We start from the raw sequence: 47,876 nt of genomic DNA on the forward strand, positions 1-47,876 counted from the left end.
TACGCGGCGTAGGCCTTGCTCAGTCGGCCCTGTGGCCAGTTGTGGGCGAGTTCGGCGTACTCCGGCGGCAACGGCGGCGCCGGCGGTAACAGTGGCACCAGAGGCGACGGCGGCACCGGAGGCAACGGCGGGCAGGGCGCGGCCAGCGGCGACCTTAGGGCAGGTGGAATGGGCGGCGCCGGCGGCACCGGTGGGTCCGCTGTCACCGGCGTCGGCGGCACCGGTGGCACCGGCGGCCAAGGCGGCACCGGTGGCGTCGGCGGTCAGGGCGGGACCGGCGGTCAAGGCGGCGCCACCGACAGCGGCGGCGGCGGCACCGGCGGCGGCGGGGGTCGAGGCGGCAACTCGACCGCGGGCGGCGGAGGTCAAGGCGGTAATGCGGGTCAAGGCGGCACCGCAACTACAAACGGCACGGCCGGCTTCGGCGGCACCGGCGGCCAGGGCGGTGATGGAGCACCGCGGCAAGCCGGGGGCGCCGGAGGCAATGGCGGCGCCGGTGGCGCCGCGACTGGCAACGCCAATGCCGGCGGGGGTGGATCCGGCGGCACGGGCGGCCACGGCGGCACCGGTGCCGATGGCGGCGCCGGCGGCAGCGGCGGGGCGGGTGGCGTCGCAGCTCTCAGCGGCCACTACGGCCACGGCGGAACCGGCGGGACCGGCGGTCTGGGAGGCAATGGTGGCAGCACCTCTGGCGATACCGGCGTTGGTGGCAATGGCGGCATCGGCGGCATGGGCGGTGGCGCCAGCGACAATGGCAACGGCGGCGCCGGTGGCAAGGGCGGCGGTGGCGGCAACGGAGCCTCGGGCGGAATCAGGACCGGCGCGGACGGCGGCAACGGCGGGGCGGGCGGCACCGGCGGCACCGTCAGCGGCATCGGCACCCCGGGTGCGGGTGGCGCCGGCGGATCTCGAGGCAGTGGGGGCACTGGCCTACCCCCTGGCGCGGACGGCGACGACGGTGCGCCGGGTTCTCCCGGACACCGGTCATGAGTGAAGCGCTACGTCCGCTAGCGCGTCAGAGTCGCCACCACGGGTTGAACCGCAGTGACGTTCCCGAATCAATTCGCTGGCCGGGCGTCGGCACGGCCACCTGAACGCCTTCGGGCTCAGCGGCTTTGAGCACTCGCTCCACCGGTTCGGCCCACGGATGCGGAGCCAGTCGGAAGGTGCCCCAGTGCACCGGCACCAGCAATCCCGAGCCGGAATCGGTGACGTCCAAGTGGGCCCGGACCGCATCCTCGGGATTCATGTGGATGTCCGGCCAGGCGGTGTTGTAGGCGCCGATCGGCAATAGCGTGAGGTCGAACGGTCCATGGTCGGCGCCGATCTCAGCGAAGCTCTTCGTGTAACCAGTGTCGCCGCCGAAGTACGCCCGGTGGGTCGGGCCGATGAACGCCCACGACGCCCACAGCGTGTTGTTGCGAGTGACAAACCGGCCCGAGAAGTGCCGCGCGGGCATGCACACCACCGTCAGTTCGTCGACTTGCGCACTTTGATGCCAGTCGAGTTCGACGATGCGTTCCTCGGGTATCCCCCACGATCGCAGATGCGCGCCCACCCCGAGCGGCACGAAAAACGGCGCCCGCTGCATGCGCGCCAAGGCCAGCACGGTGTCGATGTCCAAGTGGTCGTAGTGGTCGTGGCTGATCACCACCGCGTCAACCGCAGGCAAGCCCTCCAGTTGCACCGGCGGCGGGTGCAGTCGCCGCGGCCCGACCAGATCCGACGGCGAACAGCGGTCACTCCACACCGGGTCGGTCAGCACGCGGTAGCCGTCGATCTCCACCAGCGCCGTCGAGTGACCGAACCAACTAACGGCCAAGTCAGCGGGCTCACCTTGATAGATCGATGGCGACGCCAGCGGGATCGGTTTGGCGGGTAGGGTCGCGGCGCGACCTCCGATCATTTGCCACGCGATCTGCCGCAGTTCCTCGCGGTTCATCACATACATCGAACCGGGATCGATATTGACGAACACGCCGTCGCGGTAGTTCGGTGAGTCCTTTGCAACCGACTCAAAGGCGGCCGGGTCGGCACCGAGCGCGGCAGGCGCGCCGTGCAGCGCGCGCAGCAGCCAACCGCCCGCCGCCAATGACGCCGTACCACCAGCTAGTCGCAGCGCCCGGCGCATCATGAACGTTAGGCCCCCTGAAAGTTCGGCGGTCGCTTCTCGATGCGAGCGACCTGAGCCTCAATTACATCCTGGCTGGCCCAAGCTTTGTCGAAAAGCTCCTTGTGTTCCGGTTCCGGTTCCTCGATGGAACCGTCGTCGTTAAGTACCCGTTTGGCGTGCTGGATAGCCAGCGGCGCCAGGCCGGCGATTTCGGCACCCCACTCTTGGGCGTCCGCCAACGTCCCGATCCGGTTGGCCATTCCGGTGTGCAGGGCCGTCTCGGCGGTCAGCTTCTCGGCGGTCAGCAACATCGCCCGGGCCCGACCGTGACCGACCAGCGAGGACAGTCGGCGGATACTCCAATTGTCAAGTGCCAAGCCATATTTCGATGTCGGGAACTGAAAGAATGCATCCTGCGCGACCACCCGCAGGTCACACTGCATGGCCAACTGCAGGCCGGCACCGATCGCGGGACCGTTGATCGCGCCGATCACCGGGATCAACGTCGCGTCCATGACTCGGTGCAGCTCGACCAGACGGTCGGGATAGTCGGCAGCGAAGGCATCTCCGGAAAGGTCGGCTCCGGCGCAGAACGCGGTGCCCTGGCCGGTCAGAACGATCGCGCGAGTGGCGCCGTCACCGGCCTTCTCGAAGGCCTCCCGCAGCTCTTCGACCAGCTGGGAGTTCAGGGCGTTGCGACGCTCGGGGCGCTGCAACTCGATGGTCATCACGCCATCGTTTTGGGTAATACCGATCATCGGCCAAGCCTATATAGCCTCATCACTGTGAGCCGTATCACGACCGACGAACTGCGCGAAGCGGTACTCGACGACGGCTCTTTCGTCAGTTGGGACAGCGAACCGCTGCAGCTGCCGATCTCGGAAATGTATGAACGTGAGCTCGCCGACGCGCGCGCGGCCAGCGGCCGGGACGAATCCGTGTCGACGGGCGAGGGTCGCATTTTCGGCCGTCGAGTGGCCGTGGTGGTCTGCGACTTCAATTTCCTCGCCGGCTCGATCGGGGTGGCCGCCGCCGAGCGAATCACCGCCGCGGTGCAACGCGCAACGGCCGAGCGGCTGCCGCTACTGGCGTCGCCAAGTTCCGGGGGTACCCGTATGCAGGAGGGCACGGTTGCGTTTCTGCAGATGGTCAAGATCGCGGCGGCCGTCAGACTGCACCGGCAGGCGCATCTCCCCTACCTGGTCTACCTGCGCAATCCGACCACCGGTGGTGTCTTCGCCTCGTGGGGTTCGCTGGGGCACGTCACCCTCGCCGAACCGGGCGCATTGATCGGGTTTCTGGGGCCGCGGGTGTACGAGTTGCTCTACGGCGAGCCATTCCCATCCAATGTCCAGACGGCCGAGAACCTGCAGCGCTACGGCGTCATCGACGGCGTCGTCTCATTGGCCGAGTTGCGTACGACGCTGGATCGGGCGTTAACCGTGATCGCCGATTCCCCCGATCCGCCGCCGGCCCTCCAAGCCGCCGAATCGATCCCGGATGTGCCTGCCTGGGACTCGGTGCTGGCGTCGCGACGAGCGGACCGCCCAGACGTGCGATATGTGTTGCGCCACGGGGCTACTGATCGTGTGTTGCTGTCGGGTACCGGACGGGGCGAGGCGGCGACGACGCTACTGGCGCTAGCCCGGTTTGCGGGCCAGCCGGTGGTGGTTCTGGGCCAGCAGCGGGTGGAGGATGGCGGCGGGAACGCGGTCGGACCCGGTTCGTTGCGCGAGGCGCGGCGCGGCATGGCTCTGGCTGCCGAACTCCAGCTGCCTCTGGTGTTGGTGATCGACACCGCTGGGCCGGCGCTCTCGGCCGAAGCCGAGCAGGGCGGTCTGGCCGGCCAAATCGCCCAGTGTCTGGCCGAACTCGTCACGCTGGATACCCCGACGGTGTCCGTGCTGTTGGGCCAGGGCAGCGGCGGGCCGGCGCTGGCGATGGTGCCCGCCGATCGAGTGCTGGCCGCGCTGCACGGCTGGCTCGCGCCGTTGCCACCGGAAGGCGCCAGCGCGATTGTCTTCCGCGACACCGGACACGCACCCGAACTAGCTGCGGCACAAGGTATTCGATCGGCAGACTTGTTAGCGTCCGGGATCGTCGACGCGATCGTGCCCGAGCATCCCGACGCCGCAGACGAACCGGTCGAATTCTCCCGGCGGTTGGCTGTGGCTATCGCCGCCGAGGTACATGCGTTGCGCGGCATACCCGCTGCGCAACGCTTGGCGGCGCGGCTGCAGCGTTACCGGCGCATCGGATTGCCGACCTAGCCACCCTCTCGAGTTCCGCGACATATAACCCACGCACACGGCACGCGGCAGCGGCTGTGCGTGAGTTATCTCTCGATGGAACCGAACACGAGCCAATCGAGTCCAAGACCACGTGGACAAAATATTCATCGGCAGCGAAGCGCTGCGGCAAGGCACAGTGACCCCATACCAACTGCGGACCCACTTTCGCCCGATCTATCCCGACGTGTACCTCCCGCACCACGTCGAATCATCCCTACGCATCCGTTCGGAGGCGGCCTGGCTGTGGTCTCGCCGACGAGGTGTCCTCGCTGGGCTTGCCGCCGCGGCTCTGCACGGCTCGGACTGGATCGACGAAGACGAGCCCGTCGAATTGATCTGCGATAACCAGCATTGCCCCGCCGGCATTTCGACCAGCCGGCAGCATCTCGAGGACGACGAGATCACCCGCGTCGCGGGCCTACCGGTCACCACGCTGGTGCGCACGGGTTTCGACCTCGCGCGACGGTCCTCGCCCGGACAGGCGGTGGCCCGCTTGGACGCCCTGATGCGCGCGACGCGTTTCGATGTCAAAGATGTTCTGCTGCTTGCTGAACGCCACGCGGGTGCCCGCGGCCTACGTCAGCTGCGCGCTGTGCTGCCGCGCGTCGATGCGGGTGCCGCATCGCCCAGAGAGACGTCGCTGCGATTGCTGCTGGTCGATGCGGGCCTACCGGCGCCGGAAACCCAGATCCCGGTGTTGGTCAACTACCGGACGGTGGCGGTGCTCGACATGGGCTGGGAACGGCCGTCGAATACGACGGCGACCAACACCGGACTAGCCGCACACAATTCGTCCGGGACATTCGTCGATTGAAGATGCTGGAGGAGCTTGGCTGGATCATCATCCGGGTGGTCGCCGAGGACCGCCCAGAAGCTGTGCTCCGCGAGGTTCGGAAGGCACTTCGCAGCCGCGGATGCCGCGACATATAACTCACGCACACGACTCGCCGCAGCGGGTGTGCGTGAGTTATCTTTCGGCGCCGAGCCGAGCCGAGCCAGGCCCGGCCCGCACGGTGCCGCGCGTTTACCCGTCCAAGTACCGCTGGATCGTCGGGCCCAACCACTCGACCACCTCGTCATGGTCCATGTCGACGACGGGCGGCAACTGTAATACGAAGCGGCACAAGGCCAAACCCAGGATCTGAGTGGCGATCAAACCCGCTCGTCGCGCGGATTCCCCAGCCGGTACCCGCGCGGCGACCAGCGGCTGCAGCTGAGTTCCGAAGATCTCGCGCATCCGTTGCGCAGCTTCGGCATTGGTGGCGCTCGAGCGCAACAGGATCACCAGTGCGTCGTCGCGCTCCCAGCGCTGCAGAAAGTGCCCGACCAGCAGCCAGCCCAGCCGCTGACGGTCAGCTCCGGCGAAGTCGGGAAATTGCAGATTGAAGTCCGCGGCGGCGGCGAACAGTTGGTCCTTGTTGCCGAAATACCGCATCACCATTGCGGGATCCACTCCGGCGTCCGCGGCGATAGCCCGGATCGTTGCGGCCTGGAAGCCCGACGTCCCGAACCGTTCGCGCGCCGCGGACAGGATGACGGCTTTGGTTTCCGCCGACGTGCGTCTCATGTCAACAAGTGTAGGCCAACAACTGTTGACAAACCGCTCAAGCCGCGCGCAGGATGAGTATGTCAACAAGTGTTGACTAAGCGCTAGGAGAGAGGCCCCACCATGAAAGACACCGATGTCCTGGTCGTAGGCGCCGGACCCACTGGACTCACCCTGGCCGCAGCACTGCTCACCCAGGGCATCGACGCGACGGTGATCGACAGGCTGCCGGCGGGTGCCAACACCTCACGCGCGGCAGTCGTGAACGCGCGCAGCCTGGAGGTCCTCGAAGAACTCGACGTGTCTTGGCGTCTGGTCAAGGCCGGGCTCGTCGCGCCGCGATTCAGCATGCGCCAAGGCGCGCGCGTGCTCATCCCAGTCGACTTCAGTGGGCTCCCGACGGCCTACCCCTACTCGCTGATGATCTCCCAGGCCGACACCGAGCGGGTGTTGGAAGAACGGCTGAATGAGCTGGGCGCCAATGTTATTCGCCGCAAGCTCTTGCGCGGAGTTACCCAGGACGCCACTGGCGTCACGGCCGCCTTCGACGATGGCCAGACCATCCGTGCGGGCTACGTCGTCGGCGCGGACGGCATGTCCAGCACGGTGCGACGATTGGCCGGAATCGGTTTCGCGGGTGCAGAATTCGCCGAGTCGTTCATCCTTGCGGACGTGCAGGTAACCGGTGACGCCCCGGCAGACGAAGTAATCCTGTTCTACGGCAATGAGGGCCTAACTGTATTGGCACCGCTACCCGGTGGCGTTTACCGCATTGTGGCGCCGGTTGCCGACGCCCCCGAGACGCCGACCGCAGAATTCGTCCAACGACTGCTGGACACCCGGGGGTTCGGGCCGGGCCGAACTGTGGTTACCGAGTTGGCGTGGGGTTCGCGGTTCCGGATTCACCACCGCGTCGCCGACACCTACCGCGCCGGCCGGTTGCTACTGGCGGGCGACGCCGCCCACGTACACAGCCCGGCCGGTGGCCAGGGCATGAATCTCGGCCTCACTGACGCCGTCGCACTGGCCAACGCGCTTGACGAGGTCCTGCACGGCGGTTCGGATGCCACCCTGGACACCTACAGCGCGACGCAACGCGAACGGGCAAGTCACGTGCTGCAACTGACCGGCCGGCTGACGAAGATCTCGACGATGCCCCGGCCGTTGCGGCCGTTGCGCAATGCGGTGATGCACGTGGCCGCGCACTCTCCGGCGGTGCGCGAACGGCTGGCGTGGCGCCTAAGTGGCCTGGTCAACAGGTGAATAACGGCGCTCACATAGGATACATAGGCATATTTTATGCTAGCCTGCATCGGATACTACCGTGCATGAAAGATGTTGGCTTTATGACCCGACCGGGCACTGCGAAGGCGGCGCAAGCGACGGCGCGAGTGACAAAGCGTGGCGCGCACACCCGCAGTCGTCTAGTCACTGCGGCTATCGAGGTGTTCGCCGTAAAGGGCTACGAGCGAACGACGATTAAGGACGTATGCACGGCGGCGGGCTATACGCGTGGCGCGTTCTACTCCCACTTCGACAATCTGGAAGAACTGCTGTGGGTCGTCTACCACCAGTGGACAGCCCAGATCGCCGAGCAGATCCGCAGCGCGCTGGAAGCTGGCGATCCGCAGAACGACTTGCCCAGGATCGTCGGAAGCATCGTGGAAAAGCTGGTGCGCGAACGCGACTGGCTCTTGATCAAGGCCGACTTACTCTCCGTTGCCGCGCGCAACCCGGAATTGGCCCACCGCTGGGCGATTCACCGCGACAAACTGCTCATCGTCATCGAAGAGCTGCTGGCTTCCAGCGGCGTCGAGCTGGACACGCCGATCGGCACAATCAGCGATACTGCCCGCGCGATCATGGCGTTGTACGACGGACTCGGCACCCAGTTGCTCCTGGAACGGGAAGAGGATGCCCGCGCCTGGGCAACAAAGCTGCTCACCGTGCTACTGCCGGTCCACGGTACGGCTTGAGGAGAACGGTTTAGCAGGTCACACCTCTACGACATTCTGATGCCAATGTGGCTCGTCGCGTATCCGATGTGGCAATGTATCGGTTAAGAGCGAATCGGAGGAGGCAAACAAGTGCCGGCAGCAACCACCGCAGCCAAGCCACCGCGAGTAACCAAGCGGCGCGCGGAAACTCGCGCCCGGCTCGTCGACGCTGCGTTTCGAGTGTTTGCCGAGAAGGGTTATGGCCAAGTAACCATCGAGGACGTTTGCGAGGCAGCCGGCTACACACGCGGCGCTTTCTACTCGCAATTCGAAAGCCTAGAGGAGCTGTTCTTCCTGCTCTACGACCGGTGGGCGGCGCGGACTGCCGAGCAGGTGCAGGCCGCCATGGAGGGCGGTGACGCCCTCTCCGATCTGCCCGGAGTCGTCGAGCGCATCGTGGACAGCCTGCTACTGGACCGCGAGTGGTTGCTCATCAAATTCGACTTCCTGCTGTATGCGGCGCGCAATCCGGAGCTTGCGCACCGGTGGGGGGTCCACCGCGCCCAGTTGCGCGAAGTCATCGAGGAGCGGCTGATCGCCAGCGGCATCGAGTTCCACAAGTCCCTCCAAACCGTGACGGACACCGCCCGCGCGATCATCGCCGCCTACGACGGGGTCACGGTCCAACTGCTGCTCGACAGCGACCAGACCGCTGCGCGCGCCTGGCTCACCCAACTACTCAATGTTGTTCTGACACACTGATATTCGGGGTTAGCTCGCAGAAAGGCTGTCGTATGGACGCTGATGTCATCGTGATCGGTGCGGGCCTGGCCGGTTTGGTGGCTACCCACGAACTGACCCGCCGCGGCAAAAAGGTTGCCGTGGTGGATCAGGAGAACGAGGCCAACTTGGGTGGCCAAGCGTTCTGGTCCTTCGGCGGGCTGTTCCTGGTCGACACGCCCGAGCAGCGCGTGCTCAAGATCAAGGATTCGTTGGAGTTGGCGTGGGGAGATTGGTCGGGCAGCGCGGCATTCGACCGTCTCGACGACGAAGACGTGTGGGCGGCCAAGTGGGCACGCGCTTATGTGGAGTTCGCCGCCGGTGAGAAGCGCTCCTACCTGACCGACCTCGGCGTCAAGTTCATGCCCACCGTGGGGTGGGCCGAACGCGGCGATCTGCGTGCCGACGGGCACGGCAACTCGGTTCCGCGTTTCCATATCGCGTGGGGCACCGGCACCGGAGTCGTTGAGCCGTTTGTGAATTCGGCCCTGCAGGCGGCAAAAGACGGGCTGGTTACCTTCTATCACCGCCACCGGGTGGATGAGTTGGTCTTCACCGATGGCGCGGTCACCGGCATCAAGGGCGCGGTGCTGGCACCCGACACCGCGGTGCGCGGCGCGCCCTCCAACCGCGACGTGACGGGTGAGTTCGAGCTGTCGGCGCAGGCGGTGATCATCACCACCGGTGGGATCGGCGGCAACCACGAGATGGTCCGCCGCTACTGGCCAGAACGGATGGGCACTCCGCCGTCGTCGATGATCACCGGGGTTCCCGAGTACGTCGACGGGCGCATGCTAGACATCGCCAACGCCAGCGGCGTCCGCCTGGTCAACCGCGACCGGATGTGGCACTACACCGAAGGCGTCAACAACTGGGATCCGATCTGGCCCAAGCACGCAATCCGGATCATCCCCGGTCCATCGTCGATGTGGTTCGACGCGCTGGGCCGGCGCCTGCCCGCTCCTTTCCTGCCCGGCTACGACACCTTGGGCACGCTGAAGCATCTGCGTACCGATCCCGAAATCGCGAAATACGACTACTCCTGGTACATCCTGACCCAGAAGATCATCAAGAAGGAGTTCGCACTGTCGGGCTCCGAACAGAACCCCGACATCACTGGCAAGAGCCTCATGCGCGTTCTGCAGCAACGGTTCTTCAACAAGGACGCCACCGCCCCGGTCGAGGCATTCAAGACCCACGGCGTCGACTTCGTCATCGCCGATACCCTCGAAGACCTCGTCGCCAAGATGAACGCCCTCACTGAGGAACCGCTGCTGGATCCGGCCGGGATCCGCGCCCAGATCGAGTCCCGGGATCTGCAGATGGCCAACCCGTTCTGTAAGGACGTTCAGGTCCAAGGCATCCGGAACGCGCGGCGCGCGCTCGGTGACCGCCTTGGCCGAGTCGCCACTCCACACCGCATCCTGGACCCCAAAGCAGGTCCGCTGATCGCGGCAAGGCTGCATGTGTTGACGCGAAAAACATTGGGCGGCATACAAACTGACTTGTCGTCGCGCGCCATCGGCAATGACGGCGAGCCGATCCCCGGCCTGTATTCGGCAGGCGAGGTGGCCGGTTTCGGCGGTGGTGGCGTGCACGGGTACAACGCCCTGGAAGGGACCTTTTTAGGCGGCTGCATCTTCTCCGGCCGGGCCGCGGGCCGCGGGGCTGCCGACGATCTCTGAGTCACGCGGGCAGTCCGGAGTCACCCCGGGCAGGTGAGCCTCCCACCGCCGTAGCCCTCCATCGGGCAAGATGGGCGCATGGACACTGGTGTGAACTCACCTCGAGTCTTGGTCGTCGACGACGACTCCGATGTGCTCGCCTCGCTGGAACGCGGACTACGACTGTCCGGGTTCGAGGTGTCTACCGCGGTTGACGGCGCCGAAGCTCTGCGCAGCGCCACCGAGACCCGGCCCGACGCGATTGTGCTCGACATCAACATGCCCGTGCTGGACGGCGTCAGCGTCGTCACCGCCCTGCGCGCCATGGATAACGACGTGCCGGTCTGTGTTCTGAGCGCACGCAGTTCGGTAGACGACCGGGTCGCCGGCCTAGAAGCCGGTGCAGACGACTACCTGGTCAAGCCATTCGTGCTGGCCGAGTTGGTGGCGCGGGTGCGTGCCCTGCTGCGCCGCCGCGGCGCCACCGCGACGTCGTCGTCGGAAACCATCACGGTGGGCCCGCTGGAAGTGGACATCCCCGGTCGCCGGGCCCGGGTCAACGGCGTCGACGTCGACCTGACCAAGCGAGAGTTCGACCTGCTCGCCGTGCTCGCCGAGCACAAGACGGCCGTGCTGTCGCGCGCCCAGCTGCTCGAGCTGGTGTGGGGCTACGACTTCGCTGCCGACACCAACGTCGTCGACGTCTTCATCGGCTACCTGCGGCGCAAGCTGGAGGCCAACGGCGGCCCGCGGCTGCTGCACACCGTGCGCGGAGTCGGGTTTGTGCTCAGGATGCAGTAAGTGAACATCCTGGCGCGAATTTTCGCCCGCACGCCGTCGTTGCGGACTCGGGTGGTGGTCGCGACGGTCATCGGCGCCGCGATACCGGTGCTCATCGTGGGCGTCGTGGTGTGGGTCGGCATCACCAAGGACCGCAAGGAACGTCTGGACCGCAGGCTGGATGAGGCCGCAGGCTTCGCGATCCCCTTCGTCCCCCGCGGCCTTGATGAGATTCCGCGCTCCCCCAACGATCAGGACGCCCTGATCACGGTCCGCCGCGACAACATCATCAAGTCGAACTCCGACATCAACCTGCCCAAGCTGCAGGCCGACTACGCCGACACCTTCATTCGCGGGGTCCGCTATCGGGTACGCACGGTCGAGATCCCGGGTCCCGAACCGACCTCGCTGGCCGTCGGCGCGACATACGACGCGACGTACGCCGAGACCAACAATCTGCATCGCCGAGTGCTGCTGATCTGTGCGTTCGCCATCAGCGCGGCGGCCGTATTCGCCTGGCTGCTGGCCGCGTTCGCGGTGCGACCGTTCAAACAGCTCGCCGAACAGACCCGGTCGATCGACGCGGGCGACGAGGCACCCCGGGTCGAAGTGCACGGGGCCAGCGAAGCCGTCGAGATCGCCGAGGCCATCCGGGGCATGCTGCAACGAATCTGGAACGAGCAGAACCGAACGCAGGAGGCGCTGGCCTCGGCCCGCGACTTCGCTGCGGTCTCCTCGCACGAGTTGCGCACTCCTCTGACCGCGATGCGCACCAACCTCGAGGTGTTGTCCACCCTGGATCTGCCCGACGACCAGCGCAAAGAAGTACTCAACGACGTCATCCGCACCCAGTCGCGGATCGAGGCAACCCTGAGCGCGTTGGAGCGGTTAGCCCAGGGCGAATTGTCCACCTTTGACGATCACGTGCCGGTCGACATCACCGATCTCCTTGACCGTGCCGCCCACGACGCCACTCGCAGCTACCCGGACCTCGACGTCTCGTTGGCGCCGTCGCCGACGTGCATCATCGTGGGCATGCCGGCGGGGTTGCGTCTGGCCGTCGACAATGCCATCGCCAACGCGGTCAAGCACGGCGGTGCCACCCACGTGCAGTTGTCCGCGGTCAGCTCGCGGGCCGGAGTGGAGATCGCCGTTGACGACGACGGCAGCGGCGTTCCCGAGGAAGAACGCCAGGTGGTTTTCGAGCGGTTCTCCCGGGGCTCGACGGCCTCGCATTCCGGCTCCGGTCTGGGGCTGGCGCTGGTCGCCCAACAGGCCCAACTACATGGCGGGACCGCGTCTTTGGAGAACAGTCCGTTGGGTGGGGCGCGGCTAATTTTGCGCCTGCCGGGCCCGAGCTAGCGCTTAGGTCTTTCGCGCGCTTTTGCTCCAAGGCGTGAAGAATGCCTTCGCGGCGAGCTCTTCGTTCTCGAACCAGACCTGGGCCGCGATCTCGTCGTAGTTCGCATCGCCGGGTGTGTAGAAGAGCCGGGTATCCATGCGGCCCTTCACAATCCACCCCTCCGGTCCGCTACCGTCGGGTTCGGCTCGCATCGAGCCCGGACCGAACGGCGCGTACGGCTGCAACGGGACGGCGGGCGGAGCATCAGCACTTACTGGAATCTCTTGCGTGGCAACATCTTTTGAGGGTGGCAGCCGTTTGGTGGGCGGACCTTTGGGTCTCGGTCGGGGCTTGGCCCCCGGGGCGGGCCGCTTGGCCGGCCTTTTCCTGGCGAGCGGAATCCGCTCCGTCGCAGCGTCTTTGACGATCGGGATCCGTTCCGTTGGATGCTCGGAAGCAACCGGAATCCGTTCCGTCACCGCATCTTTAGCGACCGGCCTGCGTTTCTTCGGAGGCGCCTTGGATACCTTTCGTGCCGGTCCGGACGGGGGCGCCGCGGGTGTTTTCTTCGTCGGTGCCTCGGCGATGGGTGCCTTCATCGCCGGCGGCTTGGGCGCGGGCGGCTTCGGCGCGGGTGGCTTCGGCGCGGGGGCCAGTTCGGCGAACACCCACGCCGGCATCTGAGTCTTAGCCGGTCGTGCCATCGACGTGAAGGTCAAGACCATCCCCAGCCCGAATGACAGCGCGGCCAACCACCAGTGCACGTGGTCCATCACCGCGTCACTCCGATTCCAGGCCACTGCGACGGGGGTCCCGGCCATTGCCGCTGCGCAGGTTCGGCTTCGGTGGCTTCGAGCTCGGCAGGCTCAGGCTCGGCAGGGTCGGGCTCGGCAGGCTCGGGCTCGGCAGGCTCAGGCTCGGCAGGCTCGGGCTCGGCAGGCTCTGCTTCCGCGGACTCGGCAGGCTCAGGCTCGGCAGGCTCTGATTCCGCGGACTCAGCGGGCTCTGATTCCGCGGGCTCTGATTGCGGCTCGGAAGCTGTCTCGACGGGAAGCTCAACCGTCTCAGGCTCTGCTGCCTCGACGGGCTCGGGCGCGGGCGCGGGCTGCGCCTTGGCCTCAGGCTCGGCCGGCCTCGTCCTGATCATCAGCGCGACAATCCCGTAGGCGACACCCGACCCCGCAGCGAAGGCCGCCAAGTAGACCAGCCACTGGATCAAAAAGCCCATGCCCGCCCCCTAGCTGACCACGAGCTCGGCGCGACGGTTCTTGGCGCGGCCTTCGGCCGTGTCGTTGCTGGCAATCGGGTTGGCCGAACCCAGACCCTTTGCTGTCACCCGGTCGCGGGGCACGCCGTTGGCGATGATGTATTCGGCGACCGTCGTGGCCCGCTGGACGCTTAGCGGAATGTTGATAGCTTCGCTGCCGCTGTTGTCGGTGTACCCGTTGACGGTGACGCGGGCGTTCGGGCATGCCTTGAGGGTGTCGGCCACCTGGATCAGGATGCGGGTGTCGTCGGGGGTCAGACTCACGCCGTCCTCGCCGAAGCCCAGGGGACCTCCCGTCAGCTTGGCGATGTTTGCTTGCAGGTCCTTGCACGCACCGGCTCCCGGTGCGGGCGCAGGCGCAGGCGCTGGCGGTGGCGCGCTTGGTGTGATCTGGCCTCGGGCCGCAATCTTGTTGCTGAGAACGACTCCCGGCCACGCACTGGCCGCCGCACGTTCCACCGCGTCTTTCTGTTCGGGCGTCGGCGCGGTCCCGCTCAAGGTGACGGTGTCTTTCTCGACCTTGAGAGCGAAATCGGGAATCGGCATGCCAGCGGAAAAGACGGGTTCCGCGTTGGCGAAATCGAGACTGTGCACGAGCGGATCGATACGGATCTGATCGACGACATTGACCCCCGGGGTGATCAACGACTTGAGCGAGCTCAGCAACGCCGCTTTGGCGGCGTCGTCGGGGAAATCGCCGATCAGCGTGATGCTGTTACCCGTGCGGCTGACCGACAGCAGTGCCAGTGCCGGACCGCTGGGCGTGGTGGGCACACCGCCCACCGGCGCGGTCAGGGTAGGCAATTCGCCGGTTGGCCCGTTGACGCCCATTGGTCGCTCATAGGCGCCGTAACCGATCATGGCCAGCAGAAACGGGATGGCAAGCAGGCCGATCAACCAGGGACGGCCGAGTGGCTGACGATGGAATTTCGGGGTCAGCTGAGCCTGGTTGATCTGTCGGGAGGGCGCGGGCGCTTCAGCCACCCCCACTTCTGGACCCACCGTCGCTCCTCACTTGCGTTTACAGGCGATATGCAGCCTACCGAGTCAACAGCGATCCCAACGTGAGCAAGACGGATTGTGGGGCAGACTGTAGCGATGGCCGATGGAGCGGGAGCGATGGACAGCGAGACGCTGGCGCGTATCCGGGAACTGGTGGCTCAGGAGAAATCGCTGCGGGCTCAGCTGCAAAAGGGTGGGATCTCCACGTCCGACGAGCATGAGCGGCTGCAGCGCGTAGAAGTCGAACTCGATCAATGCTGGGACCTGCTGCGGCAGCGGCGGGCGCTGCGCGAAACCGGTGGCGACCCGAACGAAGCCGCGGTGCGGCCGGCTGACGAGGTCGAGGGTTACCTCGGTTAGCGGCTACGACGTCGTCGTGGTCGGCGGCGGCCACAACGGCCTGGTTGCCGCCGCCTACCTCGCGCGGGCCGGGCTGCGGGTGCGGTTGCTGGAACGGCTGCCACAAATCGGGGGCGCCACCATATCGGCGCAACTCTTCGAGGGTGTGGACGTCCGCCTGTCGCGCTACTCGTACCTGGTCAGCTTGCTGCCGTCGCGCATCCTCGAAGACTTGGGCGCCCAGGTCCAGCTGGCTAAACGGCCCTACGCGTCGTACACGCCGGATCCCGCTACCGCCGGGCGCACCGGTCTGCTGGCGGGATCGACCTTCGCCTCGATCGGCGCGACCGCCGACGCCCACCGCTTCGACGAGTTCTACCGCCGGTGTGGGCTGGTGACTCGACCGCTGTGGCCGACCCTGCTCGAACCGCTGCGCACCCGCGAACAGGCTCGGGCGCTCGTGCTGGCCGGCGGTGACCCAGCCGCCGCGGCCGCTTGGACTGCGATGGTCGACAAACCGATCGGGCAGGCCATCACCGAGGCTGTCGACAACGATCTGGTGCGCGGGGTCATCGCAACCGACGCACTCGTCGGCACCTTTGCGCGCCTCGACGACCCGTCGCTGCTACAGAACATTTGCTTTCTTTATCACCTGATCGGTGGCGGGACGGGCGACTGGAACGTCCCCATCGGCGGAATGGGTGCGGTGTCATCCGCACTGGCGGCTGCCGCGGTCCGTCATGGCGCCGAAATCACTACTGACGCAGAGGTTTTCGCGATCAGCCCGGACGGCGAAGTGCGCTACCGCGGCCACGGTGACGAACATTCGGTGCGCGGCCGGTTTGTGTTGTCCGGCGTCGGACCGGCGGTTCTGGCCGAGCTGCTCGGCGATCCGCCCCGGGCGGTGGCGCCGGGCCCGCAGGTCAAGGTCAACATGGTGCTGCGGCGTCTGCCGCGGCTACGGGACGAGCACGTCAGGCCGGAGCAGGCGTTTGCCGGCACCTTCCACGTCAACGAGACCTGGAGCCAATTGGATGCCGCGTACCTGAGTGCGGTGGGCGGACGGTTGCCCGATCCACTGCCCTGTGAGGCCTATTGTCATTCACTTACCGACCCAAGCATCGTGTCGCCGGAGTTGCCCGGTGTCCAGACGATGACGGTGTTCGGCTTTCACACGCCGCATTCGATATTCGGCCGAGCCGATCCCGCCGCGTTGCGCGCGCAGCTCACCGACGCGGTCCTTGCGTCGTTGAATTCCGTTCTGGCCGAACCGATTCAGGATGTGTTGTGGCCCGACGCGCACGGCCGTCCCTGCTTGGAGACGACGACCACACTGGACTTGGAGCAGCGGCTGGGGATGCGCGCGGGCAACATCTTCCACGGTGCGTTGTCCTGGCCGTTCGCCGAGGACGGCGAGGCACTGGACACTCCCGCCCGGCAGTGGGGCGTGGCCACCGAACACGACCGGATCATGCTGTGCGGGTCGGGCGCCCGCCGTGGCGGAGCGGTTTCGGGCATCGGCGGGCACAACGCCGCCATGGCGGTGCTGGCGAGCTTGGCGCGAACAGACGGGGGAAACTAGCGCCCGTCGATGGCGACGTAGTCGCGCTCGGTGTAGCCGGTGTAGATCTGGCGCGGGCGGCCGATCTTGCTGTCGGCGTCGTCGTGCATCTCACGCCAGTGCGCGATCCAGCCGGGCAGCCGTCCCAGCGCGAACAGCACGGTGAACATGCGGACCGGGAAGCCCAGCGCCCGGTAGATCAGACCGGTGTAGAAGTCGACGTTCGGGTACAGCTTGCGCTCGACGAAGTAGTCGTCGGTCAACGCCGCCTCTTCGAGCTGCTTGGCGATGTCCAGCAACGGGTCGCCGCCGAGCTTGGCCAGAATCTTGTCCGCCTGCTCTTTGACGATGCGGGCGCGCGGGTCGTAGTTCTTGTAGACGCGGTGGCCGAAGCCCATCAGCTTCACGCCCTCTTCACGGTTCTTCACCTTGCGGACGAATTCGCCGACGTCGTCGCCGCTCTGACGGATCTCCTCGAGCATCTCGAGCACCGCCTGGTTCGCACCGCCGTGCAGGGGGCCCCACAGCGCGTTGATACCGCCGGAGATCGAGGTGAACAGGTTGGCCCGCGACGAGCCGACCAGCCGCACCGTCGAGGTCGAACAGTTCTGCTCGTGGTCGGCGTGCAGGATGAACAGCATGTCCAGCGCGCGGACCACCTCGGGGTCGGCCTGGTAAGGCTCGGCGGGGAAGCCGAACGTCATCCGCAGGAAGTTCTCTACCAGCGTGAGCGAGTTGTCCGGGTAGAGGAACGGCTGGCCAACCGACTTCTTGTAGGCGTAGGCGGCGATGGTGGGCAGCTTGGCCAGCAGCCGGATGGTGGACAGCTCGACCTGGCTGTTGTCCATCGGGTCCAGCGCGTCCTGGTAGTACGCCGACAAGGCGTTGACCACGCTGGACAGCACCGGCATCGGGTGGGCGTTGCGCGGAAAGCCGTCGAAGAACCGCTTGAGGTCTTCGTGCAGCATGGTGTGACGCTGGATCTTGCCGGTGAATTCGGCCAGTTGGTCGGTGGTGGGCAGCTCGCCGTAGATCAGCAGGTAGGAAACCTCGATGAAGGTCGACTTCTCCGCCAACTGATCGATCGGGATGCCGCGGTAGCGCAGGATCCCGGCGTCGCCGTCGATGTAGGTGATGGAGCTCTTGCACGCGGCGGTGTTGACGAAGCCGTTGTCGAAGGTCGTGTGGCCGGTCTTGGACAGCAGCGGACCCAGCGCAATGCCGTCGGCACCTTCGGTGGCGTGGACAACTTTCAGGTCGATCTCGCCCCCCGGGTACTTCAGAGTTGCGGTGTCGTCGGTGTCGCCCACGAGAACCCCTTTGCGCTCAGGCTGATATGGCTGCCCGCCCTAGGTGCACTAGGAGCGTCATAGGTGAAGGTAGTCGTTATCGCGATGGCGTGCCTGCCCGGGGTCGGGTCTGCAGGTCCAGCGCGGCGCGGAGCTAGGACCGCCGCCCCTCGCGACGGTCACGCCAGCGTGACATTCGACGTCGAACGTCACACCAGTGCGGCGTTCGCACCCTCCACCGACCCAGCTAAGCCAAGGTCACGCGAGTCCAAGAAGGGACGTCAAGCCGGACTCGACGATCGACCAAAATAGTGCATTCGCAAATGCAGCGACAAGCAGGAATCCGGCGGGTGCATATAAGGGGAATGCCAGCGCTGCCGGCAGGAACGGCACGAAGTTGTAAAGCAACCCGACATATCCGACCGCCGCAGCCAACAGCGCGAGGCTAGACCCGAGCCTGAACGCGTCCAGCCCCTCCATCAAGTTGAGAGCTAGGGTGTTGACGCCCTCCGCGCTGGCATACGACGTCGCGTTGGTCGCCAAATTCTGGACAAACTGATCCTGGTATGTCGCGGCACTCCCGGCCGCCGTCAGGTAGTCCTGGGCATGCCCGGAAAACAGGTGGGCGATGCTCGTCGACACTTCGTCTGCGGCCGCCGGCGCTACCGACAGGACCGACGGGGACACCGCCAAGTGCGCCGCATCGATCGTCGATGCGATCTTCTCCAAGTCCGCCGCGGCCGCGGTTAGCAGCTCCGGTGTAACACTTAGCTGAGACATATCTCTTGCACCCCGTTTTGACGTGAACCTCCGACACCTCGAGCTTCACCCCGATGAAGCGCCCGGGCACAAGTACCCGCCTACTCCAATCGCGCGGACCGCTTTTACTCGACCTTGACTGCCCGTTGAATCCTCTGCCCAACGATGGCCTTCGTGACTACTCTTCAAGACGTGGAACTGGGGGTTTTGGGACCTCTGCAAGTTCGGCGGGACGGCTCGTCCGTCACGATCCCGGGCGCCAAACCCCGCGCCCTGCTCACGATGCTTGGCCTGCACGGCGGTTCGGTCGTGTCAGCCGACACGCTCGTGGAACTGCTGTGGGACAAGGACCCGCCGCGCACCGCCGCCAAGGCCCTGCAGACCCACATCTCCCTGTTGCGTCGGACCTTGGGCGACGGCTTCGTCTTGACCGAGGGAGCGGGCTGGATCCTGGCCGGGACACAGGTTGACGCCTCCCGCTACAAGGCCGCCGCACGACGGGGTCGCGACGCGGCCGCCGCCGGCGATACCCGCCAAGCAGTGACCCGCTTCGACGAAGCCCTTGCCCTGTGGCGCGGCATCCCCGAACTGCCTGACAGCCAGCGCGGAACCGCCGAGAAGACGCGGTGGGTAGAAGGGCACGCCGCGCTGGTCGAGGACCGAGCCGACGCGCTTTTGGCGACGGGACGGGCGGCCGAGATCGTCGGCGAACTGGAGGCTCTATTAGCGGACGCGCCGCTGCGCGAACGACGCTGGGGCCAGTTGATGCTCGCGCTTTACCGCGCCGGCCGCCAAGGCGAAGCCCTCGCCGCCTACCAACGCGCCAGGGCACTGCTCGCCGACGAACTCGGTGTCGACCCGGGACCCGAACTGCGCCGACTCGAGGCTGCGATCGTCGCACAGGATGCCGGTCTGGAAACCCCTGCCGCACAACGCCTCTCGGCGGTGACGCGGGCTGTCACGTTTCTGCTGACCGACATCGAAGGATCGACGGCGGCCTGGGAAGCAGACGCCGCGGGCATGGCGGTGGCGCTGGCACGGCACGACGAACTCGCCGAGCAGGTCGTCACCTCACGCGGGGGACGGCTGATCAAGACGCGCGGCGAAGGCGACGCGACGTTCTCGGTCTTCGATCGGCCCTCCGCCGCAGCCGTCGCCGCCATCGAGTTGCAGGAGGCGATTGCCCGCGAGCCGTGGGCGCTGCGGGAGCCGATGCGCATTCGGGTGGCCGTGCACACCGGGGAGGTCGAATTCCGCGACGGCGACTACTTCGGGCGGGCGGTGAACCGCGCCGCGCGCCTGCGCTCGCTGGCCCTCGGCGGGCAGACTTTGTGCTCGGGAGCAACCGCGGAGCTTGTCATCGACTCGCTTCCGGACGATGTCGTGCTTGCCGACCTCGGGATGCGCCAGTTGCGCAACCTCGCGCGCCCAGAACATGTTTTCGAGCTGAGACTGGACACCGACCAGCGCGAGCAAGTCGTCGCCGACGCACCGATAGATCGCCCCGCCCTGCCCGCCGTGTTGACCGCCCCCGGCCCGTTCGTCGGCCGCGGCGCGGAACTGGAAAGCCTTTTCACCGCGTGGCAGAACAGCGGCGCGCACGCGGTGCTGATCGCCGGCGAACCCGGCGTCGGCAAGACGCGCCTGGCCGGCGAATGGTCCCACCGCGCGTATGCACAGGGCTCGATCGTGCTTTACGGACGTTGCGACGAGGACCTCGGCGCGCCGTATCAGCCGTTTGCCGAAGCCTTGCGCGCACTCGTGCCGTGCGTCGGCGCGGACCGGCTGCGGGGACTGCGCGGCGTCGAAGCGCTGCTCCCCCTGGTCCCCGGGCTGCCGGACGTGGTCCCCGATCTGGCGTCCCCGGCCCGTGCGGACCCCGATACCGAGCGCTACGCACTGTTCGACGCCGTCGTCGCGCTCCTGGAGATCGCGTCGGCCGCCGCGCCGGTCGTGCTGATCCTCGACGACCTGCACTGGGCGGCCAAGCCGACGCTGCTGCTCTTGCGGCATCTGCTGCGGTTCGGCGACCACGCCCGCGTGCAAATCGTCGGCACGTACCGCAGCACGGATCTGGACCGCTCCCACCCGTTGGCGGCAATGCTGGCCGACCTGCATCGGGACGGCACCGCCAGCCGGCTGAATCTGAGCGGACTCGACGAAGACGATGTGACCACCTACGTCGCCGAAGCCGGCTATGACGACGAGGAACTCGCCCACGCCTTGGCGTCTGTCACCGGCGGAAACCCGTTCTTCCTCATTGAGGCCCTGCGTCACGTCGATGAAAGTGGCGGCGTATGGGATCAGAACACCCTCCCCCAGGGTGTTCGAGAAGCTGTGAGCCGCAGGCTTTCTCGACTCTCGCAGGAGACGAACAAGGCGCTCGCGGCGGCTGCGGTGGTCGGTAGCCGGTTCGGCCTGGAATTGGTCGAGCAGGTAGTCGGGAGTGATCTCGTCGACGCATTCGACGAGGCGTGCGCGGCCGGTCTCGTCGTCGAAGAGCCTGGTGGCCGTTACCGTTTCAACCACGCGATCGTCCGCCAGTCGCTGCTCACCGAGCTTGCGTCGGTGCGGCGGATGCGACTGCACCAACGGATCGCCACGACGCTGGAGTCTCAACCTGGCGCCGAGGACGAGTTGTTGGCCGAATTGGCCCACCACTACTTCGAATGTGCCTGGGCCGGCAACGCCGCCAAGGCCGTTCAGTACTGCCGACGCGCCGCCGACCAGGCGATGGCACGGCTGGCCTACGAAGGTGCCGCCGACCTCTACGACCATGCCTTGCACGCGTTAGAGGAGATCGACGACGACCTGCCCGACCGCGACGATCAGGCGGCCGCGCTGCTGGTGGCACGCTGCGAAGCGCTCCTGGCCGCTGGTGACGTAGCTTCAGCGGGTAGCGCAGTATCCCAATTGCGTTCGGCGACAGTCGATTCGGTGCAGTTGGCGGCGTGGGCCACCTGCTTCGACGGCCAGCTGTCGATGCTGATCCATCCCGAGCGATTGGACGAGGTCGAAATCGCGTTGCGGACCGCGGCCGAAGAGTTGGCCGGTTTGGACGATGCCGCCGGAGAGGCGAAGGCCCATACCGTGCGTGCCGGATGCCTTGCACGCCTTGGGCGTATCGGTGACTGTGAAGCGGCCCTGGATGATGCGTTGACGGCGGCGCGGCGCGCGCGCGAACACCGCCGGGTGAACGCGGTGCTGGCCGGTGCGCCGCTGGCGGCGTTGTGGGGACCCAACCCGGTGCCGCGGGCGGGCGGACGGTGCCTGGACGTGGTGCGGCTGCTGCGGATAACCACTGACTCGCCAGCCGTCGAGGCCACCTCGACCCGGTGTCAAGCCGTGTTGGAGGCCTTCCGCGGCCGCACGGCCGCGGCCCGGCGGATGATCGACTCCGCGCGGCGGACCGTGACTGAGCTCGGCTTGCGGCACGCACTGCTCGAAGTCGAGCAGTTCGCCGGCATCGTGGAGCTTGTCGCCGACGACGCGGCTGCAGCCGAACCGCATCTACTGAAGGCTTACAACGGTTTTCGCCGCATGGGCCTCGATGCCGATACCGCTGAAACCGCCGCCTTGCTGGGCCGCGCCTGTCTGACACTGGGCCGAGACGGTGACGCAGACGAACTGTGCTGTGAGAGTGAGCGTCTGGCCGGACATGCGCTGAAACCGTCGATTGCATGGCGCACGCTTCGGGCGCATCTGTTGTCGCGCAACGGTGCACACGGCGAGGCCCGCCGCGTAGCTCAGGCCGCCGTGGGACTTGCCGAGCGTACCGACTTGTTGGTGGACCACGGCGACGCATGCCTTGCCCTGGCAACGATTTTGGAGGCTTGCGGCGACCTTGCTCAGGCACGCGCCGCCGCGGAGCGAGCGGTCGACTTGTACGAGCGCAAGGGCGCCGCCGCACTTGTCGACAAGTCGCGCAAAGCCGTCGAACCGGGGGACTCCGTCATCGCGACACCCCAGTCCGAACCGCTGGACCTCGACTTGGACAACGCCTGCGTGCAAACGATTCGGCGCGGCATAGCTGTAATTGAAAGCGCGACATGGGACGACTATGAGCAGCTTTATGCGGCCAATCTTGTTATGGAGAGCCGACGGAAGATGGTCGGCTTCACCCAGAACGACCTACCCGAGGACTGGTTGACTCAGTCCAGGCTCTTCCACGAGAGCGGGGGCTTGCGCCTTCACTGCGTAACCGTACTCGCGGTGCGAGGTGAGCGCCTGGCTCTGGCTCGGATCGGATTGGGCAATGTCGACGTGAGCCCTGGGGCGCCGTACGACGAAGTTCTCCTGCTGTTCGGCACCGATGAGGACGGCCGGATTGCAACGCAGATCGCGTTTGACGCCGAAGACGTGGAGGCTGCGATCGCCGAACTCGATGCCAGGCAAGCACGATTCGAGCGGGAAGCACGGCAGCAAGCGCGACGGCCGGAAAACACAGCGACCCGGATATGCCAGCGGATCGAGACATATTTCGTGGGCGGTGACTGGGACGCAGTTGAAGAAACGCTGGCCGAGCATGTCGTCCAAGATGATCGTCGCAAGGTGGTGGGCTCGGGACTTCGCCAGGGACGCAATGCCGTAATGGCCGAAATCGCGGTAGTGGCCAAAGCCAGGGTCCACAGCATGACGACCGATACGATCGCGACACGTGGCGGATACTTGGTACTCAATCGGGTCCAGTCCTCCTTCGGCGACCGCCGTCCTGACGCATTCGGCATCGACGTGCTCGCCGTCGTCGAGGTCGATGCCACAGGACGGATTGTGGCCCGCGTTGTGTTCGACATCGACGACTTCGACGCCGCCATCGAAGAATTGGAAGCGCGGTACCTCTGCGGCGAGGCGGCGCCGCACGCTCATGCCTGGTCGGTGATCGCGGGCGGGCCCGCCGCGGTCAATCGAGGCGAACTACCCACGTTTGCAACGGATTGTGTCAGCATCGACCATCGCCGAGGTCCCGCATTCGCCCCTGGTGACCTGCTCGCTTATCTCGATAGCGGGCTAGAACGCCTCCGAAACGTCCGGCTGTACGTCGAAACCGTGCATCGGCTCAGCGACCTTGGAGCGGTATGTACTCATGTGGGGCAAGCTATCTCGTCGATGGACTTCGACGCCGAGTGGCGCAGTATCGACCTGCAAATCGTCAACGGGGACAAGGTCAAGCACTTCGAGGCCTTCGACGAGGCCGAGCTGAACCTCGCCATCGCAACCTTCGAAGAACTGACCACGCCGACAACACGGTTGGAGAACGCCGCAACCGTTGTACACCAGCGCCTTCGGTCGCGCTTCAGCGCGCGCGACTGGGCTGCCATCGCAGACACCCTGGTCGACGACGTCGTTCACGACGATCGCCGAACGGTGGTGGGCGCGGGACTGCGAAAGGGCCGAGACAGCGTCCTCGCCGAAGTCTCGGCCGTCCTCGAGATCGGGATGACCAGCATGACGTCGAACGTCATCGCGATCCGCGGCACGCAACTCGCCCTTAGCCGAGTGCGGTCGGTGGGCGGCAATCAACGGTCTGATGCGTTCCATGCCGATGTCCTTGACATCGTTGAGGTTAACGCCGAAGAACGGGTCGTGGCGCGCATCGTGTTCGACCCTGACGACTTCGATTCCGCCTTCGCCGAGCTCGACGCGCGCTACGCGGCTGGTGAGGCGGCACATTGTGCGCGCACCTGGCGAGTAATCGCCGGTGTCTACGCTTCGATCCGAAACCACGCAGTTCCCTCTCTCACAACGGATCCGGTGACCATCGACCATCGCCGAGTAGCCGCATTCGCTCCGGGTGAACTGGAGGCGTACATCCATGCGGGCTGGGAACTCGACCAAGAGATCCGACCGTACGTCGAAATAGTCCACCGACTAGACGATTTGGGTGCGGTAGTCACCTATACGGCGCATGGATCCTCTCCGGACGGCTTCGAAGCCGAGTGGCGAGAGGTTGCCATCTCGACAGTTGACGGCGACAGGGTCAACCATTGCGAGTTGTTCGACGCCGCAGATCTCGACACCGCGCTAGCGCGATTCGACGAACTGCACCCGCCAAACCCGCGCTTGGAAAACGCAGTGTTAGACCGCTTCCAGGTGCACCTTGCGGCCCGCGATTGGGATGCCTTGGCGCGGGACTTCGCTCAGGATTACTCCTGTGACGATCGCCGTCACGTCGTCAACGCCGGAGTTCGATTCGGTCAACACGCCGCGATAGAAGATCTGCAGCTGGCTGTCGACCTCGGGTTGGCGACGAATGTCACGTCAGAAATCCTTGCGGCACGGGGAAATCGCCTCCTCCTCAACCGTTGGCGCGCCTCAGGTCCCGACCATGACGAAATAAGAGTCGACGTTTTGCAGGTCGTCGAGTACAACGCCGACGAGCGGATTGCGGCTGCCGTCGTGTTCGATCTCGACGACATCGACGCCGCATACGAAGAACTCGATCGGCGTTATCTGGCCGGCGAAGCGGCGGTCCACTCGAAGACGTGGTCGGTCGTCGCGCGGGAATGCGCGTCGTTCAACCGGCAGAAACTTCCCACAGCAGACTGGATTACCGTCGACCACAGACAACTGGCCATTATCGAAACCACTGACTTTCCATCGGCAATGCGCGGGATCTGGGACGTGACACCGGATTTGAGCATCCACATCACCGCGGTGCATCGGCTCAGCGACCTTGGAGTGGTCGCTACCTACGTGGCGCACGGGACATCACCCGACAGCGTCGAGGCCGAATGGCGGTTCGTCAACCTTCTGGTTATCGAAGGCGACCAGATCAACCGCTGCGAAGTCTTCGAAGAGGCAGACCTTGAGGCCGCACTCGCCCGCTTCGATGAACTGCAAACGCAGACACGGCGATTGGAGAACACGGCAATTCGAGCTGGCGCCCGCCTTTTCGGCCACTATCGGCATCGCGATTGGAATGCGATCGCCCAAGCCTTGACCGACGACACCTCCGTCGATGATCGCCGTCGCGTGGCCAACGCCGGGTGCTGGCTCGGTCGCGATGCCGTAATCGCAAACATGCAAGCCTTGGCCGTGGGCTGGACGCAGATGACAATGACCGTCATCGCGGCCCGCGGCGAGCGCCTGGCCCTCACTGCAATCCGTTGCGCCAACCACGATCCGATGCACGGGGAGTTCGACGTCGAGATGCTGGTCGTCGTCGAGATCGACAGTGACGAGCGAATGAGAGCACACGTAATCTTCGGCCCCGACGACATCGATGCCGCCGTCGCCGAACTCGATGCCAGGTATCTCGCCGGCGAAGGGGCCGACCACGCACGAACGTGGTCGGTTATCGCGCAGTCATACGGCGCGGCGAGTCGTCGCCAACTCCCACCAACAACTCCGGACATAGTGAACATCGACCACCGCAGGCTCGGATTGATCGAGTCGGAGGAGATGATCGCATACCTCCGTTCCACGTTTGACGAGCTCGCCGACCTCAAGGCCTATCCCGAGGTCGTGCATCGGTTGACCGACCTGGGAGCGGTGTTCACGCATGTCGGGATCGGAACCACAACAGAAGGTTTCAACGCCGAGTGGCGGCAGATCACCGTCGCCACGGTCGATGCCGATTTAATCAATCACAGCGAAATGTACGACGAGGCAGACCTTGAGGCCGCACTCGCCCGCTTCGATGAACTGCACGCAACGCGCGTGGAAAACGCGGCAACCCAAGCGGTTCGCCGTTACCAGGTGTGCTTTGCGGCCAGAGACTGGAAAACCATGGCCGAGTTGCTCGCCGACGACGTGGTAGTGGACGATCGCCGGCGGGTAGTGAACGCCGGGATTCGACACGGTCGCGAAGTAAACGTTGCGGACAACCAGGCGGCCGTCGAAATCGGAACCGAGAACTTCACCCTTGCCGTTATCGCGACTCGTGGAGAGCGGCTGGTGTTGGCGCGTGTGTGTTCCTACAACCATGACTGGCTGCCGGACGAGGTCAGTGCCGACCTGCTCGGCATCGCCGAGGTTGACCTCGACAACCGGATCGCGGCTTTCCTTACGTTCGACCGAGACGATTTCGACGCGGCCTTCGCCGAACTCGAAAAGCGTTACCTTTCAGGCGAAGCGGCCGCCCACGCACAGACGTGGTCGGTCATCGCCGACACCTACGCCAAGCTCAACCGCCGGCAAGTGCCTAGGGTGGCCCCCGACTGCATAGAAGTCGACCATCGCTCACTCAGCATGATCGGCCCCGGCGACTTGAGGTCATACGTGCTCGCATCGTTTGAACAATTGACCGACACCAGCATCTACATCGCGGCCGTCCCTCGGGTGACCGACATCGGCGCGATCATCGATCATGTGGCCAAAGGGATTTCACATGAAGGTTTCGACGCCGAGTGGCGAATGACGGTACTTCTCACCGTAAATGGCGACACGATCAACCGCTGCGAAATCTTTGACGAGGCAGACCACGACGCAGCCCTGGCCCGCTTCGACGAACTCACGGCTGAGCATTCCCACGCGGCGCCCGATACCGAATAAACGCGGGCGCCGCAATCGCGGCAATCACCACGCCGAGGACGACGAGCGCCCCACCCCCGGCCGCGGCAGCGGCAGTACCGACTGCAGCGGCGGCGCCCCCATGCAGTGTGTCGGCCAACCGCGGCCCGCCTCCGACCACCACGGCGAACACCCCCTGTAGCCGTCCGACCACGTCGTCGGAGGCCGCTTGCTGCAAGATCGTCGACCGGAACGCGGCCGACACCATGTCTGCCGCGCCACCAAATGCCAAGAACGCCACCGCAATCCACAGCGCCACACCTGCCCGGCCGTGCGCCATCGCGCTGACGACCCCGAAGCCAACCATGGCCAATCCCCACGCCACGATCGAGATCACGATGGTCAAGCCCTGACGCCGGATCCTTGGGAACCAGCCGGAGAACACCCCGCCGCCGACCGCTCCGACCGCTATGGCAGCGGACAAGAACGCCATTGCCGAACCGCCTTCGATGGGGCCGCCGAAGCTTTCATGCGCCATCTGCGGGAACAGCGCTCGCGGCATTCCGAAAATCATGGCGATGAGATCGACCACGAAGGACATCAGCACGACGGTGTTGCCGGCAAGATAGCGAAACCCCTCCAACACCGCGCCTATCCCCCAACGCCCCGAAGTCCGCTCGGATTCAATCGCCGGCATGGGTGTCAACCGGAAAGTCGCCCAAATCGGCAACAGGCAAGTGAGCGCGTCGATCAGATACAACGCGGACAGGTCTACCCAGTTCAGCAGCACACCGGCGAGCATCGGACCGGCGATCGCACCGAACTGGCTTACCGTCATATTCAGCGCGTTGGCGGCCGGAAGTTGCTCGCCGGGCACCATCCGCGGAATCGCCGCGGAGCGTGCCGGCGAGTTGACGGCGAAAAACGCCTGTTGCACGGCCAGCAGGCATAGCACCACCCAGACGTCGTTTACCGCCAGCACGGCCTGCAACCACAACAGCAGCGATGCCACCGCCAGGCCGCACGACGCGACGATCAACAGCAGCCGTCGATCCATGGCGTCTGCCCAGGCACCTCCCAGCAGACCGAACACCACCAGCGGCAGCAACGAGAACAATCCGGCGAGCCCGACATAGGCGGAGTTTTGGGTCAGTGCGTAGATCTGCACGGGGACGGCGAAGATCGTCAGGTTCGCGCCGATGACGGTCGGGATGCCGGCTAGCCAGAGCCGGCGAAAGTCGGGCGTGCGCAGCGGCGCGGTGTCCGCGAAAACAGGCACGGTCGTCGAGCCTAACCCGCCCCCAGGCTCGCGAGCCCAACCCGTTCCCTCGCTCGCGAGCCCAACCACACTGCGAAAAATGAAGCCGAGAATCGCAGCCAGGTTTGACTGGCGAACCTAAGCGCAAGCATTAGGGCTGCAGCCGCTCCACTTGACCGCCGATAACCCGAATCCTGTTGTGCACCCGGTCTTCCCGGCCCTGCCAGAATTCCACCACCTGCGGCGCGATTAGGTAGCCGCCCCAATTCGGCGGCACCGGCACCCGCTCCAGCCCAGCAAAACGTTCGGTCACCTCCGCCAGCTGATCGAGCAGGTCCTCCCGCGACGCGATGGGCTGCGACTGATGCGAGGCCCAAGCCCCCAGTTGCGAGCCGCGCGGCCGCTTGGACCAGTAGTCCTCGGTCACCGCGGGAGCGACCTTGCTCACCGGGCCGCGCACGTGGATCTGACGACCCAGCTGATACCACGGAAAAGTCGCCGATGCGTACGGAATCGCTGCCAGTTCCAACCCCTTGGCGGAGTCGTAATTGGTGAAGAATGTGATGCCGGATTCGTCGACACTCTTGCACAACACGGTGCGGGTGACCGGCCGTCCGTCGGCGACAGTGGCCAGCACCATGGCGTTAGCCTCGGCTACTCCGGCATTCCACGCCTCGTCAATCCACTTGCGGAACAACGCAAGCCATCCGTCAGCAAGCCAGTCGGCATCGAGGTCGGGGCTGCGGTCCTTCTCGGCGGATTCATACTCCACCCGCATGCCAGCCAAGCGCTGCCAGTCAGATCCGGTCACCTCGCCAACGCTACCCGCCAACCAGTTACCGGCCGGTAGCAACTGCCGCGTGGTGGGGTGCGAGAATCGGCCCATGACTGTTGTCCCGGAGGATTTTGTCCCAGGTCTGGAAGGCGTGGTGGCGTTCACCACCAAAATCGCCGAGCCGGACAAGGATGGCGGTGCACTGCGCTACCGCGGCGTCGATATCGAGGACCTAGTGGGCCAAGGCGTCCACTTCGGTGACGTCTGGGCGCTACTGGTCGACGGCGAGTTCGGCCGCGGGCTGCCGCCGGCGGAGCCGTTCCCGTTGCCGATCCACACCGGCGATGTGCGGGTCGACGTGCAGGCCGGCCTGGCCATGTTGGCACCCATCTGGGGTTACAAGCCGTTGCTCGACACCAACGAGCCGACCGCCCGCGAACAACTCGCGCGCGCCTCGGTGATGGCCCTGTCATATGTCGCGCAGTCTGGCCGCGGCATCTATCAGCCAGCCGTACCGCAGCGCGTCATCGACGAATGCTCCACGGTCACAGCACGTTTCATGACTCGGTGGCGGGGCGAGCCGGATCCCAGGCACATTGAGGCCATCGACGCTTACTGGGTTTCGGCCGCCGAGCACGGCATGAACGCCTCGACGTTCACTGCCCGCGTGATCGCATCCACTGGCGCCGACGTCGCAGCGGCGTTGTCCGGCGCGATTGGCGCCATGAGCGGTCCGCTGCACGGTGGGGCACCGGCCCGGGTGCTGCCGATGGTCGAAGAGGTCGAGCGCACCGACGACGCGCGCGGTCTGGTCAAGGGCATTCTGGACCGCGGCGACAAGCTGATGGGGTTCGGCCACCGGGTTTATCGCGCCGAAGACCCGCGCGCCCGGGTGTTGCGGGCGACGGCCAAGCGGCTGGGTGCGCCGCGCTACGAGGTCGCAGCCGCACTCGAGCAGGCGGCGCTGGCGGAGTTGCGGGAGCGGCGTCCGGACCGGGCGATCGAGACTAACGTCGAGTTCTGGGCCGCGGTCATCTTGGACTTCGCCGAGGTACCGGCGACCATGATGCCTGCGATGTTCACCTGTGGCCGTACCGCCGGATGGTGCGCCCACATCCTGGAACAGAAGCGACTCGGCAAGCTGGTCCGCCCGTCGGCCGTCTATATCGGTCCGGGGCCGCGCAGCGCGGAGTCCGTCTCAGGCTGGGACAAGGTCCTTACTTCGGTGTGAGCGCGGCAGGCGCTTCCTGGTTCGTCCTGAAGCACTAGTCGATACTTCCCGCAGCGTTCATGTTGTACCGCTGTGCGTGCCCGCGATGGCGGCTGCCGCGCAGGCGATGTCGGTGGTGCGGATTACCGTCGCGGATGCGCGATGAGAAATCCCCGCGCGACTGGTCAGTACAGGTGAAAACCCAACAAGAAGAGGAGTGGCCATGACCACTAACGAGGCCATCAACGTCGAACCCGCCGTTCTCCCCCACCTCGTGGTTGACGACGCAGCTGCCGCGATCGACTTCTACGTCAAGGCATTCGGTGCGGTCGAACTCGCCCGCATCCCAGGTCCCGATGGCCGGCTGATCCACGCTGCGGTACAGCTCAATGGGTCCACGGTGATGCTCAATGACGACTTCCCGGAGATGTGCCACGGTAAGTCGATGACCCCGAAGGCGCTCGGTGGCACGCCGGTCACCATCCACCTAACGGTTACCGACGTCGACGCCAAATTCCAGCGGGCTCTGGATGCCGGAGCCACGGTCGTGATGCCGGTGGAAGACCAGTTCTGGGGAGACCGCTACGGCGTACTGGCCGACCCGTTCGGCCACAACTGGTCAATGGGCGAGCCGGTCCGCGAAGTCAGCATGGACGAGATCAAGGAAGCGATGTCCGCGCAAACCTGACGACTTCCTCGAGCCGAACCACATCGCTATTTCAAGGCCTAGAAATCGCCGCCTGGTTCGGCTCGCGGCAAACGGACGTCAAGCCCGGCAAACGGACGTCAAGCCCAGAGCCGGGCCAGCCGGTCGCGCATACGAGGTGCCCGTGATCGCGCCGGCCGCGCGTCGGCGGCGACGACGAGCATGTCGGCGACGTCGGTGAACTTGTTGCGTGGCCGACCATCCTCGTTGCCGCGCGCTACCTCGGCCGCGTCGATGGCGCGCCAGCCCGTTGCGTCGACGACGGCGGGCTGGCGGGCCGCGACCAGCTCGTCCAGCGCCGCCGGCTTCGCCAACGCGGCACGGTCGGTCAGCACGCCGGCGTTGAAATCAGCCACCAGCGCCTGAACGGTCTGCAACGAGCACGACTTGTTGGTGCCGATGAATCCCGTCGGTCCGCGCTTGATCCAGCCCGCCACATAGGCACCGCGAACGGGTTGTCCGGTACCGGGTTCGACCACGCGACCACCGTCATTGGGCACCACGGCGGCCGCCTCGTCGAACGGCAGGTCGCGAATGGGCTTGCCGCGGTAGCCGATTGACGTCAGCACCAGGCCAGCGTCGATCGCGCGCGTCTCGACGGTGCCGGTGACGGAGAACTCCACCGCCGCGGCGCGCCGCTCACCGAGCACGCGCTCGGGCGTCAGGCCGTAGGCCAGCCGGATGCGCGGCCGCGAGGCGGGTGTCGAGCCGTCGCCCAGTGTGCTCAGGATCTGCAATTTCTGCGCGGTCAACGGATCCGAAACGCTGTTCAAATCCTCGACCACCCGCTGATGGTCGTCGGGATCAAGCACGACGTCGGCGGACCCGGTAAGCCCGACCAGCTCGGGCAGGGTGAACGCCGAATGCGCCGGGCCGCGACGGGCCGCGATCACTACCTCGCGAACGGCCGACTTGCGGAACGCCTTTAGCGCATGGTCGGCGATGTCGGTGCGCGCCAGGTCGTCCGGGTCGGCGGTGAGCACCCGCGCCACGTCCAGCGCAACGTTGCCGTTGCCGATGATCACTACCCGTTCGTGGCTGAGATCGACTGGCAAGTCGGCATATTCGGGATGTCCGTTGATCCACGCCACCAACTCGGTGGCAGTGCCCGTACCGGGCAGACCCATCCCGTCGATGTCAAGACGACGATCGTCGGGCGCACCGACTGCGTATAGCACCGCGTGATGATGGTCCAACAATTCGGCATGACTCAGGTGCTTGCCGACTTCGACGTTGAGATAGAACTGGAAGCGGCGGTGCCCGGCCACCCGGTCGAACAGCTCGGTGACCCGCTTGGTGTGCTGGTGATCGGGTGCCACGCCGGCGCGTACCAAACCGTAAGGCGTAGGTAGCTTCTCGAAGACATTGACCCGCACGTTGGACTGGACCAGGAGCTCGTCGGCGGCATACATCGCCGCGGGCCCGGAACCGACAATCGCCACCGTTAACGGCTCCCGTCGCGCGCGGACTTCCGCGGCCGGCAGCACCGGAGCCAGTTTCGACGTCGGCGGCAGCTTCTCGTCCACGGGCCGATCCGGGTAGAACGACGCGTTGATCTCCACGAATGGCAGCTGCTTGAGATCCAGCTTATTGTCCGGCACGATCGCGCCGACCGGGCACGCGCTTACGCAGGCCCCGCAATCCACGCAAGCCACCGGGTCGATGTAGAGCATCTCGGCGCTCGCGTACCCAGGTTCGTCCGGGGACGGGTGGATGCAATTGACCGGACACGCGAACACGCATGATCCGTCATTGCAGCACGACTGTGTAATTACGTGCGGCACAATAAAACTCGCTGACGTAGAAGGTTAGGCAGCCGGCACGGTCGCCAGATGCTGGCGTTGCGGCTCACTGCGGTAGCGCGACGGTTTGCCGTTGATCTTGCAGATCCGCCACATCAGCCGGGCTGAACGGTTTTCCATCAGCCCGGTGTCGTAGGCCAGCATTCGGACGTCGGAGAACATGTCGCGCAACCACTTTCGCGACTCCGGCGAACGGAAGAACAGTTCTTTCTTCACCGAACGCGGAATATCGAACTCGTCCCAAAACGCTTTTGGCGGAATCAATATGGCATTGCACAGCGTCCGCATGGTGATCGGGAAGAACAGCGAAACCCAGAACCGCTGCCAACGGGTCAGGTGCGGCAACCGTCGGCGCAGGAACTCGTGAGCAAACGAGATGTGCCGGGCTTCCTCGGCCACGTGAATGGCCATCACCCGCTCCATGATCGGGTGCAGCGACTTGCCCTCACGAAGCACCTGCTTCTGAGTGTGGTCGATGGGTTCCTCGCCGGCGAGCACGCCGATGAAGAAGGCCACCGGCAGCGGGCCGGCAGCCAACGGAATCAGCGGCGAGATCCAGCGCAACCGTCGCGGCATGCCCGGAACATCGGCGCCGATGCGGTTCACCATTTCCTGGAACATCATGGTGTGGTTGCACTCTTCGACTGATTCGTGCAGGCAGTACCTGTACTCGGGCGACCCGTTGGGCACCCAGAAGGTGTAGTTCATCAGCCCGCGGATCAGGATCGACTCGAAGTGCAGACCCACTTTGGCCACGTTGGCCTGACGCCACATCCCGATTTTGATCTTGCGCTCGTCGGATTGAGCCTGATACCAGGGGTGACGGCCCAGCGGGTCGGTCGACGGCAGGATCCACCGGGGATCGTTATCGGTGACCGCGAACTCCGGTGACTCCCAATCGATATCGGTGTACGGGTTGAAGTTTCGCCGCACCGACCCCTCGGACAGTGTGGCGAGCATTTCCACATACTCGGCGTCGTCCCGCACTTCCATGTTGCGACGCCAACGTCGAACCATTCGCGTCCTGGCGGTTTTCAGCGCCATTCTTAGCCTCCCCAGCGAGGTCGTACATCGGACGGATAAAAAACACGGTACCGCTGGTACTGGTAATTATCCAGGCTTGCCCCGAGCACTGTGGCCCAGAGCGCAAACGAGCGCTGGTTGTGGGCTGGATCACACTGACGGGCCGTTCGGCCAGCGCGCAGAATCGCTCACTACCCTGATCACCATGGCCGACCAGCTCACGACTTCCCTCGAGATCCCCGCCGACCTCAGGCCGCGCGACGGCCGCTTTGGATGCGGACCCTCCAAAGTGCGACCCGAGCAGCTGCAGGCGCTGAGCACGAAGGCGGCGGTGCTGTTCGGCACTTCGCATCGTCAGGCACCGGTGAAGAACCTGGTAGGGCGGGTCCGCACCGGGCTGGCCGAGCTGTTCTCACTGCCCGACGGCTACGAAGTCATCCTGGGCAACGGGGGCACGACGGCGTTCTGGGATGCCGCCGCCTTCGGCTTGATCGACAAGCGCTCGCTGCACCTGACCTACGGCGAGTTCAGCTCAAAGTTCGCCTCGTGCGTCGCCAAGAACCCGTTCGTCGGTGATCCGATCGTCATCAAGGCGGACGCCGGGTCGGCTCCCGAACCGCAATCCGACCCGTCGGTCGACGTGATCGGCTGGGCCCACAACGAGACCTCGACGGGCGTAGCGGTGCCCGTGCAGCGCCCGGCCGACTCCGGCGATGCGCTGGTACTCATCGACGCAACCTCGGGTGCTGGCGGTCTGCCCGTCGACATCAACGACGTCGACGCCTACTACTTCGCGCCGCAGAAGAATTTCGCCAGCGACGGCGGTCTGTGGCTGTCCATCATGAGCCCGGCCGCCTTGGCCCGAGTCGAGGCGATCGCGGCGTCGGGACGCTGGGTTCCCGACTTCCTGTCGCTGCCGATCGCGATCGAGAACAGCGTGAAGAACCAGACCTACAACACCCCGGCGATCGCGACCCTGGTCCTGCTGGCCGAGCAACTCGATTGGCTGCTGGGTAACGGCGGCCTGGACTGGGCCGTCAAGCGCACGGCGGACTCGTCGCAACGCTTGTACTCCTGGGCCGAAGAGCGGTCCTTCACCACTCCGTTCGTCGCCGACCCCGCGCTGCGTTCGCAAGTGGTCGGGACCATCGACTTCGCCGATGACGTCGATGCCGCCACGGTGGCCAAGACTCTGCGGGCCAACGGCATCGTCGACACCGAGCCGTACCGCAAACTCGGCCGCAATCAGCTTCGGATCGCGATGTTCCCGGCCGTGGATCCCGACGACGTCAGCGCGCTGATCGCGTGCATCGACTGGGTGGTCGAGCGGCTCTGAAAATGCGGCCCCGGCCGAACGTCACGCCAGCGTGAGGGTCCCGCCGGGCAATGGCCGACGCGCTCAGCGTGTCAGCGAGGTTAACGGACGTCGTCGCACTAGAGTGCGCACAACGGGTCCGCTGTGCACGGAGCCGGCGAGGAGAAGCCATGCGGGAACTCAAAGTGGTTGGGCTCGACCCCGACGGCAAACACATCCTCTGCGAGGGTGTCAACTCCGCCGAAAAGTTCAAGCTGCCCGCAGATGATCGACTGCGCGCCGTGCTGGACGGCAAACCGATGCCGCCGGAACAACCCGCACTCGACATCGTCGTAACAAACATGCTCAGCCCCAAGGAAATTCAAGCCCGGATCCGTGCCGGCGCATCTGTCGAGCAGGTAGCCGCCGCTTCCGGATCCGACCTCGCCCGTATCCAGCGATTCGCCAACCCGGTGTTGCTCGAGCGATTCCGGGCCGCCGAGCTGGCAACGGCCGCACACCCGGTGCTGGCCGACGGTCCGGCGGTGTTGAGCCTGCTGGAAACCGTCACCGCCGCGCTGGTCGGACGTGGCTTGAGTCCCGAGAAGCTGACCTGGGATGCCTGGCGCAACGAGGACAGCCGCTGGACCGTGCAGCTGGGGTGGCAGGCCGGCCGGTCGGACAACCTGGCGCATTTCCGCTTCACCCCCGGCGCGCACGGCGGCACGGTCACCGCGATCGACGATGCGGCCAGCGAACTGATCGACCCCGACTTCAAGCCTCGGCAACTGGCGCCGGTGGCACACCTGGCCTTCGAAGTCGCCGCGCCTGTTGCCCCGCCGACCATGCCGGCCGCACCCGAGACCGCACCAGCGCCCACCGCGCCGGTCGAGCAACCGGCCAGCGCCCGACGCGGCAAGCCGGCCATTCCGGCCTGGGAAGACGTGCTGCTCGGGGTGCGTTCCAGCGGGCAGCGCTAATCAAGCACTGTCACCGCAAGTAACGCCAACCATCCCCCGGCCACGCCGACTGCCGCGCCCAGCACAAACCAGCGCAGCACCAGGGTGTTTCGCCAACCCCACAACGTCGGCGCCAATCCCCCGACCGCCACGATGTTCAGGCCGACCGCCAGCAGCGGATGCACCCGGATCAGCCCGAGACTGAGCACCACGATCGCGGCACCGACAACCGCGGCGACGAAGAAGGCCACCGCCAACCCCGTTCCCCAGGGGACGGACTCGTCATCCACCAGGCGAGCCTAACCCGACTGCCCGCTGGTAAAACGCGACCGCGGCCGCCGTTGCCACGTTGAGCGAGTCGGTGCCACGCGACATGGGGATGCGCACCCGCAAGTCGCTAATCCGCAAGGCAGCCGACGTGAGACCCGGCCCCTCAGCGCCGACCAGCAGCGCCACCGGTTCGTCTGCCACCTCGGCCATCGCTTCCGGCAGCGGACGCGCATCGCGCTGGGGGGTCATGGCCAGCAACCGGAAACCGCGTTCTTTCAGCCGCACCAGGTCGGCAGGCCACTCGGCGGCACGGGCATACGGCACCAGCAACGCATGGCCCATCGACACCCGGACCGCCCGTCGGTAGAGGGGATCGGCGCAACCGCTGCCGAAAACGACCGCGTCTACCCCCAGGCCTGCCGCGTTGCGAAAGATCGAGCCCAGGTTCTCGTGGTCGTTGACGCCCTCGAGGACGGCCACGGTGCGTGCGCCGTCGACGACCTGGGCGACGCTGGGCTCGGGCACCCGGCTGGCGGCGGCCAACACGCCACGATTGAGATGGAACCCCACCGCCTGCGCCATCACGTCGGCCGAGGTTCGGTAGTACGGCGCGCGAGTGCCGACCAGGTCGTTGCGGAGTTCGGCGAGCCTCCTGTCGGTGCCTAGTAGTCCACGCGGAGTAAATCGCGAGGCGAGCATACGCTGCACGACCAGCACGCCTTCAGCGATCACCAGTCCCTTGCCGGTCGGCAGGTCCGGACGGCGGTCAACGCTGTTCAGGTCGCGGAAGTCGTCCAGGCGCGGGTCATCGGGATCGGTGACGTCCTGAACATCGACGTCCGGAGCCGTCACGGGCTTTCGTCGACCAGAGTGGAGATCAGATCGGCCGCGTTGCGCAGGGTGTCGAGTTGGCCGTCGTCGAGGGTCTCAAGTCGCTCAGCCAACCACTCCTGGCGAGCACGACGAGCCGCCTTGACCAGGTCGGCGCCGGCCTCGGAGACCGAAACCAGCACCTGTCGGCCGTCGACGGGGTGCGGGGCCCGGTCCACCAGACCTTCGTCGGCCAGGGACGCGATCACCCGCGTCATCGACGGCGGTCGGACGCGCTCGCGAATCGCCAGCGCGCCCGGCGTCATCGCACCCTCGTTCGCCAAGGTCGTCAGCGCCGACAACTGGCTCAACGACACCGGCGACGACGCGTTTCGAAACCGCAGTTGCCGAGCCAGCCGCATGACCGCTAACGACAGGTCTGCAGCCAACCGCGCATCGGTGTCGGGCACAGCGCAGAGGTTACAACGGAACGTCGGAAACCGACGTGCGAAACGGCGACAATCGCCACCGGCATTGATCTTCAAAGTCGCGCGGAGCCGGGCATCTGAACACACACCCGCAAGCGAGCCGCGTCGGCCAGGCTGACGCCGGTCCGCACCGTCAACCCACCGATCGGCGGGCTATGTTGAAACGCGAAATGAGCGACGAAGCACTTACCCAACCCGAGCCCCCGCCGCTGCCGCCCGCGCTGCTTGCGGTGTGGCCGATCATCCTGGTCGGCGCGGCGGGTTGGCTGATCGCGGCGGTGGCCGCATTCCTCGTGCACGGCCTGGAGACCTGGCGTCCGATAGCCGTCGCCGGGCTCGCCGTGGGCGTGCTCGGCACCAGCATCTTCGGGTGGCAACTTGCCGCTGCCCGCCGTGGCGCACGCGGCGCCCAGGCGGGGCTCGAAACCTTTATCGACCCACAATGAACTCGACAAAACCCCAGGAGGACGAATGGCATCCCCGCTGTTGCAAACATCAATCGATATCGAGGCGCCGCCGTCGGCCGTGTGGGCGCTGATATCTGACCTGCAGCGCATGCCGGAGTGGAGCCCGCAATGTCGCTGGATGAAGCAATTCGGGCCGCTGCGCGCCGGGACCCGAACGGTGAACGTCAATCGCCGTAACCGTCTGTTCTGGCCCACTACGTCCACCATCGTCGAGGTGATCCCCGAGCAACGGCTGGCGTTTCGCGTCGACACCAACCGCACGATCTGGAGCTATGAGTTGGAAGCTCACGGCGAGGGCACCCGGCTGACCGAAAGCCGTCACGCCGAGAACGGTGTCAGTGCGTTCTCCAGCGTGTCGGTGAAGGCGTTCCTCGGCGGAAACACCAACTTCGAAAAGGAGATGGTCGAGGGCATGAACACGTCGCTGACCAGAATCAAGGCCGCCGCCGAGGAAAACGCCAAAAAAAGCTAGGACGGGTCCGCTGGAGGTTCGGCCGGATTCTCGGTGACCTCGATGACGCCGTCGTCATACGGCTCGTACATCGGTGAGCCGGTACCCGCAGGGGCGGGGGTGTCGGAGTGGGCTCCGCAGCCGTATAGCTTGTCGACGACGTGGCCGTCGGCGGACAGTTCGTTGCCGCAGACCCCGAACATCGCACCGAGAGCACCGGCTAACGGCAGGAAGAAACCGCAGTCTCGGCACACCCGCTTGGTTGACCGGGACATCGCCGAATCCGGGCCGTAGTCACCTTCGTGCCAACGCTCGGCGGCGTCCGCCCGACCCCAGGAACTCATTACCCAGCGTCGCCCGAGTCCCAGTTCGACGGCGACGTCGTCTACCTCCGGGTCGCCACTGGCGGTGTAACCAGGCACTAACCGCGGGTCGTTACGGGCCGGCGCCAACAGGTCTCCCGGCCCCAGATCGCCGGGGCGCACCCGCTGCTCCCACGGAACCCAATCCGGGGCCAGCAGAGCGGTCGGTCCGGGAATCAGCACGACCTCGCTGATCGTGGCGTGGTCGGAGCCGGGATAGGTGGCGACGACGACGTCCCACTGCCACCCCTGGTAACCGGGCACGTGCGCCAGGAACCGATGCGTGGCGGTGTTGGGATCCTCGTAGCTGACGCCCAGGTAATCCCCGACGGCGTCGGCGCCGCTGAACTCCGAAACAGCGGCCCTGGCCTGTTCAGCCGCACCCGTGAGCACCCCGGCCAGCTCACTGGGCCACTCAGCCACAGTCGCTACGGAGGATTCCTCGATGGGTCCGGTCACAGTGTCACCCTAATGTCACCCTAAAGTCGGATCGGTCGTGCCTTCCGGGCCGAGACCTGCTCAGCCACATTCCCGATACTGCACCCAATACTGCCGGAAGACACGGTAGGCGAGCCACACCGGTTGCCTCCGCAGCGCGGCGGCATAAGACAGAATTGAATCGTGTCTGGACCGCGAGGCGATCATCCGGGCCGGACGGCCCCACCCCCCGGCCGCCGGCCCCGAGATGGATCGAACTTCCAGCAGCATCCCGGGATGGCCAACTACCCGGCCGGCGACCCGAGCGGTCCGAAAAATCGCGGCCAGCGCCGCCCACCACCGATGCCCAGCGCCAACCGGTATCTGCCCCCGTTGGGCGAACAGGCGCCCCGCGAGCACAGCAGCGAACCTCCGCCCCCGCGAGGGTTCAACAACGGTGAACGGATCACCGTCACCCGGGCGGCGGCGATGCGCAGCCGCGAAATGGGCTCTCGTATGTACTGGATGGTGCAGCGCGCCGCTACCGCCGACGGTGCCGACAAGTCCGGTCTGACGGCGCTGACGTGGCCGGTGATGGCGAACTTCGCCGTCGACTCCGCGATGGCGGTGGCACTGGCCAATACGTTGTTCTTCGCGGCGGCCAGCGGTGAGAGTAAATCGAAGGTCGCGTTGTACCTGTTGATCACCATCGCACCGTTCGCCGTCATCGCCCCGCTCATTGGTCCGGCACTGGACAAACTGCAGCACGGGCGCCGGGTCGCGCTGGCGCTGTCCTTCGGGCTGCGTACCGGGCTGGCGTTGGTGCTGATCATGAACTACGACGGCGCCAGCGGCAGCTTCCCGCCGTGGGTGCTGTACCCCTGCGCGCTGGCCATGATGGTGTTTTCCAAGTCGTTCAGCGTGCTACGCAGCGCGGTGACGCCCAGGGTCATGCCGCCCACTATCGATCTGGTCCGGGTCAATTCCCGACTGACCGTGTTCGGACTGCTCGGCGGAACCATCGCCGGCGGTGCCGTCGCTGCTGGAATCGAGTTCGCCTGCACTCACTTGTTCAACTTGCCGGGGGCACTGTTCGTCGTCGTCGGCATCACGATCGTCGGTGCCCTGCTCTCGATGCGGATTCCGAGTTGGGTCGAGGTCACCGCCGGCGAGGTCCCGGCCACCTTGAGCTATCACTGGCACAGCGACCAGTCGCGACACAATTGGCCCGACGAGGGCGCATCGACAGTCGGCAAGCTTCGACAGCCGTTGGGCCGCAACATCATTACTTCGTTATGGGGTAACTGCACGATCAAGGTCATGGTCGGGTTCCTGTTCCTGTACCCGGCATTTGTCGCCAAGGCGCACGACGCCGACGGGTGGATGCAACTGGCCATGCTGGGCGTGATCGGCGCCGCCGCCGCGATAGGTAATTTCGTCGGCAACTTCACCAGTGCCCGGCTGAAATTGGGCCGACCAGCGGTGCTGGTGGTCCGTTGCACGCTGGCGGTCACCGTGTGCGCTATCGCCGCCGCGGTGGCCGGGCATCTCGTCGTCGCCGCCGTCGCCACCCTGATCACCTCCGGTTGCAGTGCCATCGCCAAGGCCTCACTGGACGCTTCGTTGCAAAACGATCTGCCCGAGGAGTCCAGGGCCTCTGGGTTCGGTCGATCGGAGTCCACCCTGCAGTTGGCCTGGGTGTTGGGCGGTGCCGTCGGGGTGTTGGTCTACACCGAGTTGTGGGTGGGCTTCACGGCGGTCAGCGCCCTGTTGATTTTGGGTCTTGCCCAGACGCTCGTCAGCTTCCAAGGTTTCTCGTTGATCCCCGGCCTCGGCGGAAATCGGCCCGTCATGGTCGAGCAGGAGGGGGCTCGCCGCGCCCCGACATCTAGAGCGATGCCCCAGTGAAACGGGGTGTGGCCGTGCTTCTCACGGTCGGCGTGGTGTTGCTGGCGGCCGCAGCCGGTGTCGGCGCCTGGCTGTTGGTTCGGCAACCGGGCCCGCACTTTCCGAGGATCAGCGCCTACTCCCTTGGGCACACCACCCGGGTGGGGCCCTATCTGTACTGCAGCGTGCTGAACCTCAACGATTGCCAAAGCCCGCAGACCGAGGGCGAATTGCGGGTGAGCGAACGGTTTCCGGTCCAGTTGTCGGTGCCCGACGCCATTGGCCGCGCCCCCTGGCGCCTGCTGCAGGTCTATGAGGATCCGACCGATACGGCCACAACATTCTTTCGGCCGAATTCCAAGCTGGCGGTCACCATGCCCACAGTCGATCCACAGCGGGGCCGGTTGACCCAGGTGGTGGTCCAGTTGCTGACGTTGGTGCTCGAGGACGGGCAGCTGCGGGAGGCTCCGCACGCCGAATGGTCGATTCGCCTGACCCGCTGAGGATTAGGCGCCGTGAGCGGGCGGCACCCGCTCACCCTCGAGCGGCGGTCCCGGCGGTGTTCCATCACCAAATGGCCTGCCGCCCATAGCTTCCCGACCGTGTGGTGTCAGCCAGTTGGACAGTTCCGGGCCCTTGGGCACGACCCGGGTGGGGTTGATGTCGGCGTGCACGATGTAGTAGTGCTGTTTGATCTGGACGAAGTCGGTGGTATCGCCAAAGCCCGGCGTTTGGAACAGGTCTCGGGCGTAGGCCCACAACACTGGCATCTCGGACAGCTTGGACCGGTTGCACTTGAAATGCCCGTGGTAGACGGGATCGAAGCGGGCGAGTGTGGTGAACAGTCGGACGTCGGCCTCGGTGATGGTGTCGCCCACCAGGTATCGCTGCCCGGCGAGTCGCTCGCTCACCCAGTCCAGTGCGGTGAACAACCGGTCGTACGCCGATTCATATGCGTCTTGTGAGCCGGCGAAGCCGCAGCGGTACACCCCGTTGTTGATTTCGGTGTAGATCCGCTGGCTCACCTCGTCGATCTCCGCGCGCAACTCTTCGGGGTATAGCCGTGGTGCTCCCTCACGGTGGTACGCGGCCCACTCGGTGGAGAAGTCGAGGGTGATCTGCGCGAAATCGTTGGTGACGACGGCGCCGGTGGTGACGTCGACGACCGCCGGGACGGTGATCCCCTTGGGATACTCCGGGTCGCGCTTGAAGTAGGCGTCCTGCAACCTCGGAATTTTCAGGACCGGGTCCACCCCGCCGGGATCCAGATCGAACGTCCAACTGCGCTCATCGTGGGTAGGACCGCAAAACCCAATGGACAGAACCGATTCCAGCCCCAACAGTCGCCGCACGATGATAGTGCGATTCGCCCACGGACACGCGCGGGCGACGACGAGCCGGTACCGGTCGGGGGCTACCGGGTAACCGTCGCGTCCGTCAGCGGTGATGCGCGTGGTGATGTAGTTGGTGTCTCGATTGAATTCGCCCTTGGGCGCGACGTAGGCCGACATGTGTCTATCGTGCCGCTTCGGTCGACGGCGCGACGAATCGGCGGGCCAAATTCGTTTCGGTGGACTCTCTGGCTTCCCACTCGGCGATCCACGGCCCGGTGCCCTCGGACTGATCAAGAATGCCGTCCTCCAGCCAGGTGTAGCGGCCCTCCAGCACATCGTTCGTCAGTTGCACATCGCCGGCATCGGTATTGGTCCACAACGCGGCGAACAGTTCCTCAACCCGCAAAGTCGCCTGTTGACAGAACATTTCAGCCAATTCGTAAGCCTGCTTTCCGAGGGTCGGATCCCCGGCGCGTTGCGACTCGGCGCGCACGCACGCCGCTGCCATCGCGAACAGTTCGGCACCGATGTCGACGATGCGGCCCAAAAAGCCCTGCTTCTGTTCCAACTTGGCCTGCCAGCGTGCCATCCCGTAGAAGGTATTGCGGGCCAACTTTCGGCTGGAGCGCTCGACGAATCGCAGATGCGACGCGAGCGGACCGAACTCGCGGTAAGCCGTGGGCCGCTGCCCCTCGCCGAATACCAATTTCGGCAACCACTTTGCGTAAAACCCACTCGCGCCGACAGCGGCCGCTGCCTTTTCCCGCAAGTCGGCGTCAGCCTTGGCGAGATCACCCGCGGCGGACAGGTGGGCGTCCACCGCCTCCCGGGCAATGAGCAACCTCATGATTTCGCTGGCGCCTTCGAAGATGCGGTTGATTCGCAGGTCGCGCAGCGACTGTTCCACCGGCGCGGCACGCTCGCCGCGTGCGGCAAGCGATTCAGCAGTTTCATAGCCCCGGCCGCCGCGGATCTGCATCAGGTCATCGGCTATGACGCAAGACATTTCGCTGCACCACAGCTTGGCCAGCGCCGCCTCGATCCGAATGTCGTTGCGTCCCTCGTCGGCCATCTGACCCGACAGCTCGACCACCGCCTCAAGCGCGTAGGTGGTCGCGGCCATGAACGCAATCTTGCGGGCCACCGCCTCGTGCTTGCCGATCGGCTTGCCCCACTGCACCCGCTCACCCGACCACTCACGCGCGATCTTCAACGACCATTTGGACGAGCCCGTCACCATGGCCGGTAACGCCAAGCGTCCGACGTTCAAGGTGGTCAAGGCGATTCGCAGTCCGTCGCCTTCCCGGCCGATAAGGTTCTCGGCCGGAACCCGCACGCGGTGCATCCTGGTCACACCGTTCTCGATACCGCGCAGACCCATGAACTGGTTACGCCGTTCCACGGTGATTCCGGGCGAATCCGCTTCGACGACAAAGGCACTGATGCCGCCGCGATGTCCGTCGCTCTTGGGTACCCGGGCCATCACCACCAACAATTCGGCGATCACGCCGTTGGTGGTCCACAGCTTCACGCCCTCGAGTTCGTAGGCCTGCCCGTCATCCACCGGCGTCGCCGTCGAACCCAGGCGCGCCGGGTCCGACCCTACATCCGGCTCGGTCAACAGAAAGGCTGAGACAGCTCCGGCGGCACAGCGCGGCAAGAACTTTCGCTTCTGCTCCTCGGACCCGGCGAGCTTGAGAGGTTCGGGCACCCCGATGGACTGATGAGCCGACAGCAGCGCGCCCAAACTGGGACTGACGGTGGTCACCATCATCAGTGCGCGGTTGTAGGCGACCTGCGACATGTCCAGGCCGCCATACTCCGACGAGATCTTCATCCCGAAGCAGCCGAGTTCGGCGAAGCCCTTGACGTATTCGTCCGGGATCCGCGCGTCCCGCTCGATAACGCTGCCATCAACGGTGCCAAGGAATTTCTTAAGCTTCTCCAAGAAATCCGCGGTGCGCTTCTCCTCGGCATCCGGTGGCTTGGGGAACGGATGGATCAGGTCCAGCGGGAAGCGGCCGAGAAACAGCTCTTTGGCGAAAGACGGCTTATCCCAGCCACTTTCGCGGGATTCTTCGGCAACGGCCCTGGCCTGCTCCTCGGTTACCTGCGCTTGCTGTGCCATCGCCGCCTCCTCGTTGACGCAATCACGACGAGGCTTGAGTACCCGCTTGGCGACCTGCTACGCGCAGCGGCAGGCCCGCTAGGCCTCGAACTCCCTTGCGACCGCCTTGACCACCTCTGAAATCTGCCGAGCCGTCTTGCGATCCGGGTAACGGCCCTTGCGCAGTTCCGGTTGCACGGTGCTTTCCAGCAGCGTGATCATGTCCTCGACCATGCCGTGCAGTTCGTCGGGACTGTGCTTGTGCTCGGCGGGAGCTTCGCGGCGCGGCCGTGATGCAGAGCGGGCCAGGCTTGGCGGGGGGTCGATCAACTTGAGGCTCAGTGCCTGCGGTCCGCGTCGTCCGGACGCGATGCCGAATTCCACTTTCTGGCCAGCTTTGAGCCCCTCGACACCCGCAGGCAACGCCGAGGAGCGGACGTAGACGTCCTCGCCATCCTCTTGCGACAGGAAGCCGAACCCCTTGTCGGAGTCGTACCACTTCACTTTGCCGGTCGGCACTGCTCTCACCTGCTTGTCTGACGGGTCTGCAACGAAAGACGCGTCCCGCCTGCGCAGGACGCGATGACGATCACAGATCCTACTCGGATGGTTTCCGGCCGAGCACCCCGGTTTCTCACCCACGTCGGTGGCACTGGGTAGGCTGGCGTTTACCGCTGGAGGAGATATGCGCCTGATTTTGAACGTCATCTGGCTGGTGTTCGGTGGGCTTTGGCTGGCACTGGGATACCTGCTCGCGGCGCTCGTGTGCTTTCTGTTGATCGTGACGATTCCGTTCGGCTTCGCGGCGCTGCGCATCGCTTCGTACGCGTTGTGGCCATTCGGCCGCACCATTGTGGAGAAACCTGGCGCCGGCACCGGCGCATTGATCGGCAACGTCATCTGGGTGCTGTTGTTCGGGCTCTGGCTGGCGATCGGCCACATAGCAAGCGCGATAGCGATGGCCGTCACGATCATCGGCATTCCGTTGGCGCTGGCAAACCTGAAGATGATTCCGGTGTCGCTGGTGCCCCTGGGCAAGGAGATAGTTCCCGCCGATGTGTCGGAACGGGTGCCGGCATGACATTGACGGCCCTGGGCCTCCCGACGGTTCGCAAACCCAGCAAAGACGGCCCTTTGATCGACACCTACGGCCGAATCGCCACCGATCTGCGTGTCTCGCTGACCGATCGGTGCAATCTGCGATGCACCTATTGCATGCCGGCGCAGGGTCTGAACTGGCTTCCGGGTGAGCATCTGCTGCGGCCCGACGAACTGGCCAGGCTGCTTCAGATAGCGGTAACCCGCCTCGGGATCAGCAGCGTGCGGTTCACCGGAGGCGAGCCGCTGTTGGTCCCCCATCTCGAACAGGTCGTCGCCGCCGCCGCCGGGCTTCAACCGCGTCCGGAGATCTCGCTTACGACGAACGGCGTGGGTCTGGCCAAGCGCGCGAAGGCCCTCGCTGCGGCCGGCCTGAACAGGGTGAACGTCTCGCTGGACAGCGTCAACCCGAAGCACTTCGCTGCGATCACCCGTCGAAACCGCCTCGATGAGGTGCTGGCCGGTCTGGCGGCCGCGCACGAGGCCGGACTCGCACCGGTCAAGGTCAACGCGGTGCTCGATCCAGCCACCGGACGCGAGGATGTCGTAGAGCTGTTGCGGTACTGCTTGCGATACGGCTACCAATTGCGCGTCATCGAACAGATGCCGCTCGACGCGGGCCATCAGTGGCGCCGTGGCGCTGCTCTGAGCGCCGACGACGTGCTAGCCGCGCTGCGCCCGCACTTCAGCCTCACACCAGATCCGGCGCCGCGCGGGTCGGCGCCGGCCGAGCTGTGGTTGGTCGATGCCGGCCCGGACACCCCGGCGGGCAAGGTCGGTGTCATCGCATCGGTGTCGCACGCCTTCTGCTCTACATGTGACCGAACCCGGCTCACCGCCGACGGCCAGATCCGCAGTTGCTTGTTCTCCACCGAGGAGATGGACCTTCGTGGCCTGCTCCGCGGCGGCGCCGACGACGACGCCATCGCAGCGACCTGGCGCGCCGCCATGTGGGCGAAGCCGGCCGGGCACGGTATTAACGACCCCGATTTCGTCCAGCCCGACCGTCCGATGAGTGCCATCGGTGGCTGAGATTCCCGCACAGACGCCCACAGTGGCCGCCGGGGTCGAGGTGACGGTCCGCTATTTCGCCGCGGCACGGGCGGCCGCCGGTACCGAGATGGAGACGCTTTCCGTGCGCACCGGTACGACGGTGGCGGAGTTGGTTAAGCAGTTGGCCGATCGGGGTACTCAGCTGGCCACGGTTCTTAGCCGATGCTCCTATCTGCGGGACGGAATTGCCGTCCGAGATGAGGCCTCAGCGTTATCCGCCGGCGACACGATTGACGTACTCCCACCGTTCGCCGGCGGCTAAAAAGTGTGAGTTATCTCACGTAACGGAACGATAACAACCCGGCCACGCTCCGATTGCGAGTGCTATGAGCTGGGTAAACGCACGGGTTTCCTGGCGTTTTAAACCCGCATTGTGACCAAAACGCCGATCCATTCCACGCGTGACGTGACCGCCTTTACCCGCTACCGTCTCGGAAGGCTCGTCAACCCAACCCGAAGCGGCGGGCCCGCCCTTACCTATAACGCGCCGAGCTCCATCCAGTAGGCAAGGGATTCCGACCCGCGGATGGAGGCGGGGGACCCACCAGGTCCGCCGAGATCGGACCGGGGCCGGTTACGGCTCCTTGGGGTGAAGCCAACGTCGTGACGACGATGCACGACTGGCCGGGTGACCTCTCCCACCCGAACCCGACAGCTCACCTCGCAGGCGTGTACACGAGAGGAATTACTGAGCGTATGACTGGACGTCACCGCAAGCCCGCTACCTCCAGCGTCAGCGTCGCCAAGATCGCCTTTACCGGCGCAGTGCTGGGCGGCGGCGGCATCGCCATGGCCGGCCGCGAACTGCACGCCGCCGTAGAACCCGTTACCGGTGTTGATCGCCCAGTTGCCACCAGATTCGCAACGGGCAACCGCATCCCATTCGGCGTCGGTGGCTGCCGCGGCCTGGCCGGCCATGGCGATGCCGCCGCCGCCCAGCACTGCGCCGGTAAAGGCGATCTTGGCGACGCTGACGCTGGAGGA

At 65.7% G+C, this 47,876-nt stretch carries 41 protein-coding genes, 2 pseudogenes and 1 riboswitch; of the genes and pseudogenes, 23 read left to right on the plus strand and 20 right to left on the minus strand.

Annotation, left to right across the window (positions count from 1 at the left end):
* Window positions 1–15 precede the first annotated feature (15 nt).
* Complete coding sequence (locus A5634_RS29975) at window positions 16–990, plus strand: hypothetical protein (protein WP_216638748.1); 975 nt, start codon at window positions 16–18, stop codon at window positions 988–990.
* 25 nt (window positions 991–1,015) lie between these two features.
* Here A5634_RS29975 and A5634_RS17595 read toward each other — a convergent pair whose 3' ends face one another.
* Window positions 1,016–2,134, minus strand: a complete 1,119-nt coding sequence (locus A5634_RS17595; protein ID WP_155769595.1) for an MBL fold metallo-hydrolase — start codon at window positions 2,132–2,134, stop codon at window positions 1,016–1,018.
* 5 nt (window positions 2,135–2,139) lie between these two features.
* A complete protein-coding gene (locus A5634_RS17600; protein WP_065145316.1) occupies window positions 2,140–2,871 on the minus strand; it encodes an enoyl-CoA hydratase in 732 nt (243 codons plus the stop codon).
* A gap of 27 nt (window positions 2,872–2,898) precedes the next feature.
* Here A5634_RS17600 and A5634_RS17605 point away from each other — a divergent pair, with 27 nt between their 5' ends.
* Window positions 2,899–4,383 (plus strand): acetyl-coenzyme A carboxylase carboxyl transferase subunits beta/alpha, encoded by a 1,485-nt coding sequence (locus A5634_RS17605; protein ID WP_065145317.1) that lies wholly within the window; start codon window positions 2,899–2,901, stop codon window positions 4,381–4,383.
* Between the two features lie 112 nt (window positions 4,384–4,495).
* A pseudogene (locus tag A5634_RS17610) lies at window positions 4,496–5,334 on the plus strand (endonuclease domain-containing protein).
* Window positions 5,335–5,428: 94 nt separating this feature from the next.
* Here the strand turns inward: A5634_RS17610 and A5634_RS17615 are convergent.
* Window positions 5,429–5,971: a TetR/AcrR family transcriptional regulator gene (locus A5634_RS17615; RefSeq protein WP_065145318.1), complete on the minus strand. Its 543-nt coding sequence runs from the start codon at window positions 5,969–5,971 to the stop codon at window positions 5,429–5,431.
* 102 nt (window positions 5,972–6,073) lie between these two features.
* Between A5634_RS17615 and A5634_RS17620 the strand changes: the two genes are divergently transcribed.
* The 6 genes from A5634_RS17620 to A5634_RS17645 all read left to right on the plus strand — a co-directional run bounded on the left by A5634_RS17620 (window position 6,074) and on the right by A5634_RS17645 (window position 12,473).
* On the plus strand, window positions 6,074–7,213 hold the full coding sequence (locus A5634_RS17620) for an FAD-dependent monooxygenase (RefSeq protein ID WP_065145319.1): 1,140 nt from the start codon (window positions 6,074–6,076) through the stop codon (window positions 7,211–7,213).
* A 65-nt stretch (window positions 7,214–7,278) separates the two neighbouring features.
* A complete protein-coding gene (locus A5634_RS17625) occupies window positions 7,279–7,926 on the plus strand; it encodes a TetR/AcrR family transcriptional regulator (RefSeq protein ID WP_253861707.1) in 648 nt (215 codons plus the stop codon).
* A 111-nt stretch (window positions 7,927–8,037) separates the two neighbouring features.
* Window positions 8,038–8,649: a TetR/AcrR family transcriptional regulator gene (locus tag A5634_RS17630; RefSeq protein WP_065145321.1), complete on the plus strand. Its 612-nt coding sequence runs from the start codon at window positions 8,038–8,040 to the stop codon at window positions 8,647–8,649.
* A 32-nt stretch (window positions 8,650–8,681) separates the two neighbouring features.
* Window positions 8,682–10,352 carry an FAD-binding dehydrogenase gene (locus A5634_RS17635; RefSeq protein ID WP_065145322.1) on the plus strand — a complete coding sequence of 557 codons (1,671 nt, stop codon included), beginning with the start codon at window positions 8,682–8,684 and terminating at the stop codon, window positions 10,350–10,352.
* Window positions 10,353–10,430: 78 nt separating this feature from the next.
* Window positions 10,431–11,132 carry a two-component system response regulator PrrA gene (gene prrA / locus A5634_RS17640; protein ID WP_036364553.1) on the plus strand — a complete coding sequence of 234 codons (702 nt, stop codon included), beginning with the start codon at window positions 10,431–10,433 and terminating at the stop codon, window positions 11,130–11,132.
* Window positions 11,133–12,473 carry a HAMP domain-containing sensor histidine kinase gene (locus A5634_RS17645; RefSeq protein ID WP_065145323.1) on the plus strand — a complete coding sequence of 447 codons (1,341 nt, stop codon included), beginning with the start codon at window positions 11,133–11,135 and terminating at the stop codon, window positions 12,471–12,473.
* Window positions 12,474–12,476: 3 nt separating this feature from the next.
* Here the strand turns inward: A5634_RS17645 and arfC are convergent, their stop codons facing one another.
* From arfC to arfA, 3 genes are read right to left on the minus strand one after another with little or no spacing between them, the layout of a single operon-like run.
* Window positions 12,477–13,226 carry a channel accessory protein ArfC, sunset domain variant gene (gene arfC / locus A5634_RS27515; RefSeq protein WP_081290503.1) on the minus strand — a complete coding sequence of 250 codons (750 nt, stop codon included), beginning with the start codon at window positions 13,224–13,226 and terminating at the stop codon, window positions 12,477–12,479.
* Entirely contained in the window at window positions 13,226–13,681 is a 456-nt protein-coding gene (gene arfB / locus A5634_RS17660) for a channel accessory protein ArfB (RefSeq protein ID WP_065145326.1), read from the minus strand. Before arfB ends, arfC begins: the two co-directional genes overlap by 1 nt.
* A gap of 9 nt (window positions 13,682–13,690) precedes the next feature.
* Window positions 13,691–14,722, minus strand: a complete 1,032-nt coding sequence (gene arfA / locus A5634_RS17665; RefSeq protein ID WP_065145327.1) for a channel-forming protein ArfA/OmpATb — start codon at window positions 14,720–14,722, stop codon at window positions 13,691–13,693.
* A gap of 96 nt (window positions 14,723–14,818) precedes the next feature.
* On the opposite strand from arfA, the gene A5634_RS17670 reads away from it, so the two are divergent.
* Window positions 14,819–15,082, plus strand: coding sequence for a DUF2630 family protein (locus A5634_RS17670; protein ID WP_065145348.1), 264 nt, complete (start codon window positions 14,819–14,821; stop codon window positions 15,080–15,082).
* Complete coding sequence (locus A5634_RS17675; RefSeq protein ID WP_065145349.1) at window positions 15,054–16,643, plus strand: phytoene desaturase family protein; 1,590 nt, start codon at window positions 15,054–15,056, stop codon at window positions 16,641–16,643. Before A5634_RS17670 ends, A5634_RS17675 begins: the two co-directional genes overlap by 29 nt.
* Here the strand turns inward: A5634_RS17675 and A5634_RS17680 are convergent.
* Together A5634_RS17680 and A5634_RS17685 are read right to left on the minus strand one after the other, a co-directional pair.
* A complete protein-coding gene (locus tag A5634_RS17680) occupies window positions 16,640–17,932 on the minus strand; it encodes a citrate synthase (protein WP_065145328.1) in 1,293 nt (430 codons plus the stop codon). The genes A5634_RS17675 and A5634_RS17680 overlap by 4 nt on opposite strands.
* Before the next feature lie 237 nt (window positions 17,933–18,169).
* Window positions 18,170–18,691, minus strand: a complete 522-nt coding sequence (locus tag A5634_RS17685; RefSeq protein ID WP_065145329.1) for a PE family protein — start codon at window positions 18,689–18,691, stop codon at window positions 18,170–18,172.
* Between the two features lie 171 nt (window positions 18,692–18,862).
* On the opposite strand from A5634_RS17685, the gene A5634_RS17690 reads away from it, so the two are divergent.
* The gene (locus A5634_RS17690; RefSeq protein WP_065145350.1) at window positions 18,863–27,163 is read left to right on the plus strand and encodes a BTAD domain-containing putative transcriptional regulator; all 8,301 of its coding nucleotides are present in this window, start codon (window positions 18,863–18,865) and stop codon (window positions 27,161–27,163) included.
* Here A5634_RS17690 and A5634_RS17695 read toward each other — a convergent pair.
* Window positions 27,123–28,400, minus strand: a complete 1,278-nt coding sequence (locus A5634_RS17695) for an MFS transporter (RefSeq protein ID WP_065145330.1) — start codon at window positions 28,398–28,400, stop codon at window positions 27,123–27,125. The two genes, A5634_RS17690 and A5634_RS17695, sit on opposite strands and share 41 nt — an antisense overlap.
* Before the next feature lie 130 nt (window positions 28,401–28,530).
* Window positions 28,531–29,157, minus strand: coding sequence for a pyridoxamine 5'-phosphate oxidase (gene pdxH / locus A5634_RS17700; RefSeq protein WP_081290506.1), 627 nt, complete (start codon window positions 29,155–29,157; stop codon window positions 28,531–28,533).
* 106 nt (window positions 29,158–29,263) lie between these two features.
* On the opposite strand from pdxH, the gene A5634_RS17705 reads away from it, so the two are divergent.
* Complete coding sequence (locus A5634_RS17705; RefSeq protein ID WP_065145331.1) at window positions 29,264–30,385, plus strand: citrate synthase 2; 1,122 nt, start codon at window positions 29,264–29,266, stop codon at window positions 30,383–30,385.
* Between the two features lie 202 nt (window positions 30,386–30,587).
* Entirely contained in the window at window positions 30,588–31,052 is a 465-nt protein-coding gene (locus A5634_RS17710; protein ID WP_065145352.1) for a VOC family protein, read from the plus strand.
* Between the two features lie 98 nt (window positions 31,053–31,150).
* Here the strand turns inward: A5634_RS17710 and A5634_RS17715 are convergent, their stop codons facing one another.
* Window positions 31,151–32,854: an FAD-dependent oxidoreductase gene (locus A5634_RS17715; RefSeq protein ID WP_065145332.1), complete on the minus strand. Its 1,704-nt coding sequence runs from the start codon at window positions 32,852–32,854 to the stop codon at window positions 31,151–31,153.
* A gap of 24 nt (window positions 32,855–32,878) precedes the next feature.
* Window positions 32,879–33,916 (minus strand): AurF N-oxygenase family protein, encoded by a 1,038-nt coding sequence (locus tag A5634_RS17720; RefSeq protein WP_155769596.1) that lies wholly within the window; start codon window positions 33,914–33,916, stop codon window positions 32,879–32,881.
* A gap of 184 nt (window positions 33,917–34,100) precedes the next feature.
* Here A5634_RS17720 and serC point away from each other — a divergent pair, with 184 nt between their 5' ends.
* Both serC and sepH read left to right on the plus strand, forming a co-directional pair.
* Window positions 34,101–35,231 carry a phosphoserine transaminase gene (serC, locus tag A5634_RS17725; protein ID WP_065145333.1) on the plus strand — a complete coding sequence of 377 codons (1,131 nt, stop codon included), beginning with the start codon at window positions 34,101–34,103 and terminating at the stop codon, window positions 35,229–35,231.
* A 149-nt stretch (window positions 35,232–35,380) separates the two neighbouring features.
* Window positions 35,381–36,169 carry a septation protein SepH gene (gene sepH / locus A5634_RS17730; RefSeq protein ID WP_065145334.1) on the plus strand — a complete coding sequence of 263 codons (789 nt, stop codon included), beginning with the start codon at window positions 35,381–35,383 and terminating at the stop codon, window positions 36,167–36,169.
* Here sepH and A5634_RS17735 read toward each other — a convergent pair.
* From A5634_RS17735 to A5634_RS17745, 3 genes are read right to left on the minus strand one after another with little or no spacing between them, the layout of a single operon-like run.
* On the minus strand, window positions 36,166–36,438 hold the full coding sequence (locus A5634_RS17735) for a DUF2537 domain-containing protein (RefSeq protein WP_065145335.1): 273 nt from the start codon (window positions 36,436–36,438) through the stop codon (window positions 36,166–36,168). The genes sepH and A5634_RS17735 overlap by 4 nt on opposite strands.
* Window positions 36,431–37,270 (minus strand): TrmH family RNA methyltransferase, encoded by an 840-nt coding sequence (locus A5634_RS17740; RefSeq protein ID WP_065145336.1) that lies wholly within the window; start codon window positions 37,268–37,270, stop codon window positions 36,431–36,433. The genes A5634_RS17735 and A5634_RS17740 overlap by 8 nt, the downstream gene beginning before the upstream one ends.
* The gene (locus A5634_RS17745) at window positions 37,267–37,698 is read right to left on the minus strand and encodes a MarR family transcriptional regulator (protein WP_065145337.1); all 432 of its coding nucleotides are present in this window, start codon (window positions 37,696–37,698) and stop codon (window positions 37,267–37,269) included. Before A5634_RS17745 ends, A5634_RS17740 begins: the two co-directional genes overlap by 4 nt.
* A gap of 188 nt (window positions 37,699–37,886) precedes the next feature.
* On the opposite strand from A5634_RS17745, the gene A5634_RS17750 reads away from it, so the two are divergent.
* Both A5634_RS17750 and A5634_RS17755 read left to right on the plus strand, forming a co-directional pair.
* The gene (locus A5634_RS17750) at window positions 37,887–38,162 is read left to right on the plus strand and encodes a DUF2530 domain-containing protein (RefSeq protein WP_065145354.1); all 276 of its coding nucleotides are present in this window, start codon (window positions 37,887–37,889) and stop codon (window positions 38,160–38,162) included.
* Between the two features lie 25 nt (window positions 38,163–38,187).
* Window positions 38,188–38,655: an SRPBCC family protein gene (locus tag A5634_RS17755; protein WP_065145338.1), complete on the plus strand. Its 468-nt coding sequence runs from the start codon at window positions 38,188–38,190 to the stop codon at window positions 38,653–38,655.
* Here A5634_RS17755 and A5634_RS17760 read toward each other — a convergent pair.
* Window positions 38,652–39,455 carry a DUF3027 domain-containing protein gene (locus A5634_RS17760; RefSeq protein ID WP_065145339.1) on the minus strand — a complete coding sequence of 268 codons (804 nt, stop codon included), beginning with the start codon at window positions 39,453–39,455 and terminating at the stop codon, window positions 38,652–38,654. The genes A5634_RS17755 and A5634_RS17760 overlap by 4 nt on opposite strands.
* Window positions 39,456–39,710: 255 nt before the next feature.
* On the opposite strand from A5634_RS17760, the gene A5634_RS17765 reads away from it, so the two are divergent.
* Complete coding sequence (locus A5634_RS17765) at window positions 39,711–41,321, plus strand: MFS transporter (protein WP_155769597.1); 1,611 nt, start codon at window positions 39,711–39,713, stop codon at window positions 41,319–41,321.
* Window positions 41,318–41,803 carry a DUF2771 domain-containing protein gene (locus tag A5634_RS17770; protein WP_065145341.1) on the plus strand — a complete coding sequence of 162 codons (486 nt, stop codon included), beginning with the start codon at window positions 41,318–41,320 and terminating at the stop codon, window positions 41,801–41,803. The genes A5634_RS17765 and A5634_RS17770 overlap by 4 nt, the downstream gene beginning before the upstream one ends.
* A gap of 3 nt (window positions 41,804–41,806) precedes the next feature.
* Here A5634_RS17770 and A5634_RS17775 read toward each other — a convergent pair whose 3' ends face one another.
* From A5634_RS17775 to A5634_RS17785, 3 genes are all read right to left on the minus strand, one after another.
* Window positions 41,807–42,811, minus strand: coding sequence for a glutathione S-transferase family protein (locus A5634_RS17775; protein WP_065145342.1), 1,005 nt, complete (start codon window positions 42,809–42,811; stop codon window positions 41,807–41,809).
* Window positions 42,812–42,815: 4 nt separating this feature from the next.
* Entirely contained in the window at window positions 42,816–44,762 is a 1,947-nt protein-coding gene (locus tag A5634_RS17780; RefSeq protein ID WP_065145343.1) for an acyl-CoA dehydrogenase family protein, read from the minus strand.
* A 78-nt stretch (window positions 44,763–44,840) separates the two neighbouring features.
* Window positions 44,841–45,260: a cold-shock protein gene (locus tag A5634_RS17785; RefSeq protein ID WP_065145344.1), complete on the minus strand. Its 420-nt coding sequence runs from the start codon at window positions 45,258–45,260 to the stop codon at window positions 44,841–44,843.
* A 166-nt stretch (window positions 45,261–45,426) separates the two neighbouring features.
* Here A5634_RS17785 and A5634_RS17790 point away from each other — a divergent pair, with 166 nt between their 5' ends.
* From A5634_RS17790 to A5634_RS17800, 3 genes are read left to right on the plus strand one after another with little or no spacing between them, the layout of a single operon-like run.
* Complete coding sequence (locus A5634_RS17790) at window positions 45,427–45,822, plus strand: YccF domain-containing protein (protein ID WP_065145345.1); 396 nt, start codon at window positions 45,427–45,429, stop codon at window positions 45,820–45,822.
* On the plus strand, window positions 45,819–46,871 hold the full coding sequence (moaA, locus tag A5634_RS17795; RefSeq protein WP_065145346.1) for a GTP 3',8-cyclase MoaA: 1,053 nt from the start codon (window positions 45,819–45,821) through the stop codon (window positions 46,869–46,871). The genes A5634_RS17790 and moaA overlap by 4 nt, the downstream gene beginning before the upstream one ends.
* Window position 46,872: 1 nt before the next feature.
* Complete coding sequence (locus A5634_RS17800; RefSeq protein WP_065145355.1) at window positions 46,873–47,154, plus strand: MoaD/ThiS family protein; 282 nt, start codon at window positions 46,873–46,875, stop codon at window positions 47,152–47,154.
* Window positions 47,155–47,395: 241 nt separating this feature from the next.
* Window positions 47,396–47,579: riboswitch (cyclic di-AMP (ydaO/yuaA leader) on the plus strand.
* Between the two features lie 99 nt (window positions 47,580–47,678).
* On the opposite strand, the pseudogene A5634_RS27520 reads toward A5634_RS17800, so the two are convergent.
* A pseudogene (locus tag A5634_RS27520) lies at window positions 47,679–47,876 on the minus strand (transglycosylase family protein); the annotation flags it as partial.

It is taken from the genome of Mycobacterium asiaticum (assembly GCF_001673365.1).
Lineage (GTDB): Bacteria > Actinomycetota > Actinomycetes > Mycobacteriales > Mycobacteriaceae > Mycobacterium > Mycobacterium asiaticum_A.

Bases quoted from the DNA above. Each gene is read 5' to 3' on its own strand.
- A5634_RS17595 (WP_155769595.1), bottom strand. From the start codon at position 2,134: ATGATGCGCCGGGCGCTGCGACTAGCTGGTGGTACGGCGTCATTGGCG.
- A5634_RS17600 (WP_065145316.1), bottom strand. From the start codon at position 2,871: ATGATCGGTATTACCCAAAACGATGGCGTGATGACCATCGAGTTGCAG.
- A5634_RS17615 (WP_065145318.1), bottom strand. From the start codon at position 5,971: ATGAGACGCACGTCGGCGGAAACCAAAGCCGTCATCCTGTCCGCGGCG.
- A5634_RS17620 (WP_065145319.1), top strand. From the start codon at position 6,074: ATGAAAGACACCGATGTCCTGGTCGTAGGCGCCGGACCCACTGGACTC.
- A5634_RS17625 (WP_253861707.1), top strand. From the start codon at position 7,279: ATGAAAGATGTTGGCTTTATGACCCGACCGGGCACTGCGAAGGCGGCG.
- A5634_RS17635 (WP_065145322.1), top strand. From the start codon at position 8,682: ATGGACGCTGATGTCATCGTGATCGGTGCGGGCCTGGCCGGTTTGGTG.
- prrA (WP_036364553.1), top strand. From the start codon at position 10,431: ATGGACACTGGTGTGAACTCACCTCGAGTCTTGGTCGTCGACGACGAC.
- arfC (WP_081290503.1), bottom strand. From the start codon at position 13,226: ATGGACCACGTGCACTGGTGGTTGGCCGCGCTGTCATTCGGGCTGGGG.
- arfB (WP_065145326.1), bottom strand. From the start codon at position 13,681: ATGGGCTTTTTGATCCAGTGGCTGGTCTACTTGGCGGCCTTCGCTGCG.
- A5634_RS17670 (WP_065145348.1), top strand. From the start codon at position 14,819: ATGGCCGATGGAGCGGGAGCGATGGACAGCGAGACGCTGGCGCGTATC.
- A5634_RS17685 (WP_065145329.1), bottom strand. From the start codon at position 18,691: ATGTCTCAGCTAAGTGTTACACCGGAGCTGCTAACCGCGGCCGCGGCG.
- pdxH (WP_081290506.1), bottom strand. From the start codon at position 29,157: ATGCGGGTGGAGTATGAATCCGCCGAGAAGGACCGCAGCCCCGACCTC.
- A5634_RS17705 (WP_065145331.1), top strand. From the start codon at position 29,264: ATGACTGTTGTCCCGGAGGATTTTGTCCCAGGTCTGGAAGGCGTGGTG.
- A5634_RS17710 (WP_065145352.1), top strand. From the start codon at position 30,588: ATGACCACTAACGAGGCCATCAACGTCGAACCCGCCGTTCTCCCCCAC.
- A5634_RS17720 (WP_155769596.1), bottom strand. From the start codon at position 33,916: ATGGCGCTGAAAACCGCCAGGACGCGAATGGTTCGACGTTGGCGTCGC.
- serC (WP_065145333.1), top strand. From the start codon at position 34,101: ATGGCCGACCAGCTCACGACTTCCCTCGAGATCCCCGCCGACCTCAGG.
- sepH (WP_065145334.1), top strand. From the start codon at position 35,381: ATGCGGGAACTCAAAGTGGTTGGGCTCGACCCCGACGGCAAACACATC.
- A5634_RS17750 (WP_065145354.1), top strand. From the start codon at position 37,887: ATGAGCGACGAAGCACTTACCCAACCCGAGCCCCCGCCGCTGCCGCCC.
- A5634_RS17755 (WP_065145338.1), top strand. From the start codon at position 38,188: ATGGCATCCCCGCTGTTGCAAACATCAATCGATATCGAGGCGCCGCCG.
- A5634_RS17765 (WP_155769597.1), top strand. From the start codon at position 39,711: ATGGCCAACTACCCGGCCGGCGACCCGAGCGGTCCGAAAAATCGCGGC.
- A5634_RS17775 (WP_065145342.1), bottom strand. From the start codon at position 42,811: ATGTCGGCCTACGTCGCGCCCAAGGGCGAATTCAATCGAGACACCAAC.
- A5634_RS17780 (WP_065145343.1), bottom strand. From the start codon at position 44,762: ATGGCACAGCAAGCGCAGGTAACCGAGGAGCAGGCCAGGGCCGTTGCC.
- A5634_RS17790 (WP_065145345.1), top strand. From the start codon at position 45,427: ATGCGCCTGATTTTGAACGTCATCTGGCTGGTGTTCGGTGGGCTTTGG.
- moaA (WP_065145346.1), top strand. From the start codon at position 45,819: ATGACATTGACGGCCCTGGGCCTCCCGACGGTTCGCAAACCCAGCAAA.